This window comes from Acrocarpospora phusangensis (assembly GCF_016862995.1).
GTDB lineage: Bacteria > Actinomycetota > Actinomycetes > Streptosporangiales > Streptosporangiaceae > Acrocarpospora > Acrocarpospora phusangensis.
In genome coordinates this window covers 1-57498 of sequence record NZ_BOOA01000045.1, presented here as the reverse complement: position 1 = coordinate 57498, position 57498 = coordinate 1, and the positions used below count along the sequence as shown (strand labels likewise).

At 70.7% G+C, this 57498-nt stretch carries 47 protein-coding genes and 1 other RNA gene; 30 read left to right on the top strand and 18 right to left on the bottom strand.

Features of this window, described 5'->3' with window-relative positions; genetic code table 11:
• The first annotated feature begins 145 nt into the window (after positions 1-145).
• Complete coding sequence (locus Aph01nite_RS25325; protein WP_239161961.1) at positions 146-1036, top strand: carbohydrate ABC transporter permease; 891 nt, start codon at positions 146-148, stop codon at positions 1034-1036.
• Positions 1033-1884 carry a carbohydrate ABC transporter permease gene (locus Aph01nite_RS25320; protein ID WP_204043476.1) on the top strand — a complete coding sequence of 284 codons (852 nt, stop codon included), beginning with the start codon at positions 1033-1035 and terminating at the stop codon, positions 1882-1884. Before Aph01nite_RS25325 ends, Aph01nite_RS25320 begins: the two co-directional genes overlap by 4 nt.
• Here the strand turns inward: Aph01nite_RS25320 and Aph01nite_RS25315 are convergent.
• Positions 1859-2893 carry a LacI family DNA-binding transcriptional regulator gene (locus tag Aph01nite_RS25315; protein WP_204043475.1) on the bottom strand — a complete coding sequence of 345 codons (1035 nt, stop codon included), beginning with the start codon at positions 2891-2893 and terminating at the stop codon, positions 1859-1861. The two genes, Aph01nite_RS25320 and Aph01nite_RS25315, sit on opposite strands and share 26 nt — an antisense overlap.
• Positions 2894-3055: 162 nt before the next feature.
• On the opposite strand from Aph01nite_RS25315, the gene Aph01nite_RS25310 reads away from it, so the two are divergent.
• From Aph01nite_RS25310 to Aph01nite_RS25300, 3 genes are all read left to right on the top strand, one after another.
• Positions 3056-4435 (top strand): glycoside hydrolase family 5 protein, encoded by a 1380-nt coding sequence (locus Aph01nite_RS25310; RefSeq protein ID WP_204043474.1) that lies wholly within the window; start codon positions 3056-3058, stop codon positions 4433-4435.
• A gap of 36 nt (positions 4436-4471) precedes the next feature.
• Positions 4472-7420 (top strand): endo-1,4-beta-xylanase, encoded by a 2949-nt coding sequence (locus tag Aph01nite_RS25305; RefSeq protein WP_204043473.1) that lies wholly within the window; start codon positions 4472-4474, stop codon positions 7418-7420.
• A 79-nt stretch (positions 7421-7499) separates the two neighbouring features.
• Complete coding sequence (locus Aph01nite_RS25300; protein ID WP_204043472.1) at positions 7500-9050, top strand: glycoside hydrolase family 43 protein; 1551 nt, start codon at positions 7500-7502, stop codon at positions 9048-9050.
• Here Aph01nite_RS25300 and Aph01nite_RS25295 read toward each other — a convergent pair.
• On the bottom strand, positions 9047-10876 hold the full coding sequence (locus Aph01nite_RS25295) for a S9 family peptidase (RefSeq protein WP_204043471.1): 1830 nt from the start codon (positions 10874-10876) through the stop codon (positions 9047-9049). The two genes, Aph01nite_RS25300 and Aph01nite_RS25295, sit on opposite strands and share 4 nt — an antisense overlap.
• Positions 10877-10980: 104 nt before the next feature.
• On the opposite strand from Aph01nite_RS25295, the gene Aph01nite_RS25290 reads away from it, so the two are divergent.
• The 6 genes from Aph01nite_RS25290 (at position 10981) to Aph01nite_RS25265 (ending at position 19407) form a co-directional block, all read left to right on the top strand.
• Positions 10981-12204, top strand: a complete 1224-nt coding sequence (locus Aph01nite_RS25290) for a metal-dependent hydrolase family protein (RefSeq protein ID WP_204043470.1) — start codon at positions 10981-10983, stop codon at positions 12202-12204.
• Entirely contained in the window at positions 12201-13136 is a 936-nt protein-coding gene (locus Aph01nite_RS25285; protein WP_204043469.1) for a DMT family transporter, read from the top strand. The genes Aph01nite_RS25290 and Aph01nite_RS25285 overlap by 4 nt, the downstream gene beginning before the upstream one ends.
• A complete protein-coding gene (locus Aph01nite_RS25280; RefSeq protein WP_204043468.1) occupies positions 13103-14269 on the top strand; it encodes an acyl-CoA dehydrogenase family protein in 1167 nt (388 codons plus the stop codon). The genes Aph01nite_RS25285 and Aph01nite_RS25280 overlap by 34 nt, the downstream gene beginning before the upstream one ends.
• Complete coding sequence (locus Aph01nite_RS25275; protein WP_204043467.1) at positions 14266-15924, top strand: thiamine pyrophosphate-binding protein; 1659 nt, start codon at positions 14266-14268, stop codon at positions 15922-15924. The genes Aph01nite_RS25280 and Aph01nite_RS25275 overlap by 4 nt, the downstream gene beginning before the upstream one ends.
• Positions 15921-17075, top strand: coding sequence for a Glu/Leu/Phe/Val dehydrogenase dimerization domain-containing protein (locus Aph01nite_RS25270; protein ID WP_204043466.1), 1155 nt, complete (start codon positions 15921-15923; stop codon positions 17073-17075). Before Aph01nite_RS25275 ends, Aph01nite_RS25270 begins: the two co-directional genes overlap by 4 nt.
• A 151-nt stretch (positions 17076-17226) precedes the next feature.
• A complete protein-coding gene (locus Aph01nite_RS25265; RefSeq protein ID WP_204043465.1) occupies positions 17227-19407 on the top strand; it encodes an acetate--CoA ligase family protein in 2181 nt (726 codons plus the stop codon).
• 65 nt (positions 19408-19472) lie between these two features.
• Here Aph01nite_RS25265 and Aph01nite_RS25260 read toward each other — a convergent pair whose 3' ends face one another.
• Entirely contained in the window at positions 19473-20063 is a 591-nt protein-coding gene (locus tag Aph01nite_RS25260) for a TetR/AcrR family transcriptional regulator (protein WP_239161960.1), read from the bottom strand.
• Between the two features lie 21 nt (positions 20064-20084).
• Entirely contained in the window at positions 20085-21428 is a 1344-nt protein-coding gene (locus Aph01nite_RS25255) for a sensor histidine kinase (protein ID WP_239161959.1), read from the bottom strand.
• 136 nt (positions 21429-21564) lie between these two features.
• On the opposite strand from Aph01nite_RS25255, the gene Aph01nite_RS25250 reads away from it, so the two are divergent.
• Genes Aph01nite_RS25250 through Aph01nite_RS25240 form a run of 3 tightly spaced genes read left to right on the top strand, consistent with a single transcriptional unit; the run spans position 21565 to position 25135 of the window.
• Positions 21565-22698: an acyl-CoA dehydrogenase family protein gene (locus Aph01nite_RS25250; RefSeq protein WP_204043463.1), complete on the top strand. Its 1134-nt coding sequence runs from the start codon at positions 21565-21567 to the stop codon at positions 22696-22698.
• Positions 22695-23678: an acyl-CoA dehydrogenase family protein gene (locus Aph01nite_RS25245; RefSeq protein ID WP_204043462.1), complete on the top strand. Its 984-nt coding sequence runs from the start codon at positions 22695-22697 to the stop codon at positions 23676-23678. The genes Aph01nite_RS25250 and Aph01nite_RS25245 overlap by 4 nt, the downstream gene beginning before the upstream one ends.
• A complete protein-coding gene (locus tag Aph01nite_RS25240; RefSeq protein ID WP_204043461.1) occupies positions 23678-25135 on the top strand; it encodes an AMP-binding protein in 1458 nt (485 codons plus the stop codon). Before Aph01nite_RS25245 ends, Aph01nite_RS25240 begins: the two co-directional genes overlap by 1 nt.
• A gap of 13 nt (positions 25136-25148) precedes the next feature.
• Here the strand turns inward: Aph01nite_RS25240 and menC are convergent, their stop codons facing one another.
• Genes menC through Aph01nite_RS25215 form a run of 5 tightly spaced genes read right to left on the bottom strand, consistent with a single transcriptional unit; the run spans position 25149 to position 30722 of the window.
• Positions 25149-26252 (bottom strand): o-succinylbenzoate synthase, encoded by a 1104-nt coding sequence (gene menC, locus Aph01nite_RS25235; RefSeq protein WP_204043460.1) that lies wholly within the window; start codon positions 26250-26252, stop codon positions 25149-25151.
• Complete coding sequence (locus tag Aph01nite_RS25230; RefSeq protein ID WP_204043459.1) at positions 26249-27046, bottom strand: GNAT family N-acetyltransferase; 798 nt, start codon at positions 27044-27046, stop codon at positions 26249-26251. The genes menC and Aph01nite_RS25230 overlap by 4 nt, the downstream gene beginning before the upstream one ends.
• On the bottom strand, positions 27043-28221 hold the full coding sequence (locus tag Aph01nite_RS25225; RefSeq protein ID WP_239161958.1) for a M20/M25/M40 family metallo-hydrolase: 1179 nt from the start codon (positions 28219-28221) through the stop codon (positions 27043-27045). Before Aph01nite_RS25225 ends, Aph01nite_RS25230 begins: the two co-directional genes overlap by 4 nt.
• Positions 28218-29255, bottom strand: coding sequence for a dipeptidase (locus Aph01nite_RS25220; RefSeq protein WP_204043458.1), 1038 nt, complete (start codon positions 29253-29255; stop codon positions 28218-28220). The genes Aph01nite_RS25225 and Aph01nite_RS25220 overlap by 4 nt, the downstream gene beginning before the upstream one ends.
• Positions 29256-29288: 33 nt before the next feature.
• A complete protein-coding gene (locus Aph01nite_RS25215) occupies positions 29289-30722 on the bottom strand; it encodes a flavin-containing monooxygenase (RefSeq protein ID WP_204043457.1) in 1434 nt (477 codons plus the stop codon).
• Positions 30723-30799: 77 nt separating this feature from the next.
• Here Aph01nite_RS25215 and Aph01nite_RS25210 point away from each other — a divergent pair, with 77 nt between their 5' ends.
• The 3 genes from Aph01nite_RS25210 to Aph01nite_RS25200 are packed head-to-tail and all read left to right on the top strand — an operon-like array spanning position 30800 to position 33674.
• Positions 30800-31633, top strand: coding sequence for a Nif3-like dinuclear metal center hexameric protein (locus Aph01nite_RS25210; RefSeq protein WP_239161957.1), 834 nt, complete (start codon positions 30800-30802; stop codon positions 31631-31633).
• Entirely contained in the window at positions 31630-32370 is a 741-nt protein-coding gene (locus Aph01nite_RS25205) for a zinc ribbon domain-containing protein (protein WP_204043456.1), read from the top strand. Before Aph01nite_RS25210 ends, Aph01nite_RS25205 begins: the two co-directional genes overlap by 4 nt.
• The gene (locus tag Aph01nite_RS25200) at positions 32367-33674 is read left to right on the top strand and encodes a bifunctional RNase H/acid phosphatase (RefSeq protein ID WP_239161956.1); all 1308 of its coding nucleotides are present in this window, start codon (positions 32367-32369) and stop codon (positions 33672-33674) included. Before Aph01nite_RS25205 ends, Aph01nite_RS25200 begins: the two co-directional genes overlap by 4 nt.
• A 38-nt stretch (positions 33675-33712) precedes the next feature.
• Here Aph01nite_RS25200 and Aph01nite_RS25195 read toward each other — a convergent pair whose 3' ends face one another.
• The gene (locus tag Aph01nite_RS25195; protein ID WP_204043454.1) at positions 33713-34219 is read right to left on the bottom strand and encodes a GNAT family N-acetyltransferase; all 507 of its coding nucleotides are present in this window, start codon (positions 34217-34219) and stop codon (positions 33713-33715) included.
• A 240-nt stretch (positions 34220-34459) separates the two neighbouring features.
• On the opposite strand from Aph01nite_RS25195, the gene rnpB reads away from it, so the two are divergent.
• From rnpB to Aph01nite_RS25180, 3 genes are all read left to right on the top strand, one after another.
• An RNA gene (rnpB, locus tag Aph01nite_RS25190) (RNase P RNA component class A) lies at positions 34460-34840 on the top strand.
• A 221-nt stretch (positions 34841-35061) separates the two neighbouring features.
• Entirely contained in the window at positions 35062-35586 is a 525-nt protein-coding gene (locus tag Aph01nite_RS25185; protein WP_204043453.1) for a hypothetical protein, read from the top strand.
• Between the two features lie 230 nt (positions 35587-35816).
• Entirely contained in the window at positions 35817-36308 is a 492-nt protein-coding gene (locus Aph01nite_RS25180) for a cupin domain-containing protein (RefSeq protein ID WP_204043452.1), read from the top strand.
• Between the two features lie 93 nt (positions 36309-36401).
• On the opposite strand, the gene Aph01nite_RS25175 is transcribed toward Aph01nite_RS25180, so the two are convergent.
• Entirely contained in the window at positions 36402-36890 is a 489-nt protein-coding gene (locus Aph01nite_RS25175) for a hypothetical protein (protein ID WP_204043451.1), read from the bottom strand.
• A 182-nt stretch (positions 36891-37072) separates the two neighbouring features.
• On the opposite strand from Aph01nite_RS25175, the gene Aph01nite_RS25170 reads away from it, so the two are divergent.
• The 6 genes from Aph01nite_RS25170 (at position 37073) to Aph01nite_RS25145 (ending at position 43583) form a co-directional block, all read left to right on the top strand.
• Positions 37073-38413 (top strand): MFS transporter, encoded by a 1341-nt coding sequence (locus tag Aph01nite_RS25170; protein ID WP_204043450.1) that lies wholly within the window; start codon positions 37073-37075, stop codon positions 38411-38413.
• Positions 38413-39741, top strand: coding sequence for a 3-hydroxybutyrate oligomer hydrolase family protein (locus Aph01nite_RS25165; RefSeq protein ID WP_204043449.1), 1329 nt, complete (start codon positions 38413-38415; stop codon positions 39739-39741). The genes Aph01nite_RS25170 and Aph01nite_RS25165 overlap by 1 nt, the downstream gene beginning before the upstream one ends.
• Positions 39742-40081: 340 nt before the next feature.
• Complete coding sequence (locus Aph01nite_RS25160) at positions 40082-42256, top strand: sensor histidine kinase (protein WP_204043448.1); 2175 nt, start codon at positions 40082-40084, stop codon at positions 42254-42256.
• On the top strand, positions 42237-42662 hold the full coding sequence (locus tag Aph01nite_RS25155) for a roadblock/LC7 domain-containing protein (protein WP_204043447.1): 426 nt from the start codon (positions 42237-42239) through the stop codon (positions 42660-42662). The genes Aph01nite_RS25160 and Aph01nite_RS25155 overlap by 20 nt, the downstream gene beginning before the upstream one ends.
• Complete coding sequence (locus Aph01nite_RS25150; RefSeq protein ID WP_204043446.1) at positions 42659-43009, top strand: DUF742 domain-containing protein; 351 nt, start codon at positions 42659-42661, stop codon at positions 43007-43009. Before Aph01nite_RS25155 ends, Aph01nite_RS25150 begins: the two co-directional genes overlap by 4 nt.
• The gene (locus Aph01nite_RS25145; RefSeq protein ID WP_204043445.1) at positions 42990-43583 is read left to right on the top strand and encodes a GTP-binding protein; all 594 of its coding nucleotides are present in this window, start codon (positions 42990-42992) and stop codon (positions 43581-43583) included. The genes Aph01nite_RS25150 and Aph01nite_RS25145 overlap by 20 nt, the downstream gene beginning before the upstream one ends.
• 177 nt (positions 43584-43760) lie before the next feature.
• Here Aph01nite_RS25145 and Aph01nite_RS25140 read toward each other — a convergent pair whose 3' ends face one another.
• Positions 43761-44234, bottom strand: a complete 474-nt coding sequence (locus Aph01nite_RS25140; RefSeq protein ID WP_204043444.1) for a GNAT family N-acetyltransferase — start codon at positions 44232-44234, stop codon at positions 43761-43763.
• A 209-nt stretch (positions 44235-44443) separates the two neighbouring features.
• Between Aph01nite_RS25140 and Aph01nite_RS25135 the strand changes: the two genes are divergently transcribed.
• Entirely contained in the window at positions 44444-45352 is a 909-nt protein-coding gene (locus Aph01nite_RS25135) for an HNH endonuclease (RefSeq protein WP_204043443.1), read from the top strand.
• A 21-nt stretch (positions 45353-45373) separates the two neighbouring features.
• Here Aph01nite_RS25135 and Aph01nite_RS25130 read toward each other — a convergent pair whose 3' ends face one another.
• From Aph01nite_RS25130 to Aph01nite_RS25110, 5 genes are all read right to left on the bottom strand, one after another.
• Positions 45374-47137, bottom strand: a complete 1764-nt coding sequence (locus Aph01nite_RS25130; RefSeq protein ID WP_204043442.1) for a hypothetical protein — start codon at positions 47135-47137, stop codon at positions 45374-45376.
• Positions 47138-47259: 122 nt separating this feature from the next.
• Positions 47260-48273: an NAD-dependent epimerase/dehydratase family protein gene (locus tag Aph01nite_RS25125; RefSeq protein ID WP_204043441.1), complete on the bottom strand. Its 1014-nt coding sequence runs from the start codon at positions 48271-48273 to the stop codon at positions 47260-47262.
• A 96-nt stretch (positions 48274-48369) separates the two neighbouring features.
• Entirely contained in the window at positions 48370-50568 is a 2199-nt protein-coding gene (locus Aph01nite_RS25120) for a SulP family inorganic anion transporter (protein ID WP_204043440.1), read from the bottom strand.
• Positions 50569-50619: 51 nt separating this feature from the next.
• Positions 50620-52137 (bottom strand): hypothetical protein, encoded by a 1518-nt coding sequence (locus Aph01nite_RS25115; RefSeq protein WP_204043439.1) that lies wholly within the window; start codon positions 52135-52137, stop codon positions 50620-50622.
• A 183-nt stretch (positions 52138-52320) separates the two neighbouring features.
• On the bottom strand, positions 52321-52878 hold the full coding sequence (locus tag Aph01nite_RS25110; RefSeq protein ID WP_204043438.1) for a YbhB/YbcL family Raf kinase inhibitor-like protein: 558 nt from the start codon (positions 52876-52878) through the stop codon (positions 52321-52323).
• 1110 nt (positions 52879-53988) lie between these two features.
• On the opposite strand from Aph01nite_RS25110, the gene Aph01nite_RS25105 reads away from it, so the two are divergent.
• Entirely contained in the window at positions 53989-54564 is a 576-nt protein-coding gene (locus Aph01nite_RS25105) for a PH domain-containing protein (protein WP_204043437.1), read from the top strand.
• A 191-nt stretch (positions 54565-54755) separates the two neighbouring features.
• The gene (locus Aph01nite_RS25100) at positions 54756-56300 is read left to right on the top strand and encodes a PH domain-containing protein (protein WP_239161965.1); all 1545 of its coding nucleotides are present in this window, start codon (positions 54756-54758) and stop codon (positions 56298-56300) included.
• 304 nt (positions 56301-56604) lie between these two features.
• On the opposite strand, the gene sepH is transcribed toward Aph01nite_RS25100, so the two are convergent.
• Positions 56605-57030 carry a septation protein SepH gene (gene sepH / locus Aph01nite_RS25095; RefSeq protein ID WP_204043497.1) on the bottom strand — a complete coding sequence of 142 codons (426 nt, stop codon included), beginning with the start codon at positions 57028-57030 and terminating at the stop codon, positions 56605-56607.
• Between the two features lie 58 nt (positions 57031-57088).
• Here sepH and Aph01nite_RS25090 point away from each other — a divergent pair.
• Positions 57089-57498, top strand: a 410-nt coding sequence (locus Aph01nite_RS25090; RefSeq protein WP_373872320.1) for a hypothetical protein, incomplete at its 3' end; no start/stop codon positions are given.

The window sequence follows — 57498 nt, the reverse complement described above, 5'->3', positions numbered from 1 at the left end:
CGTAGTGGCTACGACGAAAGGGCCGGAGGGCGCGACCTCGCCTCCGGCCCCTCCCCGAGCGCGATCGCGTGGAGCGGTCGCCTCGTCCCCACCTAAGCGACCGGCGGCGGGCGGCACGCCCGCCGCCCGTCGGCGTCGCGCGTGGGTGACGATCGTCCTGTTCATCCTCCCGGCCCTCGTGCTGTTCATGCTGCTGGTGCTGGCGCCGATCGCGCTGGCCGCGTACTCCAGCTTCTTCAAGTGGAACGGCTTCGGCCTGTTCCCGACGAACTTCATCGGGCTCGACAACTTCACCAGGCTCCTGGAGGACGAGGTCTTCCTCGGCGACCTCTGGCGCGGCCTGCTTCTGATCATCTTCTCGCTGGTCATCCAGCTGCCGCTGGCGCTGGCCATCGCGCTGCTGCTCAACCAGAAGATGCGCGGGCGCGCGTTCTACCGGCTGCTCTTCTTCATGCCGTACGTGCTGTCCGAGGTCATCACGGCCGTGCTGTTCACGATGATCCTCTCGCCGGAGCGCGGCCTGGCCAACGAGCTGCTCGCCTTCGTCGGGCTGGAGTCGCTGGAGTCCACCTTCCTGTCCGAGCCGTCCACCGTCATGTACTCGCTGATGATCGTGATGACCTGGAAGTACTTCGGGTTCCACATGATCCTGTACTTGGCCGGCCGGCAGTCCATCCCCAACGAGCTGACCGAGGCGGCGCAGATCGACGGCGCCACCCCGTGGCGGGTCTTCTGGCACGTCACCCTGCCGCTGCTCGGCCCCACCATCCGCATCACCATCTTCCTCTCGGTGATCGGCACCATCCAGCTGTTCGACCTGGTCTACGTGCTCACCGGCGGCGGCCCCGTGCACGCCTCCGAGACCATGGGCGTGACCATGTACGAGTTCGGCTTCAAGCGGTTCCAGGTCGGCTACGCCAGCGCCATCAGCGTCGTGATGTTCCTGCTCAGCCTCGTGTTCGCGATCGGGTACCAGCGATTCGTCATGCGCCGCGACACCGAGGGCGCCATCACCAACATGCGAGCCAAACGATGAGCACACACGCGCGGGACAAGCCCGCCATCCAGGTGGTCAGGCCGATCGCGCTGCACACCGTCGTGATCGTGATCGGCATCTTCGTCCTGCTCCCGATCCTGTACGGCGTGCTCGGCGGCTTCAAGAACAACCAGCAGCTGTCGACCAACCCGATCGGCCTGCCGAGCCCCTGGGTGCCGTCCAACTACACCGACGTGCTGCTCTCCGGCGACTTCTGGATCCAGGTCTGGAACAGCTCGTTCATCGCCCTGGCCACGACCTTCATCACGGTCGGAGTCTCGGCGCTGGCGGCGTTCGTGTTCGCCAGGTTCGCCTTCCGCGGCCGGGAGTTCCTGTTCACCGTCTTCGCGGCGGGGCTGATGTTCCCGTTCGCGGTGGCGATCCTGCCGCTGTTCCTCCTGCTGCGCTTCTTCGGGCTGCTGAACAACCCGCTGGGCGTGATCCTGCCGCAGGCCGCCTTCGGCCTGTCGCTGACGATCATCATCCTGCGGCAGTTCTTCCGGTCCATCCCGGGGGAGATCGAGGAGGCGGCCACCCTGGACGGCTGCACGCCGTTCGGGTTCTTCTGGCGCATCCTGCTGCCGATGGCGCGGCCGGCGCTGGCCACCGTGTCGGTGCTGGCGATCGTGGGGAGCTGGAACAACTTCTTCCTGCCCCTGGTCGTGTTCAACGATCCCGGCCTGTGGACGCTGCCGGTCGGGGTTCAGCAGTTCCAGGGGCAGTACAGCTCGGACACGGCCCGCATCCTGGCCTACGTTGTTCTGGCCATGGTGCCGGCGCTCGCGTTCTACTCGGTGGCCGAGCGCCACCTCGTCGGCGGACTCACCACTGGCTCGACGAAGGGGTGAGCGATGGCTGAGCGGTGCTTTCGCGGACCACCAGGTCCGTCGCGAGTTCCACCCGGCGGGCCTCGGCGGAGTCGCCACGGCCCATCGCCAGCACCATCCGGGTAGCCAGGTCGGCCATCTCCTGCAGGGGCTGGCGGACGGTCGTCAGCGGGGGCCAGGCCGAGCGGGCCAGCGGCAGGTCGTCGAAGCCGACGACGCTCAGGTCCGCCGGCACCCGCAGCCCGCGCTGCCTGGCCGCCTCGAAGACGCCGAACGCCTGCATGTCGCTCCCGGCGAAGATGGCGGTGGGCGGGTCGGCCAGGGACAGCAGGGCGTGGCCCTGGTCGTGGCCGGAGTCCACCAGGAAGTCGCCGTGCCGGATCAGCTCCGGCTCGACCGGCACGCCGGCCGTCTCCAGGGCCGCCCGGTAGCCGTCTATCCGGGCCCGGCTGCACAGCATGTCGCCGGGGCCGCCGATCATCCCGATTCGCCGGTGGCCGAGTTCGAGCAGGTGGCGGGTGGCCGACAGGCCGCCGTGCCAGTTGGTGGCCCCCACCGAGGCGACGCCGTTGGCGGGCTCGCCCTCGGGGTCGACCACCACGAACGGCATCGACCGGGCGCTCAGCTGGCCCTGCAGGCCGGTGGAGAGTCTCGACGCGACGATGACGACGCCGTCGGTCCTGCGGGCGGCGATGCGTTCCAGCCAGTCCCGGCCGGGACCCGCGTGGGTGTGCAGCACCGAGATCACCACGCTGGCCTCGGCCTCGCGAGCGGCGGTCTCGGCGCCGCGGACGATCTCCATCGCCCACGGGCTCTCTATCTCGGCGAACACCAGGTCGATCAGGCCGACCGGGCCGTCGCCGGGGCTGACCCTGCGCTGATATCCGTGCTTGTGAAGGAGACGTTCCACCCGCTGGCGGGTCTCCGGGGCGACTTCTGGGCGGCCGTTGATGACCTTGGAGACGGTGGGCACGGACACCCCGGCCTCTTCGGCGATTACGGCGATTGTCACCCGCCTTTTCGATGGCATGGAACGGATCATAGCCGAAAACTTTCGGCACCGCTTCCCCAGGTCGAATAGGCATGTGAACCGCTCCCACCAGCTGTTGACGTGTTACCTGCCTGGTACCTATTCTGCGATTTGCGAAATATTCGGTTGACATCCGAAACTTTCAGACAGTCAGGAGCTTCGATGCCCGACTTGCGCGTGACCGGATCCCACCTCACCGACTCCTCCGGACGGCCGGTACGACTTCGGGGCGTCGGTCTCGGTGGCTGGCTGAACATGGAGAACTTCATCACCGGCTATTCGGCCAACGAATCGGCCATGCGCCTGGCCGTCCTGGACGCGCTGGGCGAGGAACGTTATGAAATATTCTTCGACCGGCTGCTGACGTCGTTCTTCGACGCCGCCGACGCGGACCTGCTCCGCGACATGGGCACCAACTGCGTGCGCATCCCCGTGAACTACCACCACTTCGAGGCCGACGACCAGCCGTTCGAGATCATCGAGCAGGGCTTCAAGCACCTGGACCGGGTGATCGCGCTCCTCGCCGAGCGGGGCATCTACAGCGTGATCGACCTGCACGCGCTGCCCGGCTCGCAGAACCAGCACTGGCACAGCGACAACCCCACGCACGTGGCCGCCTTCTGGCAGCACCGGACCTTCCAGGACCGGGCCGTGCACCTGTGGGAGGCCATCGCCGACCGGTACAAGGACAACCCGTGGGTGGCGGGCTACAACCCCATCAACGAGCCCGGCGACGTGCGCGGCCAGGTGGTCGGCCCGTACTACGACCGGCTGGTCAAGGCGATCCGGGCGGTCGACCCGGGGCACGTGCTCTTCCTGGACGGCAACACCTACTCCACCGACTTCTCGATCTTCCGCGAGGTGTACGAGAACACGGTGTTCGTCTGCCACGACTACGCGCTGGCCGGCTTCGCGCACGGCGGGCCGTACCCGGGGTACACGCGGGGCGAGTGGGTGGACAGGGACCAGCTGGAGCGGGCCTTCGAGAAGCGCACCGCGTTCCAGCGGGAGACCGGCACGCCGATCTGGGTGGGCGAGTTCGGGCCCGTCTACACCGGCGACCCCGAGACCGACGCGCAGCGGTACCAGATCCTCAGGGACCAGCTGGAGATCTTCGACGCGCACGGGGCCGGCTGGTCGATCTGGACCTACAAGGACGTCGGGCTGCAGGGGCTGGTGGGGGCCGCGGGGCCGTACATGGAGAGGTTCGGGACGTTCATCCAGAAGAAGCATCGGCTGGGGGCCGACCGCTGGGGCTCCACGATGGAGGAGTCGGCCAGCGACCTGGCGCCGCTGCACCGGCTCATGGACACCGAGTTCCCGTCCTGGAACCCCTACCCGTGGGGCGCCCGCTACCAGATCGACGACCTGGTCCGGCACATCCTCATCGCGCAGGCGCTCGTGCCCGAGTACGCCGACCTGCTGCGCGGCTGCTCCCCCGAGGAGCTGATCGCGCTCGCCGACTCCTTCGCGCTGGCCGGCTGCGTCCGCCGCGAACCCCTCATCGACCTGCTCACCGACAACATCTCGCAGAACCCGTAGTACGCGTAACACTCCCATCTGACCAGGAGCCCCTCCATGCGCACGGCCCGATACTGGGTGATCCCTGCCTTCCTAGGCCTGTTAGCCGGGCTGCTCGCGCCCCCGGCGCTGGCCGCCCCCGTCACCATCGCCAGCTACGACTTCGAGACCAGCGCCGGGGGCTGGGCGCCGCGCGGAGGGGGTGTGACCGTGGCCACCACCGCGGACGCAGCCCACGGCGGCGCCCGGTCCCTGTCGGTCACCGGCAGGTCCGCGAACTGGCACGGCACCTCCATCACCCCGCCGTTCGAGAAGGGGATCACGTACAACGTGACGGCCTGGGCGCGGGCGCTGCCCGGCCAGCCGTCCTCGACCGTGGCGCTCACCATGGAGCGCACGCCGTCGGGCGGCTCGACCACCTACGAGCGCATCGGGGCGGCCACCGTCACCGACGCGGCCTGGGTGGAGATCTCCGGGGCGTACTCGTTCTCGGTGGACTCCACGCTCAACCTGTACTTCGAGAGCTCGGGCGACACCGTCGCGTTCTACCTCGACGACGTGGTCGTCAGCTCCGACTCCGACCCCACCCAGTCCGGCCTGGTCACCGACTTCGAGACCGGCGCCGCGCAGGGCTGGGCGCCGCGCGGCTCCGCCACCCTCGCCGCCTCCACCGCCGCCGCCCACGCCGGCTCGTACGGTCTGGCCGTCAGCAACCGCTCCGCCTCCTGGGACGGCCCGGCCCGCAACATCCTCGGCAAGATGGCCAAGGGCTCCAAGTACGCCCTGGAGGTCTGGGTCCGTACGGCCACCGCGCAGAACCTCGGCCTCTCCATCGAGCGCCGGCTGGCCGGCACGCCCAGCTACGAGCGTGTCGCCGCCCCCACGCCGATCGCGGCCGGAGTGTGGACCAAGCTGTCCGGGACGTACACGCTCGCCCATGACATCGACTTCCTCAGCGCGTACGTGGAGTCGGACACCGGCACGCTGCCGTTCGACATCGACGACTTCTCGCTGACCTACATCGCGCCCAAGCCGATCCAGACCGACATCCCGTCGCTGAAGGACACCGTGCCGTTCACGCTGGGCGCGGCCTTCTACCGGGGCGCGACCCTGGGCGAGCACGCCAAGCTCATCAACAAGCACTACGACAGCGTCACCCCGGGCAACGCGCTCAAGTGGGACGCCACCGAGCCGTCCGAGGGCGTCTTCACCTTCGACGAGGGCGACGCGCTGGTGGACTTCGCCACCGACAACGACCTGGAATTCCGCGGCCACACGCTGGTGTGGCACAGTCAGACGCCCGCCTGGGTGTTCGCCGGGGCGACCAAGGAGATCCTGCTCCAGCGCATCGAGAACCACATCCGCGCCGTGATGGGCCGCTACAAGGGCCGGATCGGCACCTGGGACGTGGTCAACGAGGTCATCGACGAGAACCAGCCCGACGGGCTGCGCCGCTCGCCGTGGTTCGAGATCGCCGGTCTGGACTACATCCGGACCGCCTTCCGGGTGGCCCGTGAGGTGGACCCGGACGCGACGCTCGTCTTCAACGACTACAACACCGAGTTCCCGCGCAAGCGCGAGGCCATGTTCAAGGTGGTCAAGCAGCTGCGGCAGGAGGGCGTGCCGATCGACGCCGTCGGGCACCAGCTGCACGTCAACATCGAACAGGCGCCCGCCTCCTGGATCGAGTCGAGCATCGAGCGGTTCGCCCAGCTCGGTGTCGAGCAGCAGGTCACCGAGCTGGACGTGAGCGTCTACACCGACTTCGTGAACAGCTACGCCACCGTTCCGGCGGAGGTGCTGGCCGAGCAGGGGTACCGGTACAAGGAGATCTTCGACGTGTTCCGCCGGCAGGCGTCGAAGCTGTCCTCGGTGACGATCTGGGGCGTGGCCGACGACGCCACCTGGCTGTCCACCTTCCCGATCACCCGGCTCAACCCGCCGCTGCCGTTCGACGACGAACTCCAGGCCAAGCCCGCGTTCTGGGGCATCGCCGACCCGTCGCAGCTGCCTCCGCTCCTGCGCAAGCTGAACGCGCCCGCGGCGAGCATCCAGGTGGACGGCAAGCGGGACCTCGCGTGGGACTACCTGCCGGACGCGCCGATCGCCCGGGTCGGCGACGTGTCCGCCGGGTTCCAGGCGCGCAGCACCGCCACCGGGCTGTACGTGCTGGCCGAGGTGTCCGACGCCAGCTACAGCACGAACGACTCGGTCACCTTCACCGTGGGCGGCACCGACTACCGCGTCCGGCGGAACGGCCAGCACGCGCCCGGATTCACGGCGGACGTCAAGTGGACCAGCGCCACCGGCTACCGGGTGGAGGCCAGGCTGCCCTCCGGCTCCGCCACCGGCGTCAAGGTCGTGGTCGACGACGCGACCGGTCCCGAGACCTCGTGGAACGGCACGGTCACCGCGCTGCCGGCGATCAAGACGACCTCCGCGCCGAAGGCGAAGACCGCGCCGGTGATCGACGGCGCCGTCGACTCCGCGTGGAGCAAGGCCCAGGAGATCACCACCGGGACCTGGGTGCAGGGCTCCTCGGGCGCGACCGCCAAGGTGAAGGCGCTGTGGAAGGACGGCACCCTGTACGTCCTGGCCCGGGTCACCGACCCGGTGCTGAGCGAGGAGTCGCCCAACGCGTACGAGGAGGACTCGGTCGAGATCTTCGTGGACCCGGAGAACAACAAGAACAAGGGCTACGACGATGACGACGGGCAGTACCGGATCAGCTTCACCAACCACCAGACGATCGGCGGCACGTTCGACGCGTTCGGTGTGCGGGACAACCTGACCAGCGCGGTGTCGCTCACCCCGACGGGCTACCTCGTGGAGGCGGCGATCGAGCTGCCGACGGTCACGCTGGCCAAGGACGCGCTCCTCGGCTTCGACGTCCAGGTCAACGACGCCACCGGGCCTGCCCGTACGGCGGCTGTGACCTGGAACGACCCGACCGGACAGAGTTACGTGAACACCTCTCGCTGGGGCGTCCTACAACTAGCGAAGTAAACATGTTCAAATAAAGCCAGTTGCCGGGCCCCTCCTTCCGCAGCGTGCGGGGCCCGGCAACTGCGCCCCAGGGAGACCCATGTTCTCGAACCCAGTCATTCCAGGCTTCCACCCGGACCCCTCGGTGTGCCGGGTGGGCGCGGACTACTACCTTGTGACCTCCTCGTTCGAGTGGTTCCCCGGGGTGCCGATCTTCCACAGCCGGGATCTGGTGCACTGGCGGCAACTCGGGCACGTGCTCGACCGCCCCTCCCAGCTCGACCTCGACGGCGTACGGCCGTCCGGCGGCATCTACGCCCCGACCATCCGCCACCACGACGGCGTCTTCTACATGATCACGACGCTCATGGACGAGCCCGGCAACTTCCTGGTCACGGCCACCGACCCGGCCGGGCCGTGGAGCGACCCCATCTGGTTCCCCGAGGCCGGCGGCTTCGACCCGTCCCTGTTCTTCGACGACGACGGGCGCGCCTGGATGTGCGGGACCCGCGAGAAGGCCGCCAAAGGCTACGACGGCGACACCGAGATCTGGCTGCGCGAGCTGGACCTGGCCTCGATGAAGCTCGTCGGCGAGGAGCACGTCATCTGGGAGCCCGTGCAGCGCGGCGGCATCTGGGCGGAGGGGCCGCACGTCTACCTGGTCGACGGGCGCTACTACCTGCTCACCTCGGAGGGCGGCACCGCCGAGGACCACGCGGTCATGGTCGCCCGCGCCGACGCCATCACCGGGCCGTACACGAACAACCCGCGCAATCCCATCCTTACCCACCGGCACCTCGGCCTCCGGCACCCGATCACCAGCACTGGGCACCCCGACCTGGTGCGGACCCAGAACGGCGACTGGTGGTCGGTCCTGCTGGCCACCCGCCCGTACGGCGGGCACCCCGACAGCCCCCTCACCATGGCCGCCGTACGCGCCGACAGCGGCTACAACCTGGGCCGGGAGACCTTCCTCACCAGCGTGCGCTGGGAGGACGGCTGGCCGGTCTACGACCTGGTGGAACCGGAGATGCCCGCCCCGGCCCTGGCTCCCCGCCGCTGGCCCGCCCGCCCCGCCTGCGACCACTTCGACGGCGTACGGCTCGCGCCCGAGTGGAACCACCTCCGCACGCCGCGCACCCCGTACTGGAGTCTCGCGGACAGCCGCCTGACCCTGCGGCTGCGCCCCGAGTCGCTGACCGAGCGGGCCAACCCGAGCCTGGTCGCCCGCCGCCAGCAGCACATCGACTTCGCCGCCCACACCGTGCTGGAGTTCCGGCCGCGGGGCGACGAGAGCGCCGGGCTCGCGCTCATCCAGAACGACGCCTACCAGCTGCGGCTGGAGCGTTCGACCCGCGGCCTGGACCTGATCAGGCGCGCCGCCGGGGAGGACACCCTGCTCGCCACCGCGGCGGCGGACGCGGGCCGCGTCCACCTCGCCGTCGAGGCCCACGGCCAGGACTACCAGTTCCGGTACGCACTCGAACCGGACGAGTGGCGTGACCTGGGCGCGCCCGCCGACGGCCGCATCCTCGGCTCCACCACCGCCGGCGGTTTCATCGGCACCATGATCGCCCTCTACGCCACCTCCAACGGCGCCCCGAGCGCGAACACGGCCTCCTTCGACTGGTTCGAGTACCGGGCGGTCTAGCCGAGCAGGTGTGTGCGGAACCAGGCGATCATGCGTTCGGCGCGGTCGATCCTGCGGTCCAGCCGGGCGGTGTGGGCCAGGGAGTGGTCGGAGTCGGGGTAGAGCACGTACTCGACGGTGCGGTTCAGGCGGCGCAGGGCGACGAACATCTGCTCGGCGTCGGAGGGCGGGCAGCGGTGGTCCTGCTCGCCCTGGAGGAGCAGGAGCGGGGTGGTGATGGCGCCGACGTGGCGGAGCGGTGAGATCTTCCAGAGGTGCTCGACGCCCTCCGGGGTCCAGACGTCGCCGAGGCCCGAGTCCACGTCGTAGATCGCGCCCAGGTCGCAGGCGGCGAAGCCGGAGACCTGGTTGGTGACGCCGTTCTGGCTGACCGCCGCCGCGAACCGGCCGGAGGTGCCGATCAGCCAGTTGGTCAGGAAGCCGCCGTACGAGTTGCCGTAGCAGCCGATCCGCGCGGGGTCGGCCAGGCCGCGGGCGACGAGGCCGTCCAGGACGGTGTGGCAGTCCTCGGCGTCGGGTTCGCCCCAGTCGCCCCCGAGGGCGGCGCCGAAGGCGTACCCGCGGTGGAAGGAGCCGCGGATGTTGGGGCGGACCACCAGGAAGCCGGCGGCGGCCAGGAGCAGGGCGTCGAGGTCGGGCTCGACCGGCCAGGCCCAGGCGGGGCCGCCGTGCAGCTGGAGCACCACCGGGAGCGGGCCGTCCGTCTGGGGGCCGACGAGGAAGACCTGGATGCCGCCGATCTCCAGTTCCTGCTGGAGCGGGGGTTCGAAGCCGGACAGCCAGGCGGAGCCGGACCGGAACAGCAGCTCGGGGTCGCCGTCCGGGGCGAGCCGGTACAGGTCGGGGCGGGCCGCGCCGCCGAGGCTCGCGATCGCGCACACCACGCCGCCGGCGGCGGCCAGCGCGTGCACGACGGGGTCGAGCCGCGCGGGCGTCAGGTCGGCGATCCCGTCACCGGTCACGTGCTGGGCCGGTTCCCGGCCGTTGTCGCAGGTGACCGTGAGGCGTTCGTCCGTGGTCGGCGCCTGCCCGGAGAAACGGTCGAGGTGGCCGGTGAGCGACACCGGCGGCCGGCCGGGGACGTTGTGCCAGAGCTGCTCGTTCTCGAAGTCGGTCGGACGGCGCGACGGGGCCGCGACGCAGACGACGCTCCCGTCCGGGTCGTACGAGAAGCGGGTGACCGGGCCTGCCACCCAGCTGGCGAGCGAGATCGGCCCGCCGGTGAGCGGCACCTCGTAGACCTGGGGGTTGGGGTCGAGGTCCGCGTCCTCGCGGGGGTCGGCGATGAAGCCGGCCTTCGTGCCGCAGGGGGAGATCCGCGGGCCGGACGCCCACCACTCACCGGAGGTCAGCCGCAGCGCGGTCCCGTCAGGAGACAGCACGTGCAGGTGGGTGGGGTGCAGCCGCAGGCCGTGGCCGTCCTCGCGCCAGTCCAGGCGGCGGATCACCCGGGCCACCGAACCGCCGGACATGACCGGAGAATCCTGGTCGGGGGCCAGGACGAGGAACGACGAGCCGAGCCAGGCGTAGTCCACGACGCCGCGCGGGAACGAGGTGACCTTGGTGGCGGCCCCGCCGTGCGCCGGCCGCGTGTGGAGCTGCTCCTTCACCAGGTACGCGACGGTACGGCCGTCCGGCGAGAAGCGGGGCAGCGACGCCTCGGGAGCGAGCACCCTGACCCGGCCGCCCGAGGTGGGGACCACGAGCAGCCGGTGGTGTTCCCGGCCGCGCACGACCCGCCGCTCGATGACCGCGACCAGGGAGCCGTCCGGGGAGACGTCCAGTTCCGTCAGTAGGCGATCGGCTGCCAGATCCTGTGGCCGCATCCGCGTCCTCCCTTGATCAGTGACTCAGAATGAGAGGGTAGTGAATGGCTATTGCCAAGGTAAAGAGCACTGTGTTTGAGTGGCCAATCAGGAAAGGAGCTCCGATGGCGGACAAGGCGTTGCGGTGCGGCCGGCTGGTTGACGTGGTCGCCGGGCGGGTGCTGGAAGACCAGCTGATCCTCATCGAGGGCGAACGCGTGGCCGCCGTCGGCCCCGCCGCCACGACGCCGTTCGACGGCGAGCCGATCGACCTGGGCGACGTCACCGTCACGCCCGGCCTGATCGACCTGCACACCCATCTGGTCGGCGTCGCGGCCTGCGGCGACTACGCCCAGGAGCTCAAGTACAGCGCCGCCCAGCAGACCCTGGCCGGCGTGCCGAACGCGCGGGACACCCTGCTGGCCGGCTTCACCACCGTCCGCGACGTCGGGACGTTCCGGGCCTTCCTCGACGTGGCCCTGCGGGACGCGATCGACGCGGGGCACATCCTCGGGCCGCGCATGGCGGTCGCGGGGGCGTACGTGACCGTGAAGGGCGGCGGTGGCATGGTCACCGGGCTCGCCCCCGACATCGAGCTGCCCCGCGAGTTCCGGTTCGGCCAGACCTCGGGCGTGGACGACATCCGCGAGCGGGTCCGCGAGATCATCTTCAACGGCGCCGACCTGATCAAGGTGATCGCCACCGGCGCGGTCCTCGCCAACGGCACCGTCCCCGGCGCTCCCGAGCTCACCGAGGCGCAGCTGCGCGCCGCCGTCGAGGAGGCCTCCTGGTACGGCCGCCACGTGGCCGCCCACGCCCACGGCGCGGAAGGCATCAAACGCGCGATCCGGGCCGGCGTGCGCTCGATCGAGCACGCCTGCTTCCTCGACGACGAGGGCGTGGAGCTGATGGCCGAGCACGGCACCTACCTGTCCGCCGACATCTGGTGGGCCGACTGGATCAGCGAGACCGGCCCCTCCCAGGGTTACGACGCCGAACAGCTCCGCAAGAACGACGAGACCGCCGAGGCCCAGCGCGTCGCCTTCGCCAAGGCCGTCAAGGCGGGCGTGAAGATCGGCTTCGGCACCGACGCGGGCGGCTTCCCGCACGGCCTCCAGGGCCGCCAGCTCGCCACCATGGTCGAGTACGGCATGACCCCCCTGGCCGCCCTCCGCGCCGCCACCCTGACCAGCGCCGAGTGCATGGGCTGGGAGGACCGGGTTGGCTCCCTAACCCCGGGCCGGTACGCCGACCTCGTCGCCGTCCCCGGCGAGCTCGACATCCGGAAGTTCCAGGACGTGCCCTTCGTGATGAAGGGCGGCACGGTCGTCAAGAACGAGCTCGGGTGAACCGCACGTACCTCGCCGGGATCGCCTGCCTGGTCAGCGTCACGGCCATCTGGGGCTCCACGTTTCCGCTGACCAAGGACCTGCTGCTCCGCCTCCCCGTGGCCGACCTGTACGCGGTGCGCTTCGCCATCGCGGTCGCCGTCCTGGTGGCGATCCGGCCGAAGGCGCTGGCCGGGCTCAGCCGCCGTACCTGGCTGACCGGGGTCGCGCTCGGGCTGGTCTACGGGGCCGCCCTCGTCGTGCAGACGTTCGCGCTGATCGAGCTGCCGTCGTCGGTGTCGGGGTTCGTGACCGGGTCGTACCTGGTGCTGACGCCGTTGCTGGCCTGGCTCTGGACCAGGCACGCGCCCGAGCGGAGCACCTGGCTGGCGGTCGCGCTGGCCACCGCGGGCATGGCCGCGTTCACGCTGCTCAGCGGCGGTGACGCGGGCGGCGTGATCGAGGCCGGGCCGGTGGCGCTGACCCTGCTGTCGGCCGTGCTCTACGCGGTGCACATCGTCGCCCTGGGCCGCTGGTCGAGCCCGGCGGAGGCGTACCCGCTGGCGATCATCCAGATCCTCACGCTGACCGTGATCATGTGGGTGGCCGCCGCGCCCGGTGGCGTGGCCCTGCCCGCGAGCGCGGGCGACTGGGCCGGTGTGCTCTACCTGGCCACGATCGCCGGCGCCTTCACCTTCCTGGCCCAGACCTGGGCGCAGGCCCACGTCCCGCCCACGGCCGCCGCCGTCGTCATCTCGGCGGAACCCCTGTGGGCCACCGGCTTCGCCTTCGCCCTGTACGGCGAGGCGCTCACCTGGCCCGTCCTCGTCGGCGGGACCTGCGTGGTCGCCGCGATGATCCTGGTCGCCTGGCCCCGGCGCGAGGCGACCGTGCCCGACTGGCTCCCCGAGGAGGCGACATGCCCCGCGTCCCCCGTACCGCCCGGCCACTGAGCGAGGAGCAGGCGGACGCCGTCCGGCTGGCCCGCGACTTCGCCGCCGCCGAGATCCGCCCCCGGGCCCGGGAGGTGGACGAGGCCGACCACGTCCTGCCCCGGGAGATCTGGGCCAAGGCCGCCGAGACCGGGCTCACCTCTTTCATGATCCCCGACGCGTACGGCGGGGGCGGGGTGGCGGACCTGGTCACCCAGTGCCTGGTGCAGGAGGAGTTGTGCCACGGCGACATCGCGATCGGCAACCTGGTCACCTCCAACGGCTTCTTCGCCGCGCCCGTGCTCGAACTCGGCACCGAGGAGCAGCGCAAACGCTTCCTGACGCCGCTCTGCTCGGCGGAGCCGCCGCTGACCGCGCTGGCCACCACGGAACCGGGCGTCGGCTCGGACGCCGCCGCCATCACCACCCGGGCCGTACGCGACGGCGACAGCTATCTGCTGACCGGCCAGAAGTCCTGGATCTCGAACGCGCCTTTCGCCGGCTATTTCGTGATCTTCGCGACCGTGGCGCCGGGGACGCGGTCGAAGGGCGTCACGGCGTTCGTGGTCGAACGGGACACGCCGGGCCTGACCATCGGGAAGCCGATGCCGAAGATGGGCCAGCGCGGCATCGCCTGCGCGGAGCTGTTCCTGGACCGGGTGCGGGTGCCCGTGGAGAACCGGCTGGGGGAGGAGGGCCAGGGCTTCTACGGCCTGATGCGCACCTTCGACGCCTCCCGCATCCTGATCGCCGCCGCCTGTACCGGCCTGTCCCGGGCGGCTTTCGACGCGGCCCTGGCGTACGCCAAGGAGCGCGAGCAGTTCGGCGTCAAGATCCTGGAGCACCAGTCGGTGGCGTTCCGTCTCGCCGACATGGCCACCAAGACCGATATTTCGCGACTTGTCACCATGCGGGCGGCTGAGCTGTACGACACCGGGGTCGCCGTCACCGAGGAGGCCGCCATCGCCAAGCTGACCGCCTCCGAGAACGCGATGTGGTGCACGTGGGCGGCCGTGCAGACGCACGGCGGCTGGGGGTACTCGCGCGAGTTCCTGGTCGAGAAGTGGATGCGCGACGCCAAACTCGAGGAGATCGAGGAAGGCACCTCCGACATCCAGCGCCTGATCATCTCCCGATCGCTGGGCCGGGCGTGAACACCACGGCCCAGGTGCTGGCGGCGTCCCTGCGCGCGTACGGCGTGGACACCGTCTTCGGCATCCCCGGCACCCACAATCTCGCCGTCTACCAGGCCCTGGCCGAGGCGGGCGTACGCTTCGTGACGACCCGCCACGAACAGGGCGCGGGTTACGCGGCCGACGGCTACGCGCGGGTGAGCGGGCGGGCCGGTGTCGTGCTCACCACCACGGGACCGGCCGTGCTCAACGCCGCGACCGCGCTCGCCCAGGCGTACTCCGACTCCTCGCCCGTGCTGCTCATCTCGCCGGGCGTCCCGCTCGGGCACCCGCGCCACGCCCGCGGCTACCTCCACGAATCCAAGGACCAGTCGCGCGCCCTGGACGCCCTCTGCGCCTGGAGCCACCGCGTCACCTCACCCGCCGAGATCCCCGCCGCCGTCTCCCGCGCCTTCGTCTCCTTCGCCGAAGGCCGCCCCCGCCCGGTCCACCTCGAAATCCCGCTCGACCTCCTCGACCTCCCCACCCCGGCCGTCCCGGCGTCGCCGTACCCGGTCCCGCCCCGCGCGCCCGATCCCGCCGCCGTCACCTCCGCCCTCACTCTGCTCCGTACGGCCCTGCGCCCCGCGATCGTCCTCGGCGGCGGCGTCCACCACTCCCGCGCCGGCACCCTCGCCCTGACCCTCGCCGAACGCTTCGGCGCGCCGATCGTCACCACCGCCAACGGCAAGGGCTCCGTACCCGAGTCCCATCCGCTGGTCCTCGGCGCCACACTCCACCTGCGCTCCATCCGGGAGTGGCTGGCCACCCGCGACGTCGTGCTCGCCGTCGGCACCGAACTGGCCCCCTCAGACCTCTGGGTGGACGACTTCCGCCTGACCGGCTCCCTCATCAGAATCGACCTAGACCCATCCCAAATGCACGGCGACCACCCCGCCACCGTCCCCCTCCTGGCCGACGCCACACTCGCCCTCGAAGCGTTGAACGCCCAAGGCGACTTGGCCGGCTCGGCTGATCCAGCCGGGTCGCCCGCCCAACAGCCAGAGTTCGCTGGTTCGGCGTGGTCGGGTGCCGAACTGCCAGGGCTTGTCGGCTCGGCTGGATTGGGTGCCGACCCGCCGGAGGCCGCCGCTGAGCTGGGCATCCTCGCGGCACGCTGGGCGCCGCAGCTCGAAGCGCTCAGGGACGGGCTTCCTGCGGACACGATCGTGGTCGCCGACAACTCGATGTTCTGTTACTACGGTGCGCTCGGTGGCTTGCCGGTCGATCCGCCCGGGCGGTTCCTGTTCCCGACCGGGTACGGCACGCTCGGCTTCGCGCTTCCGGCCGCCATCGGAGCCAAGCTCGCCCGTCCCGAGGCGCCGGTCGTGGCGCTCGCCGGGGACGGCGCCTTCCAGTTCAGCGTCCAGGATCTGGCCACGGCCGTCGAACTCGGGCTCCCGCTGCCGATCGTCGTCTCCGTCAACGGCGGATACGGGGAGATCCGTGCGGAGATGCTCGCCCGCGGCATGCCGCCTGTCGCGGTCGATCTGCACACCCCCGACTTCGTCGCGCTCGCCGTCGCGTACGGCGCGCGCGGGGCCGCCGCGGACACGCCGCGAGAACTTGGTGAGGCGGTCGGCAAGGCGCTGCGCGCGCCGGTGCCCACCGTGATCGTTTTGAGGGAGGCGCGATGACGCGCGAGCCGTACCTGAAGGTGACCTGGATCGACGAGGTGACCGGGCGGCCGGGATATCTGGTCATCGACCGGCTGGGCCGGGGCGTGAGCAGCGGCGGCCTGCGGATGCGGGCGGGGGTGACGCTGGACGAGGTGGCCGACCTGGCTCTCGGGATGAGCCGCAAGGAGGCTTTGGCGTACGAGCCGGGCCTGCGGTACCAGCCGCTGGGCGGGGCCAAGGGCGGCATCGACTGCGACCCGCTGGACCCCGGCGCGGGCGGGATGCTGCGGCGCTACATCGCCGCCATGAAACCGCTGCTGCAGAGCTACTGGGCGACCGGGGAGGATCTCGGGCTGCGGCAGGAGGCCATCGACGCCGCCTGCCACGAAGCCGGGCTGCGCACCTCCATCGACGCCGTTCTGCCACTGCTGCCCGATCCCGACGCCGCGCTGAAGGGCCTCGACGAGGCGTTCGCGGTGACCGTGGACGGGATCGGCCTGGCCGACCTGGCCGGCGGCTGCGGCGTCGCCGAAGCGGCCCTGACCGCCATCGACCTGACGATCCCCGACCGCCGGGCCACTGCGGTCATTCAGGGCTTCGGGTCGATGGGCGGCGCGACCGCCCGCTTCCTGGCCCGCGCGGGCGTCCCGGTCGTCGGCATCGCCGACAGCGAGGGCCTGGTCGCCAACCCGGACGGCCTGGACGTGGAGACCCTGCTGCTCACCCGGGACGAACACGGCCGCATCGACCGGTCCCGCCTGCGCGCCACCGACGAGAAGCTGCCCAGGGACGCCTGGCTCGACCTGGACTGCGACGTTCTGGTGCCGGCGGCGGTGTCGTACTGCATCGGCGTCTCGGAGGCGCCCCGGGTGAAGGCCCGGCTCATCGTCGAAGCCGCGAACTCCCCGGTGACCCCCGAGGCCGAAGCACTGCTCCGCGCCTCCGGCGTCACCGTCGTACCGGACGTGGTCGCCAACTCGGCGACCAACTCCTGGTGGTGGTGGACCCTCTTCGGCGACATCCCCGCCGAATCCGACGCGGCCTTCGCCAAAATCCGCTCCTGGATGCGCCGCGTCGTCACCGACGTCCTCACCGAAGCCGCCACCACCGGCCGCCTCCCCCGCGAGATCGCCCACGCCATCAGCGACCGCAACCTGGCACCCCGATGACCCGCATTGTCGATCCAGGCGACTCGGCCGCGGGCGTTTGGAGGACGTACGCGGCCGACGCCGCGCCCCGGCATGCCCGGCCCCGAACGACGAGAACGACCGGAGGCACGCGTGAACGGTTCGCTCGATTCGTGAGTGATCGGAGGGCCGGGTGAACGGGTTGTTCGACCCGCGTTCGGTCGCGGTGGTGGGGGCTTCCGACGATCCCGCCAAATGGGGCTACTGGCTGGCCAGAGGCGCGCTGGAGGGTGCCGGACGGCGAGGGGTCTACTTGGTCAACGGCCGGGCCGGGCAGGTGCAGGGCCGGCCCGCCTACCAGCGGCTCGCCGATCTCCCCGAGGCCCCGGAACTGGTCGCGATCGTCACGCCCGCCGCCTCGTACCAGGCCGTCGTCGAGGACGCGCTCGCCGCGGGCGCCCGCTACCTCGTCGGCATCACCGCCGGCGTCGACCGCGCCTACCCCGGCGGCCACCCCGCCCTCGCGGCCAGAGTCCGCGCCGCCGGAGCCCGCCTCCTCGGCCCCACCTGCATGGGCGTGTACGACGGCGCGACCGACCTCGCCCTCACCTGGGGCACCCTCACCCCCGGCCCCATCGGCGTGATCTCCCAGAGCGGCTCCGTCGGCCTCGAAATCGGCTACCTCGCCGCCCGCGCCGGCCTCGGCCTCTCCCGCTTCGCCTCCGTCGGCGCCCAAGCCGACCTCACCACCGCCGACCTCCTCCACCCAGTGATCACCGCCCCCACCACCGGCGTCGTCATCCTCTACCTGGAAGACCTCTCCCTCGGCCGCTCCCTCATCACCTTCGCCGACCAGGCCAGATCCCTGGGCAAACGACTAATCCTCCTCTCCGTCGGCGGCTCCGCCGCGGGCGAACGCGCGATCACCTCCCACACCGGCGCCCTCGCCACCCCCGACACCGCCGTAGACGCCCTCTGCGACGCCGCCGGCGTAATCCGCGTCCACACCCCAGCCCAGGCCATCCACACCGCCCAAATCTGCCTGGCAGAAGCCATCCAGACCCGCCTGGCGGAGGTCGTTCCCGCCCGGCCGCGTCTGGCTGTCGTGGCGGACAGCGGGGGGCAGGGCGCGCTGGCGGCCGAGCTCGCCGAGCGGGCCGGGCTCGTGGTGCCCGCGCTGTCCGAGGCGGCTGTCGCGGCCCTGAGGGAACTGCTCCCGGCCGACGCCGGGCTGACCAACCCCATCGACCTGGCGGGTGCCGGAGAAGCCGATCTGACTGTCTACCCTCGTGTGGCGGAATTGGTAGCCCGCGAAGCCGACGCCCTCCTTTTGACCGGATATTTCGGCTCATACGCGGCTGACAGCCCGGCGCTCCGCGAGCCCGAGGAAGCCGCCGCCCGCCAACTCCTCGGCACTCCCTGCTTCGTCCACACAATGCGCACCGACGGCCCCGCCGCCGACCTGCTCCGCACCGGCGGCATCCCCGTCTTCGCCACCATCGACGCCCCGGTCAACGCCCTCGCCGCCTACTCCGGAGCCACCGAAGGCATCCGCCCACTCCCACACCCCGGAGCCGACCCCGCCACAGGCTCAGCCCCGCAGACCGACGACACCGCCGGCTTCGAGGACCATGGCATCGGCTCGGCTCGCCAATCTGGGGAAGCGGCCGATCCTGAGGACCGTCGTATTCGCCCGGCTCTGCGGTCTGGCGAAGCCACCGACTCCGAGGTGGTCACGCCTGGGCAGCTGTCATCCGGCGGTGACGTCCGGTCGGCGCTGGCGGCTGAAGGGGTGCTCTTTCCCGAAGGCGGCTTCGCCCCCACTCCCGAGGAGGCCGGCCGGCTTGCGGCGCGACTCGGCGGGACCGTCGTGCTCAAGGCGGTCGGCCCTGCGCACAAGACCGAGGTCGGTGGTGTCGTGCTCGGGCTGACGTTGGCGGCTGCTGTGCGGGCCGAGGCTGAGCAGATGGCCGGGCGGGTGCGGCTGGACGGGTTCTGGGTGGAGCGGCAGGCGGCGGGAGGTGTGGAACTCATCGTCGGGGCGTACCGGGATCGGAATCTGGGAGTGCTGGTCACCGTGGGGAGCGGCGGCGTGTACACCGAACTGCTCGCTGACACCGCGACCGCGCTTGGCCCGCTCGATCATGACAGCGCGCTCCGGCTGCTGGGCCGCACGAAGGCGGCCCGCCTGCTGGAAGGCTGGCGAGGCGCGCCGCCGTGCGACGTGGACGCGGTCGCCCGTGCCGTGGTCGCCGTCGGGCGGGTCCTCGCCGCCCGCCCGGACCTCGCCGAGCTGGAGATCAACCCATTGCTCGCCAGGCCCGAGGGAACCCTCGCCCTCGACCTGCTCGCGACACCGGGCGCTACCCGCTGAAGGACTCCCCGGTCGAGCCCTGTCCGGGAAAGGGGGACGTCCTGGCGTGGCGAGCCGCGGACCGATCAGATCAGTTGGTCGGGCTCTAAGGTGAGTTCGATTGCGACCGCCGTACGGACCAGTTCGAAAAGGCGGGCGCGGGTGAGCATGCGTTTGTGGACGGTGACCTGGACGGTCAGGCCGTCGATGAGGGACATCAGCCGCCAGGCCGCGCCCTCGGGGTCGGGGCATTTGAAGACGCCCTCGTCCGCCCCGTCCCGCAGGATCGACGCGAGCGCGTCCTTCCAGCGCAGGTCGAGCGTGCGGGAGACGTCTTCGAGGGCCTGGTTGCGCATCGACTCCGACCAGGCGTCGATCCACAGCGCCCAGGATTTGGATTTGCCGGTGGGGGAGTAGAGCTTGAGCATGGCCCGGAGTTTCTCCATCGGGCCGCCGGCGGATTCCAGGAGGGCGCTCAGATTGTCCAGGTCGCGTTCGGCGGCGTAGCCGAAGGCCTGCGCGAACAGGTTGTCCTTGGTTTCGAAGTGGTAGAAGAGCAGGGCCTGGCTCACGCCGGCCGCCTGGGCGATGTCGACCGTGCGGGTGTGCCCGAAGCCCTGTGCCGCGATCACCTCGCAGGCCACGCGGAGCAGGTCCTCCCGGCGCATGCGGCTCATTCCCCGTCCCACATCGAAACCCTAGCGCGCGATGGGGATTCGCAACACGAATCGGGCTCCGCGATTGCTGTCCTCGATGGTGAGGGTGCCGCCGTGGGTCTCGGCGATCTGGCGGGCGATGGCGAGGCCGAGGCCGGTGCCGCCGGAGTCGCGGCTGCGGGCGGCGTCCAGGCGGGTGAACCGCTGGAACACCATCTCGCGTTTGTCCGGCGCGATCCCGGCGCCGTCGTCCACGACCTCCAGGACCGCGCCGTCGTTGTTGCGGGCGACCCGGACGGCGACCTCGCTGGCCGCGTGACGCTCCGCGTTGTCCACCAGGTTGGTGATCAGCCGGGCCAGCCGCAGCCGGTCGCCGCGGACGACCACGTGTTCGCCCAGGTCCTTGACCAGTTTGACGCGCCGCCGCCGCCGGTCCAGCTCGGTCGCGGCCAGCCGGCCCAGATCGATCGGATCGGTACGGCCCGGCGCCCGCGCGTCCAGCCTCGCCACCTGCAGCAGATCGGTGACGAGCGCCTGGAGCCGGTCCAGGCTGACCAGCAGCGCCTCCCCGATGACCGGCCAGTCGGCGTCCTCGGGATGGAGCAGCGCGCCCTCGATCTCGGCGCGCATGGCGGTGAGCGGGCTGCGCAGGTCGTGCGAGGCGTCGGAGGCGAACCGGCGCTGCTGCTCGACGGCCTCCTCCAGGCGGTCCAGGGTCTGGTTGGCGGCCTCGGCCATGCGCCTGACCTCGTCCCGGAACTTGGGTACGGGCACCCGGTGGCCGAGGTCGGAGACGGTGATGCCGGCGAGTTCCTCGCTGATGGCGTCGACCGGGGCGAGGGCGCGGCCGATCGACCAGGAGGCGCCGTACCCGGTGATGCCGACCACGAGGAGGCTGCCGCCGATGAGGGCGGCGAGCAGGCGGTAGTCCACGTACCACGGGACGGCCTCATCGGCGGCGTAGATCACCCAGTCGCCGTCGGGCTGGTAGACGCGGAAGGCGACGATGATCATGCAGGTGTCGGGGTAGACGGGGCTGTCGCAGATCAGGCGGTCGGCGCGGACGATGGAGTCGTCGGGCAGGAAGACGGCCATCGGGGGTCTGCCGACCAGGTTCGGGCTGGCGGCGGCGATCGTGCCGTCGGGCCGCATGATCTGGACGCCGGCGACGCCCTGGCTGGGGACCAGCCCGTTGACGACATCCCGCTTGACCAGGTGCACGGTCTTCAATGCGGCTTTGACCACCCGGTTGGTGCTGTAGTTGTACGCGAGGTCGCGGACGCCGATGAGGGCGCTGACGCCGACGGCAGAGCAGATCAGCGTCATCACCGCGCAGGCGATCAGAGTCAGCCGGGCCCGTACCGACCAGCTGTGCCATGTCCTCACCGATTCCCCCTGAGTGTCCAGGTGATCACACGTCACGGCCGGATGGACGCTCACGGGAGTCAAAAAAGGGCAAACGTGCCGTCTAGAGCAATGCTCTGTCGATCGTTAGAGTAAGTAAGCACTGATTGGAGCGAATATGGATCTTGCCGAATACCGGTCCGCCGCACGGGCCTGGCTGGCGGAGAACCTGCCCGCCTCCGACCCGAAGACCTTCATGGCCGCTCTCCACGACGCCGGGTACTCGGGGATCACCTGGCCGGCGGAGTGGGGCGGCCAAGGGCTGACCCAGGCCGAGGAGCGGGCGTTCGCGGCGGTGGCCCGGGACTTCTCGCTGCCGACGTACGTGTTCTCGATCGGGCTGGGCATGTGCGGGCCGACCCTGCTGGACCGGGGCACTCCCGCGCAGAAGGAGCGGTACGTCCGCAGGCTGCTCCGGGGCGAGGAGATCTGGTGCCAGCTGTTCTCCGAGCCGGGCGCCGGGTCCGACGTGGCCGGGCTCCAGGCGAAGGCCGAGCGGGTGGAGGGCGGCTGGCTGGTCAACGGGCAGAAGGTGTGGACGAGTGTGGCCCAGCACGCCGACCTCGGGCTGCTGCTCACCCGGACGAACGTGGACGTGCCCAAGCACAAGGGGCTGACCATGTTCGTGGTGGACATGCACGCCCCCGGCGTGACCGTACGGCCCCTGCGGGACATGACCGGCCGGTCCAACTTCAACGAGATCTTCTTCGACGACGTGCACATCCCGGACGAGAACCGGATCGGCGACGTCGACGACGGGTGGAGCGTCGCGGTCACCACGCTGCTGCACGAGCGGCTGTCCATCTCCAGCGGGGTGGGGATGAGCGGCCAGCGCGACGACCCGTCCTCCTTCGAGGCGCTCAGCGCGTCCGTGGACACCGGCGACCCGGTCGTCCGCGACCAGCTGGTCGAGCTGTACGTGCGCTCCCGCGCGCTCGCCCTGTTCAACCAGCGGCTGGCCCAGGAGACCAAGGCGGGCATCTTCCCCGGCGCGCGGGGGAGCGCGGCCAAGCTGCTGCTGGCCGAGCTCACCTCCTTCGGCGCCGACCTGGGCGTCTCGCTGGCCGGCCCGGAAGCGGTCGCCGACGGGCACCCGCTGGGCGCCGCGCTCGCGCTGGCCCCCGCCCTGTCGCTGGGCGGCGGCACCAACGAGATCATGCGCAACATCATCGGCGACCGGGTGCTCAACCTGCCGCCGGAGCCGCGGGTGGACAAGAACGTGCCGTTCAAGGACCTGAAGGTGAACTCGTGAACCTCCTCCTCACCGGCGAGCAGCGCGAGCTCCGGGCCGCGGTGCGCTCCTTCCTGACCACGGTGAACCCCCGCGACGGGTACGCCCCGAGCGGCTACGAACGACTCAACGGCGAACTCGGCCTCGGCGGCCTGATCGTCCCCGAGGAGTACGGCGGCTCCGGCGCGGGCCACCGCGACCTGGCCGTGGTCCTGGAGGAGACGGGCGCCGCCCTGCTGCCCGGCCCCTTCCTGGCCACCGTCTTCGCGGCCATCGTCCTCGGCGAACTGGGCGCCAAGGAGCAGCTGGCCGCCATCGCCGCGGGCACCCCGGCCACCGTCGGCCCGCTCTGGGGCGGCGGCGTCACCGAGTCCGGCGGCGCGCTCACCGGCGAGGCGCTGTTCGTCAACGGCGCGGAGGCCGAACTGGTCCTCGTCCGCACCCCGCAGGGCGTCTTCGCCTGCCGGGGCACGGCCAGTCCGGTCGAGACCCTGGACATCACCAGGTCACAGGCCCGCATCCGGTTCGACGGGGAACCCGCGCTCGCCCTCGGCGAGCTGCCGGCGCGCGCCTCGGACCTGATCGCGGTGGCGCTGGCCGCCGAACAGCTGGGCGTGCTCCGCGCCGCACTGGCCGCGATCGTCGAGTACGCCAAGGTCCGGGTGGCCTTCGGCCGGCAGATCGGCTCATACCAGGGGGTCAAGCACAAGCTGGCCGACCTGCACTGCGCGCTGGAGCAGGCCGAGTCGATCGTCAGGTACGCCGCCTGGACCGCCGACGAGGACCCGGAGGAGCTGCCCAAGGCCGCCGCGCTCGCCCAGGCGTACGTCGGGAGGGCCTGCTTCCAGGCCGCGAAGGAGAGCCTGCTGCTGCACGGCGGCATTGGTTTCACCTGGGAACACGACGCGCATCTCTACTACAAGCGCGCGAAGAGCGACGAAGTCCTCCTCGGACCGCCGCGCATCCACCGTGCGAAGCTGGCCGACCTTCTGGAGCTGTGATGTTCGACTACACCGCGACGCCCAGCTTCTACGCGATCGCGCGGGCCCACCCGGACCGCCGCGCGGTCGTGGACACGGACGGCTCGGAGATCTCGTACGGCGACCTGCTGGCCCGGGTCAACGCGGTCTCGCACGGCCTGCGCGGCCGGGGGCTGACGACCGGCGACGTGGTCGCGGGCGTGCTCCCGAACGGCGCCGACGCGGTGGTCATGCTCCTGGCCACCGGCCAGACCGGGCTCTACTACGTCCCGATCAACTGGCACCTGACCGCCCCGGAGATCGACTACATCCTCTCCGACTGCGACGCCTCGGTCGTCGTGTACGACTCCGCCGACGTCGCCGCCCTCGCCGCCGGGCAGCCCGCGGACGACCCCGGCGACCGGACCAACGGCGCGGTCATGTGGTACACCTCCGGCACCACCGGCTTCCCCAAGGGCGTGCAGCGCCCGCTGGCGGGCAAGACGCCGGAGGAGATCATGCCGCTCTACGCCTGGTTCGTCGGCGAGGTCTGCGACCTGAAGCCGGGCGACGCGGTGCACCTGGTCACCTCGCCCATGTACCACTCCGCGCCCTGCGCCCACGCGATCTTCGCGCTGAACATGGGCCACACGCTGGTCATCGCGCCCCGGTTCGAGCCGGTCACCATCCTGGAGCTGATCGACCGGTACCGCGTCGACAACGCCATGATGGTCCCGACCATGTTCCACCGCATGCTCCAGCTCCCCGCCGAAGACCGGAAAAATCACGATCTGTCGAGCTTGCAGCAGGTGATCCACACGGGCGCGGCCTGCCCGATCGCGGTCAAGAAGGCGATCATGGACTGGTGGGGTCCCGTGCTGTACGAGTACTACGGCTCCACCGAATCCGCCATCGCCTTCGCCGTCAAACCCGCCGAATGGCTGGCCAGACCCGGCACGGTCGGCCGCCCCGCGCCCCTCTTCGAGGCCCGCGTCCTGGACGAGAACGGCGTGGAGGTCCCCCGCGGCGAACCCGGCCTGGTCTACATCAGGTCCGCCATGAGCACCTTCAGCTACCGCAAGGACCCCGCCAAGACCGCCGCCAGCATGCGCGACGACTGGTACGCCCCCGGCGACATCGCCTCGATGGACGAGGACGGTTACCTGTTCCTCCACGACCGCAGGACCGACCTGATCGTCTCCGGCGGCGTCAACATCTACCCCGCCGAGATCGAGGCCGCCCTGCTGGAGCACCCGGCGGTCGGCGACGTGGCCGTCATCGGCGTGCCCGACGAGGAGTGGGGCCACCGCGTGGTCGCCCTCGTCCAGCCCTCCGCCGACGTCACGCCGGACGAACTGCTCGAACACCTGCGCCCCCGCCTGGCCCGCTTCAAGCACCCGCGAGTCATCGAATTCCGCGACGAACTGCCCAGAACGCCGACCGGCAAGCTCTCCCGCTCCAAGGTCAGAGCCGAGTACCTGGCCGAGCCGGGCGAATGACGCGGAGGCCGGCCTAGCTGGGGAGCCACTCGACGGAGGTCGTGATGGCGTCCAGGACGTGCCCGAGCGGCTCCACGCCGATGCCGGGCCCGGCCGGCACGTCCAGGTGCCCGTCGCGCAGCTCGAACGGCGGCGTGATGTCCGTCGCGTAGTACCGCCGGGAGGCCGAGGTGTCGCCCGGCAGGGTGAAGCCGGGCAGCGCGGCCAGCGCCACGTTGGCCGCGCGGCCGATGCCGGTCTCCAGCATGCCGCCGCACCACACCGCGACGCCGTGCGCCCGGCACAGGTCGTGGATGCGGCGCGCCTCCAGGTAGCCGCCCACCCGCCCCGGCTTGATGTTCACGATCGAGCACGCGCCCAGCGAGATCGCGGCGGCGGCGTCCGCGGCCGACTCGATCGACTCGTCCAGGCAGATCGGCGTGGCCAGCCGCCCGGCCAGCGCGGCGTGCTGCACCAGGTCGTCCTCGGCCAGCGGCTGCTCGATCAGCAGCAGCCCGTACGCGTCCAGCTTGGCCAGGTGGGGCGCGTCCAGCAGGGAGTAGGCGGCGTTCGCGTCCACCTGGAGCGGGATGTCGCCGAACCGCTCCCGGACCGCGCGGACCGGCTCCAGGTCCCAGCCCGGCTCGATCTTCAGCTTGATCCGCCGGTAGCCCTCGGCCAGGTAGCCGTCCACCGCGCCGAGCAGCTCGGGGATGGAGTCCATGATGCCGACCGAGACGCCGCAGGGCACCCGGTCCGCGGCCGCGCCGAGGAACGCCCCGAACGACTCCCCGGCGGCCCTGAGCTGGGCGTCCAGCACGGCCGTCTCCAGCGCGGCCTTGGCCATCCGGTGGCCTTTGAAGGGCTCCAGGATCCGGCCCACCGCGTACGCGTCCACGTGCGGGCGGGCGGTCAGCGCGGGGACCATGAAACGGCGCATGACGTCGGCGGCGCCGTCCGCGTACTCCGACGAGTAGAGCGGCTCGGCCATGGCCACGCACTCGGCCCAGCCCTCCGCCTCCGGTGTGACCACGCGGACCAGCAGCACCTCGCGGGTGTGCTCGGTCCCGAACGAGGTGCGGAACGGCGCCACCAGCGGCATCGCGATCCGCCGCAGCTCCACTCCGGTGATCTTCATTGCCGCTCCACCACGTAGCCCCCGCGCGCGAACCCGGTCACGGTCGCGCCCTCGTCCATCATGCCGCCCAGCACCTCCCGGACCGCCAGCCGCCACGCCCTCGCCGCGCCGGGATCGGCCCGCCGGACGGCTTCGATGTCCTCCGGCAATTCCACCAGCACCACCCGCCCGCCCGCGACCCGGGCCACCGGCTTGCCGTACTCCGCCAGCAGCCCCGGCTCCGCCTCCGCCGCCCTTCCCGGCTGGTACGGCCGCCCCGACGCCGCCGTCACCGCCTCCGGCGAGGTCAGCCGCCACACCGCGAGCAGCCGGTCCGACTCGTCCCCCGCGTTCACCTCGTCGGCCATCACCCCGTAGAACTCCCGCAGGTACGCCTCCGGCCGCGCGCCCAGTTTGGCCAGGTTGAAGTGTGCGTTGCGCCGTACCAGCGGGTCGAAGGTCCAGGTCACCCGGTCCAGGCCGCGGGCCAGGGCCCAGGCGCGCTGGTGCAGTTTGAGCGCGTGGCCGGCGCCCTTCCTGACCGCGCCGGTGACGTGCGAGTGCAGCACCTCGCCGACGGGAGCGGCCAGGAATCCCACCGACGCCCCGACCAGTTCCTCCCCGTCGTACGCCCCGGCCACGTAGTTGCCCGCGTGCGAGAGGGCGCGCATCATCTCCACGCTCACGGGCGCGTTGAGCGGCTCGGGATGCCAGATGTCGTCGAACAGGCGGAACGCCTGCTCGAATTCGGGGATCTCGTGGAGTTCGCGCAGCTCGACGCCCGCCTTCCCGGCGGCGGCCGCCTCCGGTCTCATCTGGCCAGCACCGACTCGACCAGGGCCGTGAGCAGGCGCACCCGGTCGGGCATGCGGTCCACCAGGACGTGCTCGTCGGCCGCGTGCGCGCCGCCGCCGACCGCGCCCAGGCCGTCCAGCGTGGGGCAGCCCACCCCGGCGGTGAAGTTGCCGTCCGAAGCGCCGCCGACCGAGACGCCGGTCAGCGGCGGCAGGCCGAGCTCGGCGGACAGACGCACGGCCTCCCGGAACAGGCCGATGGAGGACTCCTCGTCGAACGGGGGCCGGTTCGGGCCGCCCAGGAGCTCCAGGCGGGCGCCGGGAGTCTTCGGGGTGAGCGCGCGCATGAGCTCGTCCACCCGGGTCTGGGACGCCAGATCGGGAACCCGCACGTCCACGGCCACCCTCGCCAGGGCCGGGATGGTGTTGGTGCTGGTCCCGGCCGAGGCCAGGGTGGGCGTCACGGACAGCAGCCCGGCCTGGGAGGACGACTCGACCGCGCTGGCGATCCGGGTGATGGCCAGGATCTGGTGGGCCAGCTCCACCCCGGCGTTGACCCCCTTCTCGGGCTCCAGGCCGGCGTGGGCGGCCCGGCCGTGCACGAGCAGCTCATACCGGGAGATGCCCTTGCGGGCGATCTTGATGGCGCCGTTCTCGCCGCCCGCCTCGGTGACGAACGTGGCGGCCAGGCCGCGGGCCATGTCCTCGATGAGCGGCCGCGAGGTGGGGGAGCCCAGCTCCTCGTCCCCCACGATCAGCACGGCGACACCCTCCCGGGACCGCAGCGCGGCCACGGCGTGGAAGATCTGGACCAGGCCGGCCTTCATGTCGAACACGCCCGGCCCGCGGGCGACGCCGTGGGTCACGCTCCACGGGATCTGGTGGATCGTGCCCGTCGGCCAGACCGTGTCGTGGTGACCCAGCAGCAGCACCCTGGGCTCGCCGAACACCCAGCGCAGGTGCGGGACACCGTCGACGACCACGGTCTCCGGCTCGGCGCCCAGCGACCGGCGGCCGACCGCCGCGACCGTACGCGCGCTGCGGGCCAGCGCCTCGTGATCACTGGAGAACGACTCACAGCAGACCAGCTCGGCCAGATCGGCCAGGAACGGGGACAGCTCGGCCGTATGGGCGGCCACGGCGCCGCCCAGGGACTGGCCGTCCGCCAGCGGGCCGCGCGCCGGATCGGCGTTCACCGGCCCACGCCCAGCTCGGCCCGGAACAGCCGGTGCAGGTTGCCGCCGACGATCTTGCGGATCTCCTCGTCGGCGAAGCCGTGCTTGCTGAGGGCCTCGGTGACCAGCGGCAGGCCGAGCGGGCCGTCCAGGTCGGGGATGGCGGCGATCACGTCCAGGCCGCTGACGGAGCCGGTCTCGCAGCACGGCGGGGTCAGGTCGGTCATGACCTCGCGGATGAAGTCCGGGCCCAGGCCGACGTGGTCGATCCCGGCCACGCCGACGACGTGCTCGATGTGGTCCACCAGGTGGTCGACGGTGGCGGCGCGCGGGTCCTCCGTCAGGAACGCGGCCAGGAAGTTCACGCAGACGACCCCGCCGGTGGCGGCGACGCCGCGGAGCTGGTCGTCGGTGAGGTTGCGGTGGTGGTCGCGCAGGGCGCGGGCGGAGGAGTGGGTGGCCAGGACCGGGCGGGTGGCCAGCTCCAGCACGTGCCCGACGCCGGAGGCGCCCAGGTGGGAGACGTCGAAGAGGATGCCGAGCCGCTCCAGGGCGCGCAGGGCCTCCACGCCGCGGGCGGTCAGGCGGGATCCGGTCGCGTCCTCGCCGCTGCCGTCGGCGAGCGGGGTGCGCCCCCAGTGCGCGATCGACGCCACGCGTACGCCCAGCCGGTGCAGGGTCGGGATCAGCTCCACGCTGTCGTCGATGCCGGGCATGCTCTCCAGCGCCAGCACCAGCGCGATCCTGCCGTCGGCCAGCGCCTGGTCGATCTGGGGTCCGTCCAGGCAGAGCCGTACGGTGCCGGGGTTGCCCTCGGCGATGGCGTGGGCGCACTCGATCATGCGCAGGGTCTGCCGGAGCGAGCCCTCCGGGCGGTACTGCGAGTCGATGAAGACCGGCAGGACCTGGATGTCCACGCCGCCGCCGGTCAGCTGGGGCAGCCAGCGTACGCGGAAGAAGGACGCCCACGTCTCCGGCGGACGGGCCGACACGGCCATCAGCAAGTCGTTGTGCGCGTCCGCGACGACGGCGTCGCGATGCAGGTCAGCGGCCACCCTCACTCCTTCACCGGGGTCGTGTACCGGACGTTACCCCGCCGGAGTGAATCGGTAGGCCTCCGGGTTGGGTCTGCGGGTGACGCGCCGGTACACGGACATGGGTCGCGGCCAGTTGTTGGTCACCCGGCCGGACGCTGTTTTGTACCAGCTGGCACACCCGGCCTGCCAGACCGTCCGGTCCATGGCCTCCGCCAGCGCCCGCCGCCAGCGGTCCATCGCCTCCGGCCGTACCTCCATCGGGCCGTGCTCCTCGATCAGGCCGAGGCAGCCCATGATGTAGCGGGTCTGGCATTCGAGCATGAAGACGATGGAGCTGTGGCCCACGTTGGTGTTGGGACCGTACAGGAGGAAGAGGTTGGGGAAACGCGGCACGGCGATGCCCAGGTACGCCTCCGCGCCCTCCTTCCAGGTCTGCTGGAGGTCGTCGCCGTCGCGGCCGGTGACGCGCATGGGCATCAGGAACTCGGTGGCCTGGAAGCCGGTCGCGTAGACGATCGTGTCGGCGGGGCGCTCCCGGCCGTCCTCGGTGCGGACGCCCGCCTCGGTGAGGCCCGCGATGGGCGTGGTGATCACGGAGACGTCCGGCCTGGCCAGCGCCGGATAGAAGTGGTTGTCGAGCACGATGCGCTTGCAGCCGACCGGGTAGTCCGGGGTGAGCACGGCCCGCAGGTCCGGATCGCGGATCTGGGCGTGGAGGTGGCCGAGGGCGCGCTGGCGGAGCAGTCTGGTGCTCCAGCCGCCGGCGAGGGCGGGGAAGACGGCCCGCTCCGAGTACTGGAAGAGCCAGGCGCGGTACGCCCACTGGAGTGGCGGCACGAAGCGGAACGCGGCCTTGAGCAGCGGGCCGAACTCGGCGTCGGGTTTGGGGACCACCCAGTTGGGCGTGCGCAGGTAGACGTCCACGTGGGCGGCGCGCTCGGCGACCTTGGGGATGAGCTGGGCCGCCGAGGAGCCGTTGCCGATGACGGCGACCCGCCGGCCGGTCAGATCGTGGTCCTCCCAGCGCGCCGAGTGGAAGCTCCGCCCGGCGAAATCTCCGGATATTTCGGGGATTTGGGGGCGGTTGAGTTGGCCGACGGCGGCGACCACCACGTCGAAGATCTCGCCGTCCGGGTTGGCGGCGGTGTCCACCCGCCAGGCGCCGTCCTCGTAGGTGAGGGCGGTGACCTCGGTGTTGAGGCGGAGGTGGGGGCGCAGGCCGTACCGGTCGGCGCAGTGGTCGAGGTAGGCCAGGATCTCGGGCTGGGCCGGGTAGCGGCGGGACCAGTCGGAGTACCTGGCGAAGGAGAAGGAGTAGAGGTGCGAGGGCACGTCGCAGCCCGCGCCCGGATAGGTGTTGTCGTGCCAGGTTCCGCCGACGCCGCCGGACTTCTCGAAGATCGTGTAGTCCCGGATGCCCGCCTGCTCCAGCCGGATGGCCATGCACAATCCGCCGAAACCGGCACCGATGATCGCGACCCGCATCCCGCCCTCCTCGTGTCAGGACTCACTTACGTTAGACCTTGGAGCCCCGTACACCAAGGGACCGGTACCCTCCCAACGTGAACGAGACGACCTTGGCCGGAGTGATCGACGCGCTGGAGGGGTCCTACGATCCGGCGTGGGCCGAACCCTGGGACGCCGTCGGCCTGGTCTGCGGGGATCCCGAGCAGCCCGTCCGCAGGATCGTGTTCGCGGTGGACCCGGTGGCCGCGGTGGTGGACGAGGCGCTCGACTGGGGCGCCGACCTGATCGTCACCCACCACCCGCTCTACCTGAAGGGCACCACCTCGGTGGCCGCCACCACCGCCAAGGGCAGGATCGTGCACCGCCTGATCCGCGCCGGCGTCGCCCTCTACACCGCCCACACCAACGCCGACGTCGCCGACCCCGGCGTCTCCGACGCGCTCGCCCGCGCGGTCGGCCTCTACCCGCCGTACCGGCCGCTCAGCCCGGGAGTCGTCCCCGGGCTCGGCCTGGGCCGCGTCGGCGTGCTGCCCGTCTCCATGACGCTGGCCAAGTTCGCCGCCCTCGCCGCCCAGGGCCTGCCCCGCACCGCGGGCGGCCTGCGCGTCGCCGGCGACCTGGACCGGCTGGTCAAGACGGTCGCCGTCAGCGGCGGCTCCGGCGACTCCCTGCTCGGTACGGCTCGCGCCGCCGGCGTGGACGTCTTCCTCACCGCCGACCTGCGCCACCATCCCGCCAGCGAGTACGTGGAGTCGGGCGGCCCCGCCCTCATCGACGCCGCCCACTGGGCCACCGAGTGGCCGTGGCTGGCCGAGGCGGCGGAGCGGCTGACGTCCGGCCTGGCGGCCAAGGGTATTAGTGTTGAGGCGCGCGTATCCGACACGGTCACGGACGCCTGGACCACAACAGCACAGCGAGGATTGGGATGAAGGCTGCACCGGAAGCACAGAAGCGTCTCCTCGACCTGGCTGAGCGCGACGCGGCCCTCGACCGGCTCCGGCACCGCCGCCGCACGCTCCCCGAGCTGGCCGGCATCGAGGAGCAGTCCAAGCAGCTCGCCCAGGTCTCCACCCAGATCATCGCCGCCGAGACCGAGGCCGCCGATCTCGGCAGGGAGCAGGCCAAGGCCGAGTCCGACGTGGACGCGGTCCGGCAGCGGGCCGAGCGCGACCGCAAGCGGCTCGACTCCGGCCAGGTGTCCTCGCCCAAGGACCTGGCCAGCCTCCAGTCCGAGATCACCTCGCTCCAGCGGCGCCAGGGCGACCTGGAGGAGGTCGTCCTGGAGATCATGGAACGCCGGGAGGCCGCCGACACCAAGGTCGGCGACCTGCGCGCCGAACGCGACGAGCTCACCGGGACCCTCTCGGCCGCCGAGGCCCGCCGCGACGAGTCCTTCGCCGAGATCGACAAGGACGCGGGCCAGGTCCGCGACCAGCGCGCCGCCGTGGCCGCCGAGATCCCCGGCGACCTGCTCGGCCTGTACGAGAAGCTGCGCGAGTCCTCCGGCGTCGGCGCCGCCATGCTGCAGGGCGGGCGCTGCCTGGGCTGCCGTACCACGCTCTCCATCGCCGACCTCAACCAGATCAGGGCGACCGCCGCCGACGAGGTCGTCCGCTGCGAGGAATGCCGCCGCATCCTCGTCCGCACCCCCGAGTCTGGACTGTGACCGCCGACTACATCTGCGAAGCCGACGGAGGTTCCCGTGGCAACCCCGGCCCGGCCGGGTACGGCGCGGTCGTCCGCGACCCCTCCGGCGACGTGCTCGCCGAGGCCGCCGCCTCCATCGGTATCGCGACCAACAACGTCGCCGAGTACCGGGGGCTCATCGCCGCCCTCCAGGCCGTGCTCGACCTCGGCGGAGAGGGCCGCGCGGTCGAGGCCCGGATGGACTCCAAGCTGGTCATCGAGCAGATGGCGGGCCGCTGGAAGATCAAGAACGAAGGGCTGCGGCCGCTCGCGCTCGAAGCGCAGGGGCTGGCGCGGCGGCTCCGGGTGACCTGGAAATGGATTCCGCGCGAGCGCAACAGCCACGCCGACCGGCTCGCCAACGAGGCGATGGACGCCGCCGCCCGCGGCGAGAACTGGCAGTCGACCACGCTCGCGGCGTCCTCGGACCGCACGACCACGGCGACGATCAGCCATTCGACCTCGTTTTCGACGTCTGAGCAGGCCCCTCCGTTCGCTCCGCGCGTGCCGGATTCGGCCCCGTCCGGGTCCCGCGCCGACCAGGCCCCGCCGGACCGGCCCGAGTCAGGGGCAGGCCGGACGGCTGAGGCCGAGTCCGGTGACGGGTGGGTCGGAGACGCCAGTCGGCCCTCCGCGCGCGGCGGTCTCGGCTGGGGGCGGGCGTCGCGGGTGGCGACGTCGGTGCTGCTGCTGCGGCACGGGCAGACGCCTTTGTCGATCGAGAAGCGGTTCTCCGGGGTCGGGGATCCCGAGCTCACCCCCACCGGGATGGCGCAGGCTGAGGCGGCGGCGGGGCGGTTGGCGCGGGAGCCGTACCGGATCGACGCGATCGTCAGCTCGCCGCTGACCCGCGCACGCCAGACGGCCGAAGCCGTCGGAGCCCGGGTGGGGCTCCCGGTCCGCGTGGACAAAGGCCTCCGAGAGGCCGATTTCGGGGCGTGGGAAGGTCACACCTTCGCCGAGATCCAGGAACGGTGGCCCGGCGAACTCGCCGCCTGGCTGGCCGACCCCTCCGTGCCCCCGCCCGGCGGCGAGAGCTTCACCGACGCGGGCCGCCGGGTAGAACGCGCCCGCGACCGCATCCTCACCGACCACCAGGGCGAAACCGTCCTCCTGGTGTCCCACGTGACCCCGATCAAACTACTCGTCCGGTACGCGCTGAACGCCCCGCCCGAGTCGCTCTACCGGATGCACCTCGATCTCGCCTGCTTGTCGATCATCGACTACTACGAGGACGGGCCGTCCGTTCTGCGCGCCTTCAACGACACAGCCCACCTGAGCTGATCTTCCGGGCTTGCCCGCGTGCCGGGCATGCCCGGCGATCAGTGAGAGGGCTCGAAGACGTCGAGCTGATCGCCGTGGAACTGGTCGCCGTCGAGCGGCATCCGGAGATCCACCACCATGCCGGCGCCCCGCGGCAGGATGGCCCCCGCGGCCTTGAACAGGGCGAGCATGCGGTGGTTCGTCGAGTACACGCTGGCCGTCAGCTCGTGGATCCGGCGACCCGGCGCGATGTTCAGCAGATGCCGCAGCAGGATCCGGCCGAGCCCCCGCCCCTGCCAGTCGTCCTCGATCAGAAAGGCGAGCTCGGCCTCTCCGGCGGCGACGTCCATCAGGTTGCTCATCGCCACCACCCGGTCGCCCCCGGCCAGGTGCGTCACGAAGGTCACCCCCTTCGCCGGATTCGTGAACAGCGCGATCACCCGGTCGCTCAACCGCGGCATCGGCCCGAAGTACCGCGACCGCAGACTCTCCGGCGAGCACCGCGCGTGCATCTCCCGGACCGCCTCCGCGTCACCCGCCGTCATCGGCCGCGTGACCAGCTCCACCCCGCCGACCAGGTTCCGCAGAACCCGCGAGGGCCCCTGCGTCCCCCGTCTCGGCCTCGGCCCCCTCGGCGGACGCCCATCCCCCGGATGCTTGTTCATCATGGTTCCCCCAGATTCGCTCGGTATTACCCCTCGTTGTAGCGCCCCGCTCGGGCCGTTGTCTGTGACATTGGACCGGGACCCACTTGCTGCTTGGTTGGCGCTGACTTGAGACGCCACTAGGCTTGATCCCACGGCGGACGAGCCGGCCGGACGGCCGCGTCGGGGTTTCGCACCCCGCCGAGGAAGGTCCGGGCTCCACAGGGCAGGGTGGTCGGTAACACCGACCCGGGGCGACCCGCGGGACAGTGCCACAGAAAACAGACCGCCCCCGCACGGGGGTAAGGGTGAAACGGTGGTGTAAGAGACCACCAGCGCCCACGGCGACGTGGGCGGCTAGGTAAACCCCACCTGGAGCAAGGTCAAGAAGGAATGCCCCCGGGCATTCCGCGCGCGACATTCGAGGGCTGCCCGCCCGACGCCGCGCGGGTAGACCGCTTGAGACCACGAGCAATCGTGGCCCTAGATGGATGGCCGTCAGGTGTCAACCTACAAAACCCGGCCTACAGGCCGACTCGTCCGCCTTTACAGCTCTGATCTGGCTGTTCAGAGAATCTGTGATCCATGAGCCAGCGCCGAGTCAGCACGGGACGAATGCCTGGGCGGCATGCTCGGCGCAGGCGGACGGCTGGTTCCCCCGCGTACGCGCTGACCGTCCGGGCACAGCGAGATTGCCGGCGTAGCAGCGCTTTGCCGGCCCAGCGTGGTGAAAAGGTGGGGTGTTCTCCGCTAAGGTCCGGGCCATGGATGGGACTGACGATCTTCTTCGACGGATTGAGGCGACTCCGGAGTTGGCCGATCTGCTGACGTGGCCTGGTGACTTTGATGTGGCGCGGCGTGATCCTGTTGAGGAATTGATTCTGCCCAACCAATTGGCGTTGACGCCGATCGCCGGTGATGGCAGTGGTGGTACGTACTTTCTGTGTGGAGCGCCCGGGACTGCGCGGCCGGTTTTGTATGCCGACTCGGAGGGGCAGGCCACGTTGATGGCCGCCGACCTTGTGGAAGCGGTCACTTTGATCGCGGCCTATCCGTACTGGCGTGACCTGTTGCATGGGCATTCAGCGGAGGAGTTGGAGGAGGAGATGTGTGACGATCATCCTGACTATTCGGCCGCTCGGGGGGAGCTCATCGGTTTGCTTGGTGTCACTCCGCCGACCGTAGAGGAGGCGGTCACGCGTCTGCGTGCGTCAGCATCCCGTACTGTTCCCGACTTTCTGCCCATTGCTCGTCATGACGAGGGCGAATGCGTCTACGAGCTGCTGTGATCTCCTAGAGGTTGGCCGGCGTTCCTCAGTGGGTGTTACGGGGTCTCACGTGGCCGTGTCTCGTTACGTAGTCACATACGTGGTGATCCCCGATGTCCTCCGTACGTCGTGGCAGGCACGGTATGTGGGACGGAAACAACCCACGAGGAGGCGTCGTGCAGAGTTCGGCTGCTGGTTCGTTCGTTCTGTCGCCGAAGAGTGGCAGGGCCATCTGGTCCCATGGTGTGCTGATGCACTTCAAGGCCGTGGGGGAGGGCGTCGGGGGGCGGTTCTGGCTGGCGGAGGTTTCGGCGGCCAAGGGGTCGGGGCCGCCTATGCATGTTCATTCGAATGAGGATGAGCTGTGGTACGTGCTCGGTGGGGAGGTCAGCTTCTTCATCGGCGACGATGTGGCCACGGTGGGGCCGGGTTCGGTCGTGTGTGGTCCGCGCGATGTTCCGCACACCTACAAGGTGGAGTCGCCGACCGCGCGCCTCTTCGGGTTGGCCACTCCGGCCGGCTTCGAGCATTTTTTCCGGGAATCCAGTCGGCCCGCCGAGACGCTGACCGTTCCGCCGCAGATGAGTTCGCCGGACATGGCGTCGGTCGACGCGGAACTGGGCCGGTTGGGTACGCGGATCGTCGGTCCGCTTCCTGCCGGGGCTCCGCGTGGGGCAGGCAGGCTGGAGGCGCGAATCGAGGCGCTTCTCCGGCGGGGCTGTACGCAGACGCCGACGTATTGAGCTTTCGGCGGGGGCAGCACTTGGGGCCGGGGTTGGCTGCGGTGGATTGATTCGCTGAGTGATCCCGTCACGAGCGGACCATCCGAAGGGCGGTCAGCCGCTTCCGAAGCCGGTTACGAGCCAGCGGTCGTTCACGTACCGGACCTGGAAGCCGGTGGCGAAGTGGCCGTCGGGGTGTGAGCCCTCGTTGACGGCGCAGAGGTCCATGGTGACCATCATCCGCTGGCACTTCTCGCCGGCCGGGCAGTCGGTGGTCGCGTAGGGTTCGTCGATGCTGAGGCCGCTGGCCGAGATCCAGTCCTGGAACGGGAGGATTAAATTGTCGAAGTCCGTTTCCGGGACCGAGAGGGCGCGTACGGCCTTCTCGTCCTTGCCGAGCATCGCCTCGATGTAGGCGTTCACCACCTCCCGAGGCCCGGCCGAGGCGGGCGGCACCGGCACCTCGCGCTTGACGACCCCGGCGAACAAGCACCTGGGAACCAGGATGTGGGCGAGCAGCGCGAAACCGGCGAAGACGGTGCACAGGGTCACGACCGCGTACAGGGCGATTCGTGCGCGTGCCCGGATGGGGCGTTCGGTCATCGCTCGAGATCTCCTCGCGAAGGCTGCGAAACGATCTTAAATGACCAGAACGCTGGTAGGCGGGCACTTAGGGAGCCTCCGGGAGGCACACACGCGCGTCCCGAGGTGTGTTGGGTTGACACATAGGAGTCATTTAGGTGCACGCATAACGTTGCGGAACCCCCCACTGTGAGGAGTTCCCCATGTCCACCGCCTCACCCGGCCGGATCAAGAAGGTCATCGCGGCCAGCCTGATCGGCACCACGATCGAGTGGTACGACTTCTTCCTTTACGGCTCCGCCGCCGCCCTGGTCTTCAACAAACTGTTCTTCCCCACGGAGGACGAGCTCACCGGCACCCTCCTCGCGTTCCTCACGTACGCGATCGGCTTCGTCGCCCGGCCCCTCGGCGGCCTGGTGTTCGGCCACTACGGCGACCGGCTGGGCCGCAAGCGCCTGCTGGTCATCAGCCTGGTCATGATGGGCGGCGCCACCTTCCTGATCGGCCTGCTGCCGTCGTACGCGACGCTGGGCGCGGCCGCGCCGCTGCTGCTCACGGCGTTGCGCCTGGTGCAGGGTTTCGCGCTGGGCGGGGAGTGGGGCGGCGCGGTGCTGCTGGTCTCCGAGCACGGGGATCCGCGCCACCGCGGGTTCTGGGCCTCGTGGCCGCAGGCGGGCGCTCCGGGCGGAAACCTGCTGGCCACGGGCGTGCTCGCGCTGCTGGCCGCGGTGCAGCCGGAGGACGACTTCCTCGCCTGGGGCTGGCGGATCGCGTTCCTGCTCTCCGGCGCCCTCGTCCTGATCGGCTTGTGGGTACGGCTCAGCGTGGCCGAATCGCCGCTCTTCCAGCAGGCGGTCGCCAACCAGGAGTCCGCGCCGAAGGCCCCGATCGTCGACGTGTTCCGCCACCACTGGCGGGACGTGCTGGTCGCCATCGGCGCCCGTCTCGCGGAGAACATCTCCTACTACGTGATCACCGCGTTCGTCCTGGTGTACGGGACCACCACGGTCGGACTGCCACGCGGCACGGTACTCAACGCGGTGCTCATCGGGTCGGCCGTGCACTTCGTCACGATCCCGCTGTGGGGCGCGCTCTCGGACCGGCTCGGCCGCCGGCCGGTGTACCTGCTCGGCGCGGCCGGAGTCGGCATCTGGGCGTTCGTCTTCTTCCCGCTGATCGACACCACCTCGTTCGCCCTCACCACGCTGGCGGTGACCGTCGGCCTGGTCTTCCACGGCGCCATGTACGGCCCGCAGGCCGCGTTCTTCTCCGAACTGTTCGGCACCCGGATGCGCTACTCCGGCGTGTCCATCGGCTACCAGCTGGCCTCGATCGTGGCGGGCGCGCTCGCTCCGATCATCGCGGTCGCCCTGCTCGGCGCGTACGGCACCAGCCTGCCGATCTCCCTCTACGTGGCGGCCTCCGCGCTGCTGACCCTGGTGGCGGTGTTCGCCGCCAAGGAGACCCGGGAGCGGGACCTGGCCTCGGTCGCCCCGACGTCCAGCACCACCGAAGCCGCCGTGCCCGTCGCCAAGGAGGCGTGATGAAGACGCGTATCTTAACCGCGGCCGCCCTGGTCGCCACGGCCGTGGTGGCCGCGCCGGTTCCGGCCGTGGCCGCGTCCCGCTGCCCCTCGGTGACCGTACCGGGCGCGGAACGGCAGGTGGTCGCCTGCCTGGACGATCTCACCACCAAGGGCACCTTCGTCACCGGCCACACCGACCAGAGCGACTGGTCCGGCCTCAACTCGGCGGGGGCGGTCAACCCGTCCGGCGTGCCGGGGATGCAGATCGACGGCTACTTCCCGGACACCTCGACGGGCAACACCAACCACGGCTGGAACCACGACAGCCAGTTCGTCGTACGGCTGCCGAAGCAGTGGAACGGCGGCTTGGTCGTGGCCGGATCGCCCGGCAACCGGGAGACGTACGCCAACGACTTCACGATCTCCGACTGGGCGCTGGCCCGCGGCTACGCGTACGCGGCGACCGACAAGGGCAACACCGGCGTGACCTTCTACCGCGACGGGACCCGTCCCGGTGACGCGGTCGCCGAGTGGAACCACCGGGTCAGCCAGCTCGCGACCGCCGCCAAGTCGGTCGTCCGCCAGCGGTACGGCAAGCCCGCCCGCACCACGATCGCCGCCGGCCAGTCCAACGGCGGCTACCTGGTCCGCTGGCAGCTGGAGAACCGCCCCGACCTGTTCGACGGCGGCGTCGACTGGGAGGGTGTGCTCTGGACGGCGACCGGGCCCAACCTGCTGACGTTCCTGCCGCCGGCGCTGCGCGCGTACCCGGCGGGGGACACCGCGGGGATGGCCGCGGCGGGCTTCACCGCTGAGACGTCCTTCCTGTGGCCGTTCCATCACAGTTTCTACTGGGACCTCACCCAGCGCCTCTACCGCGAGGAGTTCGACCCCGGTTTCGACGGCGACCTGGAGGCCGGCACTCCGTTCTGCGCCTCCGGCACCCCCGCCTGCGACACCGACTACGACTTCGGCTCCCGCCCCGCCGCCGTACGGCAGGCCGTGGCCCGGGTCGGTCTCACCGGCAAGATCAAACGCCCGTTGATCACGGTGCACGGCACCCTGGACACCCTGCTGCCGATCGGCGTGGTCTCCGACGCGTACGCCGAGATGATCAGTGACCGGCACCGGGACCGCCTGTTCCGCTACTACCGGTTCGAAGGCGGCAACCACGTCGACGGCCTCTACGCGAGCTTCCCCGACCGCATCCGCCCGCTGCTGCCCTGCTTCCGCAGCGCGTTCGCCGCGCTGGAGTCGTGGCTGGGCAAGGGCACGCCGCCGCCGAGCGCGACGCTGCCGCGTCCGGCGACGGGCGACCTGGAGAACACCTGCGCGTTGACGGCCTGACCGGCGCGCAGCACGGGCTCGGCGTGGATTCCGCGCCGAGCCCGTCTGCTTGTTCCGGGTATTGCGCTCTAAATGGCTTTTGAGCTGCACGTACGGACATTTCATGATTCATGGGCTGAATTTCCGGCGGAATTCTTGTGAGCTGCCGCTTGAAGTCCGTCTGCCGCGTGGGCATAGTGGACCAACCACCGGCGTATAACGCGGTGGCATGTGTTCTTGGGGGCGAGCCAAGATCATAGCCGGGTGCGCATTTCATGCGCGGAATGGGACGTGAAGGTTGAGCTCGCCGCCGCCGATTCGCTCCAAGCTGCTCAGAATCCTGCTGATTCCCCTGATCTGCATGATCGCTTTATGGGGATTCATCGCCTACTCCAGCGTCCAGGAGATCACGGAGATCTCCCAGACCCAGGACCGCTGGGAGGCCATCGGGTCACCGGTCCTGCAATTGATCGTCGAACTCCAGCGGGAGCGGCAGCGCTCCGCCGAGGCCGTCGGCGGCACCGGAGCCGACCAGCCCCTGGCGGAACAGCGCCGGATCACCGACGCGAAGGTGGCGCGCCTGCGCCAGGCCATCGGATCGGTGGACTCGGTCGCCGCGCTGCGCGGCACGGCCGAGACCCCGGCCGCGGTGCGCGCCCTGCTGGAGGCCCTGGACGGGCTCGGCGACCTGCGCGCCTCGGCCGACGGCGGCAGGCTGACCCCGCCGCTGCGGGTCATCGACGCGTACGACGACCTGATCGGCGTCGCCAACCGGCAGTTCAGCGACCGGGACGCGCTGAGCGACGTGTCGTCCTACCGGGCGGTGCGCGGCATGTCCGCCTACAGCGCCACCGCCGAGTACCTGGGCCGCGAGCACGCCGTGCTGACCAGCACGATCGTGCACCAGAAGATGACCCCCACCGACCGGGCCGCGTTCGTGGCCGCGATGACCAGCCGCCGGCTCGTCTTCGCCAACGCCGACCGCGACATGGGGCCCGACCTGCGGGAACGGTATGAGGCCCTGCTGAACGGCGGGCCGTACCAGCGGCTGACGGCCGTGGAGGATCGGCTCTTCAGCTGGGACACCAACGGGGCGCCGCCGGTGGATCCCGCCGAGTGGAAGAGCGACACGGAGACGATCCTCGACACGATCAACCAGGACACCTCGCGGGAGCTGGGCCGGGCCGCGGCCGACCAGGAGGGGCGCAAGGCCGCCGCGTACTGGCGGATCGGGCTGGTCCTGGTGCTGGGCCTGCTCGCGGTCCTGCTGTCGGTCGTGTCGTCGTACCGGTTCGGCCGGCTGCTGATCAACGAGCTCAAGCGGCTGCAGGCGTCGGCCGTGGAACTCGCCGAGGAACGGCTGCCCCGGCTGGTCGAGCGGCTGCGCAGAGGCGAGGACGTGGATCCGGCCACCGAGGCCCCCGGTCCCGCCCCCGCGGAAACCGCCGAGTTCGACCGCGTCGTGCGGGCTTTCTCCGCCGTACGGCGTACCGCCGTCGAAGCCGCGGTCGGGCAGGCGACCCTGCGCAAGGGCGTCGGCCAGGTCTTCCTCAACCTCGCCAGGCGCAACCAGGCGCTGCTCCACAGCCAGCTCGGCCTGCTGGACGCGATGGAACGCCGGGTCGATGAGCCGGAGATCCTGGAGGACCTCTTCACCCTCGACCACCTGACCACCCGCATGCGGCGGCACGCGGAGAACCTGATCATCCTGTCCGACTCCGCCCCGGCCCGGAGGTGGCGCGACCCGGTGCCGCTCTACGACGTCGTCCGCAGCGCGGTGCTGGAGGTCAAGGACTACACCCGTGTCATGGTGGCGCCCATGCCGAACGCCCCGCTGCTGGTGGGCGCGGCCGTCACCGACGTGATCCACCTGGTGGCGGAGCTGGTGGAGAACGCCGCGGTCTTCTCGCCGCCCGACACCACGATCCACATCCGGAGCACCCCGGCCGCGAACGGCTACGGGCTGGAGGTGGAGGACCGCGGTCTGGGGCTCAGCCCGGCCACCCTGGAGGGGATCAACGCGCGGCTGGCCGAACCCCCGGAGTTCGACCTGGCCGACAGCGACCGGCTCGGCCTGTTCGTGGTGTCCAGGCTCGCCGCCCGGCACGGCATCAAGATCGTGCTCCGGCAGTCGCCGTACGGGGGCGTCACCGCGATCGTGCTGCTGCCGTTGAGCCTGCTCGCCGCCGCGATGCCCGAGCCGGAGCGGTCTCCGGTGCCGGTGTCGGTGCGCTGGGCCCCGTCCGCGCCTCCGGTGCCGTCGATGTCGTTCGCGCCGTTCACCCCGGCTGTCCTGTCCGCCCCGGATGAGGACGACCTGGACGGCCTGCCGGTACGGGTTCCCTTGGCCAACCTGGCCCCGCAGCTCCGGGGGGCGGGGTCCCAGGAGCGGCGGGACGTCTCCGTACGGTCTCCGGACGAGCTCAGGTCGCTCATGTCGGCGATGCAGCGGGGCTGGCAGCAGGGCCGTACCCAGGGGGAGCAGGGACAGTGGAACAGAGAGGACGGACATCCCGATGCGCAACCTCGGAGCTGAACTGAAGTGGCTGCTCGACGACCTGACCCAGCGCGTCCCCGACATCCGGCACGCCATCGTGCTGTCCGCCGACGGCCTCGCCATGGGCGGCTCGCGCGAGCTGACGCGGGAGGACGTCGAGCACCTCTCCGCCATATCCGCGGGCAGTCACAGCCTGGCCCAGGGCGCCGGACGGCACTTCGGCCTCGGTGGCGTACGGCAGACCATCATCGAGCTGGAGGGCGGGTTCCTGCTGGTCACCGGGGCCGGTCAGGGCGCCAGGCTGGCCGTGCTCGCGGGTGGTGAGGCCGAGCTCGGCCTGGTCACGTACGAGATGGCGCTGCTGGTCAGGCGCGTCGGCGAGCACCTGTCCACGCAGCCGAGAGGGGCGGCCCCCGCGCCCGCGTGGAACGGCCCGCAGCCGTGAGCGGACCGGATCCCGGGCCGCTGATCAGGCTCTTCGGGCTGACCGGCGGCCGTGCGCGCCCGCAGGGCGAGGCCTTCGACCTGGTGGCCATCGTCACGACCGTCAGCATGGCCGCCGGGCGGGCGGACCTCATGCGGGAACATCTCGCCGTGCTCACGCTCTGCCGCAGACCCTGCCCGGTGGCGGACGTCGCGGCGCATCTCAGGCTGCCGCTCAACATCACCCGTGTGCTCCTCGGCGACCTGCGCCGGGAGGGCCTGGTGACCATCGACCGGCCGCGACCGGTGACCCAGACGATCGACGAACGCATCTACCGGGAAGTGCTCAATGGGCTACGCCGCCTCTGAGTCCGGCGCGACCGAGGTCGCCTCGGCCCTGGCCATCAAGATCCTCATCGCCGGCGGGTTCGGCGTCGGCAAGACCACCATGGTCGGCACGATCAGCGAGATCCGGCCGCTGCACACCGAGGAACTGCTGAGCGACCTCGGCATCGGCGTGGACGACACCACGGGCGTGGAACGCAAGACCACCACCACCGTGGCGCTCGACTTCGGCCGCATCACCATCCGCGAGGGCCTGTGGCTCTACCTGTTCGGCACACCCGGTCAGGATCGTTTCTGGTTCATGTGGGACGAACTGGCCCTCGGCGCGCTCGGCGCCGTCGTCCTCGCCGACACCCGCCGCCTGCGCGAGTGCTTCCCCGCCGTCGACTACTTCGAACAGCGCGGCATCCCGTTCCTCGTCGCCGTCAACTGCTTCGACGGCGCCCGCCGCCACGACCCCTCCACCGTCCGACGGGCTCTGGGACTGGGCGCCCTCACGCCCATCGTTCTCTGCGACGTACGCGACCGCGAATCAGTCAAAGACGTCCTGACCAACCTGGTCACGTACGCCGTGAAAGGCACCTTCAGCTCAACGTAATCGACCGGGTTATCGAGGGTGTACGTAGGGGCGTAGCAGGCCGGTCGCGGCGGTTCCCGCGGTGAAACCCGTGGCGAGAAGGACAAGCCAATAGCCGGGGCTGGGGCGACTCTCTACTGTGAGATGTCGCTCATGGGTGATTGGGTGTCTCGACTCCGTAACAGGATGCCGGGATGTTCAGCCGTTCAGGGGGAGCCGGAGAACCCTTTCGCCGTCGAAGTAGCGGCCGGTGTCCTGGAAGCCGAGATGGAGGTAGAAGCCGAGAGGCGAGCTGATTTCGCCGGGGACCACGCTGGTCAGGAGTTCGGTGCAGCCGGGGCGGGTCCGGAGGTAGTTCAGGACCAGGTTCAGGGCCGCACGGCCGTGGCCACGGCCCTGGTGGCGGGCGTCCACGAGGAGCCGCCACAGGAAATAGGGTCCCAGCAGAGTCTGGTCGCCCGGGGGGATGTTGTCGCTGATCATGACGAAGCCGACCGGATCGTCGCCGGCGTAGATGGCGCGGTACCAGGGCATCGCCTCCGGATACCGGAGGGCGTCGTCGATTGAGTCCGCCACGCCGGCGACGTAGTTCTGCTGGGCGGGCGTGACGTCCAGGGCCACCACGGCCGCACGGTTGCCGTCATCGACCGGCCGCAGGGTCACCTCACTCACGTCCGCAATCATCGCATCGTTCTCGGCGCTTCACGGCTCGTCTGCCGGACCATCATGGGACACGGCAGGAGTGGGACGACAAAGCGACCATTTCAGTTCTCGCGTTGAGGCGGAAGACTAGTTCAAAGTCGTGTGGCGCCGAAGCTGCGGAGATGATTCCCGATCGCTGGCGTACCGGCCGGCGGCAGGTGTAAAACACGATTGTGATCATGTCGTTGGGTGATGACCTGGATAGCCGGATCCGGGCTGCGGCCATGGCCTGGCTGCGACAGCGATGCACACCCGAAGATCCAGTCGTGCGGCGTGAGGAACTGCTCGGGTTCCAGTGGGAAGGGCGAAAATTTCCCCTTATCGACAACCAGCTTGGCATCCGCAAACCCCAGGGAATGACGGCGGCGCTGTCGATCCTGACGACCTATACCTCCGACGGCGCCCGCGCTCCATACGAGGACGCGGTCGGTCAGGACGGCCTGCTGCGCTATAAGTTCCAGGGAAACCCTAACCATTACACGAACGTCGGACTCCGCAGAGCTCACGAACTCGGGGTGCCGCTGATGTGGTTCTTCGGTGTTCAGCCGAAGTTGTTTCTCCCCTTCTTCCCCGTGTGGATCGTCGCCGTCGAGCTCGCGGAGCTTCAGGTTGCGGTCGCGTTAGAGGAGGCTCAGCGGCACCTTCGGGTGGACGGTCCGGTAAGCCCGATCGAGCGTCGTTACTCCGAGCGGATCAGTCGCCAACGCCTGCACCAACCCGTATTCCGGCAACGGGTGATTCAGGCGTATGAGACCAGTTGTGCGATGTGTCGCCTGCGGCACCCATCCCTGCTGGATGCCGCTCACATCATCCCGGACCGTGACACCCGTGGTGTGCCAGCAGTCTCCAACGGGATGGCCTTGTGCAAGATCCACCATGCCGCCTACGACCAGAACATCCTGGGTGTCCGTCCGGACTTGGTCATCGAGGTACGCGCCGACATTCTTGCCGAAATCGACGGGCCGATGCTCAAGCACGGCCTCCAGGAGATGAACAACCTGTCTCTCTCCGTGCCCAGGCGGCGTGCAGACCGTCCCAACCCTGAGCTGGTCGAAGAACGCTACGAAGCATTCCGTGCCGCGGTGTGAACCTCTTGGGAGAGTGCATCGTCACGGCTCGTACGTCTGCTGGAAAATCGGCGGCGCCGCTCCATCCGGCACGGTCGCCTTCAGGGTGATCTTGATGCGCGGGGTCGTGGTGCTCACCGGGCCGGGAGTCGAGGAGAAGGTCGAGGCGCTGAGCGTGTCGACGACGCCGACGCCCATGATGGACAGCTGGGTGATGCGGCGGCTGGCGGCGGCCAGGTAGTACCAGCGGCCGGACGGGGCCCGCCACCAGGTGCCGGAGACGACGTCGCGGGTCAGGCGGCTGCAGTCCCAGGTGTTGGTGCGTTCGCCGGTGGGGATGGCGGTGGTCCGGCCCTGGGCGTACGCGAGGAGGGTGGCGCGGGTGGTGCTGGTGCCGTCGGCGTTGGTGAAGCGGGTGCAGAGCCAGCGTCCGGTGGCCTGCTCGGGAAGCGGGCCCGACCAGAACTCCCAGGCGGTGGCGGCCTGGACCTCGGTCGGCGGGAAGGGGAGCGCGCAGCCGAGGTACGCCCAGGCGGAGAAGGCGGTGAGGCTGGTGTCGATCTCGGGCGGGCCGTACCGGTCGATCTCGGCGGGAGGCGGGGGCTGGTGCTGGATGTCGGCCAGCGCCAGACGTCCGAAGTCGATCATCGTGTACGGCAGTCCATGCGCGATCGAGGGAGCCCGCAGGCGCAGGACCGGCCCACGCCAGCACGCCCCGGTCCGCACGGGCGGGACGGGACCGGTCACGCCGTCCGTGACGGGGACCGGGGCCCAGCGCGCGCCGAGCCGGCTGAGCGACGCCGAGGAGACCTCCTCCACCCACGGCGGAAGCAAGTAACGGGAGCCGGACAGTTTGAGCGGGCTTGACCCGTCGGGTTTCGCGCGCGGCTCGGGGAAGACCTCCAGCGAGGCGACGCCACGGCTCTCCGCGTAACGGGCGATCCGGCCGGGGTCGCGCATCAGGACGATCGTGCCGCCGTCGAGCCGGTCCGCGTACAGGAGTTGCGGGTCCGTGGCGGGCGGGGCGGGGGAGACGCCGTAGAGGGCCTCGGGCCGTACCGAACCCTGCCAGGCGCGCAGGGCGCGGGTGGTGACCGGCCGGTCGTCGATCAGGGCGCCCCGGGGATGCCAGGCGCGCACGTCCAGCGTCGTGGTGCTCCGCCAGGCGCCCTCCGGCACCCGCTGGAGGGCCAGTACGGCCGTCGCGCTCCGCACCGGAGCCCCGGTGCCCAGCCAGTACGGAACCCCCATCACCCCCGCCAGGACCAGCACGGTCACGACGGAGGCCGGCCAGCGCGGCGTGACGCGGCCGTAGACGCGGGCCAGCGTGGGGTCGGCGGCCGGCCGGTGCGGCATGGCGGGCCCGTGCTCGTCCTCCAGGGCGTCGACCAGGGCCAGCGCGATGGAGGGCTCCGCGACCGCGGCCTGGCCGAGCACGCGGCGCGTCTCGTCCGGGGGCAGGCCCTCCAGGCGGGTCATCGCGTACGCGGCGCGGGCCGGGGCCGGGAGGGATTCGAGCGCGGCCGTGAAGGCGTGCTCGCCGCTGCGCACGACGGCGGGCACGACCTCCAGCGGGCGGGCCACCCCCAGCCAGGGCCGGACACGGTGGCGGAGCGCCCGGGTCAGCACCCGCAGGCGGGCGGCGGGCAGGTCGTCGGGATGGCGGAGCACGGCGCGGGCGGCGAGCCGGTGCGCGTGCAGCAGCCGCCGCTCGCCCCCGTCGGGCGGCAGCGTCAGGTACGCCAGCCACACCAGGTCGCGGTAGGGCCGGGCCAGGGCGGGATTCCCCTTGATCGACCGTGCCACGAGCGTCCCTCCCCGGATCGGATCACGTGGTGTAGTCACGTGACTGCGGCTCGTGCATACTAGAGCCCGCGTCCGACACTCGGCGGGGATGCTCGGAAAGCGTCCAAGTTCGCCCGGGAATGTCAGGAGTCGCGGGCGTCCCATTCAGCCAGGATCTTGGCCTCCTTGCCGGGGTCGATGCCGTGGCTGAGCATGCGGCTGCGGAAGCTGCGCTCCGCGACCGGGATCTCACGCAGCCACGCCCACGTGTCCTGCACGGTCTCCCGGACCGGGCGGCAGGTGAGGCCCGCCGCGGCGGCCTTCGCGGACGACGGGTTCCAGGTGCCGCGCGTCTCGGGAGCGGGCACCATCCACAGGGGGAGCTCGCTCCACTGCTCGACGCCCCGGTCGAGGAGGAACCGGTCGTCCACCCAGACCAGCTCGGCGTCCGAGCCGGTCGCCTCGATGCACAGGTTCAGCCAGTCGCCGTACGTGGTGTTGCCCGGTACGCCGCTCGTCAGGAAACGCCCGGTGGCGGAGATCTCGGACTGGTCGAGGGTGAAGGCGGCGATGTCCCTGGCGTCGATGACCTGCATGGGCAGGCCGGGGTCGCCCGGCGCCAGCACCCGTCCGCCTCGCTCGATGCGGGTGAGCCACCAGGGGAGGCGGCCGACGTTCTCGTGCGGGCCGAGGATCAGTCCCGGGCTGATGACCAGCGTGCCGCCGTCGAAGAACTCCGCCACGGCGCGTTCGCAGCCGGCCTTCAGCACGCCGTACTCGCCGGAGGTGGCGTCGGGCGGGCACTCGTGGCGGACGCCGTCCTCGTCCAGTTCGGTGACGCCCGGCCACTCCGAGAAGGCGGAGATGCTGGAGATGAACGTGTAGTGGGCGGCGCGGCCGTTCAGCCGCCGTACGCCGTCCAGGACGACGCTCGGGGTGAAGCCGCAGACGTCGATGACCCGGTCCCAGGGGCCCGCGGCGGCCAGGCGGTCCAGGTCGGCGGAGACCTCCCGGTCGCCGTGGACCGCCGTCACCCCCGGCAGGTCGGGACGGCTAACGCCGCGGTTGAACGTCGTCACGTCGTGGCCGCGGCGCAGCGCCTCCTCGACGATCGCCCGCCCCAGGAACACCGACCCACCGATCACCAAGATTCTCATGCGGCCATTTTTCGCGCTGTTCCCGGACATGTCGTCGGCGTTTCACGGTCAGCGGACGCGATCCGCTCTGGGCGGATCCCGCCAGCCTGGATCCTGTCAGCCGCTGCGGGGCTCCGGGACCGGGCTGAGCGGCTCCTCCTCGGGCAGCGCGTGCACCCGCGCGGTCCCGATGTCGAAGTACATCGCGGTCAGCTCCAGCTTCCCGGCCCGCTCCAGCTCCGCCACCATCGGATAGGTCCGCAGGTTCTGCAGCTGCTGGAGCACGTTCGTCCGGCACAGCCGGTCCAGCGGCCCGCTCTCCTCCCCGGGCGACTCCGCCACGAACCGGGCCAGCGACTCGTGCCCGTGCCGCAGCCACCGCCGCACCGACGGCAGGCCCTGCGGCTCCTCCAGCAGCGCCGCCATCGCCCCGCACCCCGAATGCCCGCAGACCGTGATCGTCCGGACTTCGAGGGCCTGCACCGCGTACTCCACCGCCGCCGCGACCGAGTCGTCCGCGGGGGCCGAGCCGTACCGCGGGACGAGGTTGCCGATGTTCCGCACGGTGAACAGGTCGCCGGGGCCGCTGGAGGTGAACAGCGACGGCACGATGCGCGAGTCGGCGCAGGTGATGAACAGGTGCGAGGGCGTCTGCTTGCGCGCCAGGCGGGTCAGCAGGGGCTGCACCAGCGGCGCGGTCCGCCGGTGGTACTCGCGGGTCCCGATCGTCAGGTCCTCGCTGATCGGGTCGGCCGCCCTCCGCCGGTACGCCCATGGCAGGTACCACCGGTCCAGCTGTGGCGGCGACTTGGCGGGGAAGACCCGGGTGCCGCTGGCGGCCGCGCCGTACCAGTTGTCGTGGAGTTCGTCGATGTCGATGGAGCCGCCCGTACGCTCCTGCTCCAGGCGCCAGGCGTGCAGCGTCTCGAACGCGGCGTGGTCCATGAAGTCCACGTGCAGGTCCAGGTCCACCGGCGCGCCCGGCGGGATGGTGCGCAGCGCCTCCGACAGCCGGGGCACGCCCAGGAACGTCAGCGACCCGGTCACCACCACCCGCCACCGGCCGGCGTGCTGCTGCACCTCCACCGACACCCGGGTCAGCCGCCGCAGCGAGATGATCGCGGCGAGCCCCAGGCCGATCACGATGCCCTCGGCCAGCCCGATCACGACCACCGCGCCCATGGTCACGAAGTAGATGGGCATCTCGCCGTGCCCGCTCAGGTTCTTGGCGTTGCCCAGGTTCACCATCTTGACGCCGATGAACAGCAGCAGCGCGGCCAGCGCCTCCAGCGGGATCAGCCCGATGACCGGGGCCAACGCGAGGGCCGCCAGCAGCACCCAGAACCCGTGCAGCACCGTCGACCAGCGGCTGCGCGCCCCGGCCTTGACGTTGGTGGTGGTCCGGACCACCACGCCGGAGACCGGCAGGCCGCCCAGCGCGCCCGAGATCAGGTTGGCCGCGCCCTGCGCGGTCAGCTCCCGGTCCAGGTCGGCGCGGGGCCCGTCGTGCATGCGGTCGGCCGCCACGCAGGTGAGCAGCGACTCCACGCCCGCCAGCACGGCCACCAGCACCACCGCGCCGACCACCGCGTGCCAGTCGCCCGACGGCAGGATCGGCGACTCGATGGAGCCGAACCCGCCGGTCAGGTCCACCGCGGTGAGATCCCACCCGAGCGCCACCGCCGACAGCGAGGCGATCACCAGCGCGGCCAGCGGCGCGGGCACCACCTTCAGTTTCGGCAGCCGCGTCCAGACCAGCAGCACCACGATGGTGAGCACCCCGGTCAGCACGCCGTGCGCGTGGTTGTTGATGATCTGCTCGGGCAGTTCGAGCAGGTTCTCCAGCGCCGAACTCTGCGGCTGCCCGCCCAGCACGATGTGCAGCTGGGCCAGCGCGATCACCACGCCCACCCCGGCCAGCATGCCGTGCACCACGGCGGGGGACACCCCCAGGGCCGCCCTGGCCACCCGGAACACCCCGAGCAGCAGCTGCAGCGCGCCCGCCATCAGCGTGATCATGCAGGTGGCGCGCCAGCCGTACACATGGACGAGTTCGGCCACCACCAGCGAGAGGCCGGCGGCGGGACCGCTCACCTGGACCACGGACCCGCCCAGCGCGCCCGCCACGATGCCGCCCACCACCGCGGCCACCAGACCGGCGGCCAGCGGGGCTCCGGACGCCACCGAGATGCCGAGCGACAGCGGCACCGCGACGAGGAATACGACCAGCGACGCCGGCACGTCATACCGCAGCACCGACGCGAGCCCGCCCCGCCTGAAACTACTCTGTGTGACTGCTGTGTTGCCCCCGGTCATGCCGCGACTGTACGGCAATCACCAGCCTGACCTGCGCAAGCGCGGGGAAAATCACCGGTAATAGTCGGGATAGTCGGTCTCGGGATTGCGGTGGTTGCCGCGCCGGGAGCCACTCTGCGTGGTCGACTCGGTCCCGCCGTACAGCTCGTCGTAGGACGGCCAGCTGCCGGCCGCCGGGTTGGCGCCCTGCTGCGGGTAGCCGCCGGTCTCGTAGTCGTAGCGGCGGTCCTGGCCGGAGGGGGTGTCGTAGCTCACCGAGTCGGAGTCGTCGATGGTCGCCCAGCCCGCGCTCACCTCGTACGAGGAGTACGACGTGGCCGGGGGCTCCGGCTGCTGGTAGGAGCCGTAGCCGGTGTCGTACGTCGCGGAGGGCAGCTGGTAGTTGCCCGAGGTCGACCACGAGTCGTCGCGGCGCGGCGGCTCCGGGTCGTCCAGCACGTCCCGCACCCCGGTCCAGCCGGTGGGCGGCTGGGCGGCGGGGGCCGGTGGCGTGGGCGGGTAGGCGGGCTGGGACCAGCCGGACGGCTCCTGGTACGCGGGCTCCTGGTAGGGCGGCTCGACCGTCGGGAACGAGCCACTGGGGGCGCGCGGCGCCTCGAAGGCGCCCCGGGGGACCTCGAAGGCGCCGGTCGCCGGGAACGATCCGGTGACGGGGGGGACGGCGTCGAACGATCCACTCGTCCTGGGCGGCTCGTACGCGGAGACCCGGGAGGCCTCGAACGACCCGGTGGAGGGTCCCGACAGGAACGGCCCGGTGCTGGGCGTGGGCTCGAACGGACCGGTCGAGGAGAAGGGGCCGGTGGAGCGCGACGGCTCCGGCATGGCCAGCGGACCGGTGGGCGTCCCGGTGTAGGTGCTCATCGGGTCGGGGGTCGGGGCGGAGAAGGTCATGGTCTTCTCCTCGGCGATGGCCGAGGCGGGGGTGGCGCGCAGGGGCTCGACGAGGTCGGCCAGGCCGGGCGACTGGCCCGGGACGGCGGCGGCGATGCCGGGAGCGCCGACCGGGCGCTGCGGGAGCGGGGCCTGCACGGTGGCCGCGTTGGGATCGGCTCCGGCGCTGACGCCGGCCTCGGCCTCGACCGGGCGCGGGGCCGCCATCCGCTGTTTGATCGTTCCGCCGAACGCGCCGTCGTCGGCGCGGACCCGGCTCCAGTAGTCGTCGTCGTAGTCGTCGTCCGCGCCCCACTCGTCGACCCCGCGCTTGCCGCGCGGCGCCGTGGCGGCGGTGGCGGGTTTGCCCCCCGGCTTGCCCGCGGGCTTGCCGCCGCGCTGCGCGGGGCGCGCGGCCTGGCGGCCACCCGGACGCTGCGCCGGACGCGGCGGAGCGCCGTTCTGTTTGACGGCGGCGCGCTTGGCCGGCTCCTCAAAGGCGTCAAAACCCTCAGGGAAGCTCTCGAAGAACGTCTCCTCGGCAGGACGGCGACTCTTCGGTCCTTTTCCTTCGGCCATCGCCTTGATCCGCTCGGAAGAGAGCGCGCTCTCCCTGCGGTTCATCGACCGCATGCCCAGTGCCACCACTACCAGCACCAATAGCACAACGGCGACGAGGCCCAAAATGACCGCGGTCATAGCACCACCCTCAAGGCCATGGCCTTCCAGCGGCGCCGGTGAGATCGCGCGGCCATCGACGCGACCTGCCCCCTTCGTTCACCTGCGCTCAGCAATTGGATCCGATTCTGCTTGACCACAATGACCGTTGTCACACCCTAGGCGAAGATTGGTTCGGCACTATTACCTCCGGTGTTCAGCATGTCACTGGATGTTGGTCGCTGTGAGCCGTCCACGTGCGATGGTGTGCTCCGCGATGCGTTCCAGACTCTCCGAGAGGGGGGCACCCGCCGGAAGATCCAGTTTCGCGTCGAGGGCATAGACAGTGAAACGGTAACTGTCATCGGCACGACAAGGGAGCACATATCCGACTTTTCCGCTAGTCGTCGCACCCTGCCGCGCTCCCCGGGGCACCGTGTTCTCCCCGAGTTCGGTGGTTTCCGGATCGATGTTGTACACGACCCAGTGCACCTCCGCTCCATCGCGCGAGTCGTTGCCGTCGACCACCAGGGCCACCGACTTGGCGCCCGACGTCCCCGACCAGCGGAGCGGCGGATTGCCGATCCCGCCCCGGCAGGAGTAGCCGTGCGGCAGCGGGTCGCCGTCCCGGAACTGCGGGCTCGACACGCTGATCACGTCGAGGTCCGCGGGCGAACCACCGCCCACGATCCCGCATCCGGAGGCCCCCGCCCACACGGCGGCTGCCACCGCGGGAGCGACGGCGGCACGCCGGGCGCGTGCTGGCTTGGAAGGCGACCCCATGCCGGATGATGCTACGCGGATACTGACCATGCGCTGACCGGATCGCGATGATCCGTGGCGCGAAGAACGCACCGAATCGGGCTGATCGAGCTCTGGACCTGGGCGGAGGCCCTTCCACACCGGATTTGACACCGGATTCCAGACCTGACGGTTGCGGCATGATTCGGCGGGTGTGCCGGGCTTGCTGGCGATCTAGGTGCGTGGCTCCGGGCTCGCGGTGCGTGGTCGGTCCTGGGGGGTGTGGGAGGCGATCCGGGGGCTCGTGAGGCGGCGGTCGTGGGTCGTGCGGAGGGTACCTAACATCACCTTTTCCCGATTTATCGGTGAACTGGCATACATAAGCGACATGTCGTCACGCGGTCGTGGGGTCGCCGGGCCGGGTGGGTGCTGGGATGTGCCGGTGTGACCCGAACTGTCGTCGGAATCCTGTGGCCGTTGGACTCCTCGAAACCTTTCGATTCTGTACGGGCTGAGCCTCGTCGGGCATTCGAAGATCCGTACTCGCTGGGTGGAGATCCGGTCATAAGTCAGGGGCCTGGAACCCCTACAGCCACGGCATTGCAGAAGTTGCTCTCGATCGCTCGTAAATGAAGAAATGTCCGGAAATGGGATTACGGTTTTCTTTAGTGTGGCAGTTGTTTGCCCAAGTTCATACGTAGGCTGAGATTTTGTCCGGACGGGCTCGGGTATCTCCGTTTCACAACACTCTGCGCTAAAAGCGGAGGCGGATTCTCATAGTTAGGCACCTAGTTGAGATATAGCGGGAAACAGGTCGGCTGGTGGCCTGTTTACCGGTCCGCCCGGCTTCCCCGGCATTCCCGGTATTTCTGCGTGCGGATGGGTCGTACAGGCTGATCCGGCACGTGCGCGGAGAAGAGTGACCCTGGTGGGGCTGGCCGATCATGCTCAGGGAGAGGCCAGGCACGACCGCTCAGCCCCACCAGGCCATCGCACGGCCACGCGGAGGTTCCCGCAGGGCCTAGCCGGGCGGTTTGCCATAGCTGCCATCCGACGGCCGTCCGGGGAGTTGCGGCGGGCGTTGCGGGTCCTGTCGCCACCGGGTTCCACCATGCGGACGAGGGGGCGTCCGCACGACTTAGGGTGGGATACGTGAGCGATCTCGCCGGGCAGCCCGCAGGCCCACCTCCCCAGTCGCCGCCGGCAGCGCGGCAGACTTCGCGTGACGCGCTCCGGGCGCCCGCCCACCAGGTGTCGCGGCGGGCCATGACGCTGTGGTTCCTCGAAGGCGTCATGGGGCTCCTCTTCATGGTCGGCGGGGCGGCCCTGCTGTCCCTGTGGGTCGGCAGCTGGTCCTGGCTGCCCGACTGGCTGACCGCCCGGCCCTGGCTGCTCCCGGTGGCCGTGGCCGCCGTTCTCCTCCCGCCAGTGATCATCGAGCCGCCGCTGCGTTACGCCGTCCACCGCTGGGAGCTCTCGGGCGACATCGTGTACGCGCGCTCCGGCTGGCTGAGCAGAGAATGGGTCTTCGTCCCCGTGGGGCGCATCCAGACCGTCGACAAGACCCAGGGCTGGTTCGAACGCCTCCTCGGCCTCGCCACCGTGGAGATCAGGACCGCCTCCTACGCCGGTTCCTCCTCCATCAAGGGCCTCGACTACGAAATCGCCGCCCGCCTCGCCGAGGACCTCTCCCACCGAGCCCAGCAACTTCGAGACGACGCCACATGACACCCCCTGACCCCACCACCCCACCCACACCCGACCCGGCCCCACACCCTTCCTCCCCCAGCGACCCAACCCCCACCAACCCGACTCCCACCGGTCCGGTCCCCGAGGCTGGGGCCTCCGGCAGTGGCGGTCCTGGTGGGGCGGCTTCGGGTGGGGGGTTCTTCGGGCCGGGGACGGTGGCACCGGTGCCGATGCGGCTCAGTCCGAAGGTGTTGTTGATCGATCCGGTGCGGATGTTGCCGTCGCTGCTGCTGCCGTTGGGTGGGGTGCTGGTCGCGGGTGGGTTCTCGGCGCGGTCGTTTCTGTTCGCGGCGATGGGGGTGGCGGGATCGATCGTGTTCGCGGTCATCAGGTGGGCCACGTTCACGTACACGATCGTGGGGGATCGGCTGGAGCTGACCAGGGCGTTCGTCAGCCGATCTGTGCGGACCATCCCGTTGGAGCGGATTCGCGGAGTGGATGTCAGTACGCCGCCGTTGCATCGTTTGTTCGGGCTGGCCGTGGTCAAGCTGGATACGGGAGCGGGGGGTGACAAGCAGGAGGGTGAACTCAACGGGGTCACCGTCGAGGAGGCCGAGCGTCTTCGCGCCATCCTGCTGGCCCGTCGCCCGAGCCCGCCCAGGGCGACGTCTGAGGCGTACAACGGGACAGCGGCGGGAGTGCCCGGACCCACCGGGCCCGCTGCCGGAGTTCCCGCCGGTGCCGCTGGGATTCCTGGTGGAGTGCCTGCCGGGGTGTCCGGCGAGCACTACTTCATACGCGTGCCGAGGTCCTGGCTCAGGTACGGTCCGCTGTCGGGGGCGTACCTGCTCACGCCGTTCGCGCTGGTCGCCGGTGCGGTGGGTCTGCTGTTCCAGTGGGGTGACGAGTTCGGCATCAGCGGCAAGGCCGCCTGGGCGATCGGGGAATGGCTGTGGGACCACCCGCAGTACCTGATCGCCGGTGTGATCGTTCTCGTGCTGGCCATGCCGCTGGCCGGCGGAATCATGTACGCGGTCTTCAACTGGGACTTCACCCTCAAAGCGCGGGACGGCTACCTGGTCGCCGAGCGCGGCCTGATCAACCGGCGGGCAGTCTCGCTCGAACGCAGCAGGATCCGCGGCTACGAACTGGCGGAAAGCCCACCGGAACGCGTCGCCAAGCTCGTCCGCCTCTGGGCGGTGGTGACCGGCCTCGGCGACTCCGAAACCCGCGGCCAACTCCTTCCTGTCGCCCCTAAAGCCGACGCCCTGGCCATCGCCGCCGATGCGATCGCCCCCTTCGGCCCCAACGCCGGCTCGACGCACACGAACGCCGTAGGCCTGCGTCCACACCCACCGCAGGCCCGCAGACGACGCCTGTTCCGCGCCATCTTTCCCTGGCTGCTGGTCGCCGCCGTCGCCGCCGTCCTCGGCTGGGGCGTCGTCGTCGCGGTCGCCCTGGCCCTCGCCCTCCTGGGAATCCCCCTCGGCCTAGACCGCTACCGTTCCCTCGGCCACGGCTACGACGGCGCCCGATTCTCGGTACGGTCCGGCTCCCTCCGGCGAACCCAAGCCGTCGTCGAACGCCGCGCCCTGGTCGGCTGGACCTTCAAGCAAACCTGGTTCCAGCGCTCCTCCGGCCTCCTGACCGTGATCGCGGGCGTCGGCGCCGGCAGCGGCGGCTACTCCGCCCTCGACACCGGCGAACGCCAGGGCGTCGAGTTCGCCGCCGAAGTCACCCCCGAATGGCTGACCCAGTTCATCACCCATCCCTGAACACCCAACATCGGCCACGTGCGGCCTCGGCGTCGGCCCGCTATCTCCGGCGGACGCCCTGAGCGCCGATCGGCACGGATGCCAGGCTCTCGCCGTCATCCGGCGCCGTCAACGCAGGCGACGCGACTCGCCGCACCGGCGCCAAGAGCAGCCGGCCCAGTCTGGCCCAGCCGATCCAGCCTGTTGGAGATCTTAGGGCGCCGCTCAGATGGACTAGGCGCCATCTTCTCGCCGTTATTCAGCGCGGGTGACGCGACTGCTGAACCGACGCCAAGCGTGATCGGCTTCATTCTGTCAGGGGTTCTTAGTCGGGTTTGCGGGCGCCGAACATGATTTCGTCCCAGCTGGGGACGGAGGCGCGGCGGCCGCGGGACTTGCGGCGGGGTGGGGCGGGTTTGGGGGCGACCGAGGCCGGGGTGGGGGGTTCGGGCTTGGGGTCCTTGGTCGGCTGGGTGCCGTTCTTGGCCGGGACGGGGACGGGCTCGGCGGGGGGCTCGTCGGGGACGCGGGCGGCGGGGACCGTGACCGGTTCCTCCACCGGGGTCTCGGTGACGGCCTCCGCCTCCATGATCGCTGCGGCGACGGCGGGCCTGGTGTCCTCAGAGGGCCCTGCCACGGTGGACGGCTCGGGCGTCTTTTCGGCCTTCACCGGTTCGGTGGCAGGGGTCACCGGCTGGGCGACAGATTCCGCGGCGGGGGTGCCGACGGCCGCAGCGGCGGGTGGCGTCAAGGGTTGCGCGGTGGGCTCGGCGACGGCCTGAGCAGCAGGTACGTCGATTCGCCCGTCCGTGGCCGAAGGAGAGGAGGCGGACGCCGCACTGGCGGCGAGGTCGCTCTCGGAGGCCGGTTTCGTACCCGAAACGGCCGCGTCGTCACGTTCGGCGACAGGGCTCGCCGTGGAGTCGTGGGCCGGGCTCGAAGCCGCGGGAGCGGCAGGGCTCGGCGAAGAGACGGCAAGGTTCGACACCGTGTCGGTGGCGAATTTCTCGCTCGTGGGGTTGAGCGCCGCGTCGGCTGCCGCACTGGGGACGGCCCTCGGTTCGGGGCTCGCCCCGGCCTGTCCGTCCGGGACATTCGACGTCTCAGCGTTCGCGACAGAACCCGCGACAGAGTCCGAAGTCGGCGCCTTCGAGCCCGCGAAGGAAGTCGCGGCGGCAGCGTCCGCGCCGCTGACCGCGCCGGCGGCCGGGACGGAACT

Excerpts from the sequence above, each read along its gene's own strand:
- Aph01nite_RS25320 (WP_204043476.1), top strand. The coding sequence starts at position 1,033 with ATGAGCACACACGCGCGGGACAAGCCCGCCATCCAGGTGGTCAGGCCG.
- Aph01nite_RS25315 (WP_204043475.1), bottom strand. The coding sequence starts at position 2,893 with ATGCCATCGAAAAGGCGGGTGACAATCGCCGTAATCGCCGAAGAGGCC.
- Aph01nite_RS25310 (WP_204043474.1), top strand. The coding sequence starts at position 3,056 with ATGCCCGACTTGCGCGTGACCGGATCCCACCTCACCGACTCCTCCGGA.
- Aph01nite_RS25305 (WP_204043473.1), top strand. The coding sequence starts at position 4,472 with ATGCGCACGGCCCGATACTGGGTGATCCCTGCCTTCCTAGGCCTGTTA.
- Aph01nite_RS25300 (WP_204043472.1), top strand. The coding sequence starts at position 7,500 with ATGTTCTCGAACCCAGTCATTCCAGGCTTCCACCCGGACCCCTCGGTG.
- Aph01nite_RS25295 (WP_204043471.1), bottom strand. The coding sequence starts at position 10,876 with ATGCGGCCACAGGATCTGGCAGCCGATCGCCTACTGACGGAACTGGAC.
- Aph01nite_RS25290 (WP_204043470.1), top strand. The coding sequence starts at position 10,981 with ATGGCGGACAAGGCGTTGCGGTGCGGCCGGCTGGTTGACGTGGTCGCC.
- Aph01nite_RS25280 (WP_204043468.1), top strand. The coding sequence starts at position 13,103 with ATGCCCCGCGTCCCCCGTACCGCCCGGCCACTGAGCGAGGAGCAGGCG.
- Aph01nite_RS25270 (WP_204043466.1), top strand. The coding sequence starts at position 15,921 with ATGACGCGCGAGCCGTACCTGAAGGTGACCTGGATCGACGAGGTGACC.
- Aph01nite_RS25260 (WP_239161960.1), bottom strand. The coding sequence starts at position 20,063 with ATGAGCCGCATGCGCCGGGAGGACCTGCTCCGCGTGGCCTGCGAGGTG.
- Aph01nite_RS25250 (WP_204043463.1), top strand. The coding sequence starts at position 21,565 with ATGGATCTTGCCGAATACCGGTCCGCCGCACGGGCCTGGCTGGCGGAG.
- Aph01nite_RS25240 (WP_204043461.1), top strand. The coding sequence starts at position 23,678 with ATGTTCGACTACACCGCGACGCCCAGCTTCTACGCGATCGCGCGGGCC.
- menC (WP_204043460.1), bottom strand. The coding sequence starts at position 26,252 with ATGAAGATCACCGGAGTGGAGCTGCGGCGGATCGCGATGCCGCTGGTG.
- Aph01nite_RS25230 (WP_204043459.1), bottom strand. The coding sequence starts at position 27,046 with ATGAGACCGGAGGCGGCCGCCGCCGGGAAGGCGGGCGTCGAGCTGCGC.
- Aph01nite_RS25215 (WP_204043457.1), bottom strand. The coding sequence starts at position 30,722 with ATGCGGGTCGCGATCATCGGTGCCGGTTTCGGCGGATTGTGCATGGCC.
- Aph01nite_RS25205 (WP_204043456.1), top strand. The coding sequence starts at position 31,630 with ATGAAGGCTGCACCGGAAGCACAGAAGCGTCTCCTCGACCTGGCTGAG.
- Aph01nite_RS25185 (WP_204043453.1), top strand. The coding sequence starts at position 35,062 with ATGGATGGGACTGACGATCTTCTTCGACGGATTGAGGCGACTCCGGAG.
- Aph01nite_RS25180 (WP_204043452.1), top strand. The coding sequence starts at position 35,817 with ATGCACTTCAAGGCCGTGGGGGAGGGCGTCGGGGGGCGGTTCTGGCTG.
- Aph01nite_RS25175 (WP_204043451.1), bottom strand. The coding sequence starts at position 36,890 with ATGACCGAACGCCCCATCCGGGCACGCGCACGAATCGCCCTGTACGCG.
- Aph01nite_RS25170 (WP_204043450.1), top strand. The coding sequence starts at position 37,073 with ATGTCCACCGCCTCACCCGGCCGGATCAAGAAGGTCATCGCGGCCAGC.
- Aph01nite_RS25165 (WP_204043449.1), top strand. The coding sequence starts at position 38,413 with ATGAAGACGCGTATCTTAACCGCGGCCGCCCTGGTCGCCACGGCCGTG.
- Aph01nite_RS25160 (WP_204043448.1), top strand. The coding sequence starts at position 40,082 with ATGATCGCTTTATGGGGATTCATCGCCTACTCCAGCGTCCAGGAGATC.
- Aph01nite_RS25155 (WP_204043447.1), top strand. The coding sequence starts at position 42,237 with ATGCGCAACCTCGGAGCTGAACTGAAGTGGCTGCTCGACGACCTGACC.
- Aph01nite_RS25145 (WP_204043445.1), top strand. The coding sequence starts at position 42,990 with ATGGGCTACGCCGCCTCTGAGTCCGGCGCGACCGAGGTCGCCTCGGCC.
- Aph01nite_RS25135 (WP_204043443.1), top strand. The coding sequence starts at position 44,444 with ATGTCGTTGGGTGATGACCTGGATAGCCGGATCCGGGCTGCGGCCATG.
- Aph01nite_RS25125 (WP_204043441.1), bottom strand. The coding sequence starts at position 48,273 with ATGAGAATCTTGGTGATCGGTGGGTCGGTGTTCCTGGGGCGGGCGATC.
- Aph01nite_RS25120 (WP_204043440.1), bottom strand. The coding sequence starts at position 50,568 with ATGACCGGGGGCAACACAGCAGTCACACAGAGTAGTTTCAGGCGGGGC.
- Aph01nite_RS25115 (WP_204043439.1), bottom strand. The coding sequence starts at position 52,137 with ATGACCGCGGTCATTTTGGGCCTCGTCGCCGTTGTGCTATTGGTGCTG.
- Aph01nite_RS25110 (WP_204043438.1), bottom strand. The coding sequence starts at position 52,878 with ATGGGGTCGCCTTCCAAGCCAGCACGCGCCCGGCGTGCCGCCGTCGCT.
- Aph01nite_RS25100 (WP_239161965.1), top strand. The coding sequence starts at position 54,756 with ATGCGGCTCAGTCCGAAGGTGTTGTTGATCGATCCGGTGCGGATGTTG.